General features: G+C 63.3%; 57 protein-coding genes (1 of these 57 cut by a window edge). 30 read left to right on the top strand and 27 right to left on the bottom strand.

The window, feature by feature from the left end:
* From AC1DYJ_RS18270 to AC1DYJ_RS18255, 4 genes are all read right to left on the bottom strand, one after another.
* A protein-coding gene (locus tag AC1DYJ_RS18270) for a hypothetical protein (RefSeq protein ID WP_477285787.1) crosses the window boundary here: on the bottom strand, positions 1–389 show its 5' portion. It extends 55 nt beyond the left edge of the window; only the first 389 of its 444 coding nucleotides appear in the window; its start codon is at positions 387–389; the stop codon falls past the left edge of the window.
* 176 nt (positions 390–565) lie between these two features.
* Positions 566–1987 (bottom strand): ATP-binding protein, encoded by a 1422-nt coding sequence (locus AC1DYJ_RS18265; RefSeq protein ID WP_477285786.1) that lies wholly within the window; start codon positions 1985–1987, stop codon positions 566–568.
* Positions 1971–2636 (bottom strand): response regulator transcription factor, encoded by a 666-nt coding sequence (locus AC1DYJ_RS18260; RefSeq protein ID WP_352584881.1) that lies wholly within the window; start codon positions 2634–2636, stop codon positions 1971–1973. The genes AC1DYJ_RS18265 and AC1DYJ_RS18260 overlap by 17 nt, the downstream gene beginning before the upstream one ends.
* Before the next feature lie 84 nt (positions 2637–2720).
* Positions 2721–2981, bottom strand: coding sequence for a hypothetical protein (locus tag AC1DYJ_RS18255; RefSeq protein WP_477285784.1), 261 nt, complete (start codon positions 2979–2981; stop codon positions 2721–2723).
* 285 nt (positions 2982–3266) lie between these two features.
* Between AC1DYJ_RS18255 and AC1DYJ_RS18250 the strand changes: the two genes are divergently transcribed.
* Positions 3267–3653 (top strand): ester cyclase, encoded by a 387-nt coding sequence (locus AC1DYJ_RS18250; protein ID WP_477285783.1) that lies wholly within the window; start codon positions 3267–3269, stop codon positions 3651–3653.
* On the opposite strand, the gene AC1DYJ_RS18245 is transcribed toward AC1DYJ_RS18250, so the two are convergent.
* Entirely contained in the window at positions 3650–4057 is a 408-nt protein-coding gene (locus AC1DYJ_RS18245) for a DUF3168 domain-containing protein (RefSeq protein ID WP_477285781.1), read from the bottom strand. The genes AC1DYJ_RS18250 and AC1DYJ_RS18245 overlap by 4 nt on opposite strands.
* A gap of 227 nt (positions 4058–4284) precedes the next feature.
* Between AC1DYJ_RS18245 and AC1DYJ_RS18240 the strand changes: the two genes are divergently transcribed.
* Both AC1DYJ_RS18240 and AC1DYJ_RS18235 read left to right on the top strand, forming a co-directional pair.
* Positions 4285–4500 carry a hypothetical protein gene (locus AC1DYJ_RS18240; RefSeq protein WP_477285780.1) on the top strand — a complete coding sequence of 72 codons (216 nt, stop codon included), beginning with the start codon at positions 4285–4287 and terminating at the stop codon, positions 4498–4500.
* Positions 4501–4507: 7 nt separating this feature from the next.
* Positions 4508–4699 carry a hypothetical protein gene (locus AC1DYJ_RS18235; protein WP_477285778.1) on the top strand — a complete coding sequence of 64 codons (192 nt, stop codon included), beginning with the start codon at positions 4508–4510 and terminating at the stop codon, positions 4697–4699.
* A gap of 23 nt (positions 4700–4722) precedes the next feature.
* Here AC1DYJ_RS18235 and AC1DYJ_RS18230 read toward each other — a convergent pair whose 3' ends face one another.
* Positions 4723–4989: a DUF1488 family protein gene (locus AC1DYJ_RS18230; protein WP_112564165.1), complete on the bottom strand. Its 267-nt coding sequence runs from the start codon at positions 4987–4989 to the stop codon at positions 4723–4725.
* Positions 4986–5249, bottom strand: coding sequence for a hypothetical protein (locus AC1DYJ_RS18225; protein ID WP_477285776.1), 264 nt, complete (start codon positions 5247–5249; stop codon positions 4986–4988). The genes AC1DYJ_RS18230 and AC1DYJ_RS18225 overlap by 4 nt, the downstream gene beginning before the upstream one ends.
* A 248-nt stretch (positions 5250–5497) precedes the next feature.
* On the opposite strand from AC1DYJ_RS18225, the gene AC1DYJ_RS18220 reads away from it, so the two are divergent.
* The 4 genes from AC1DYJ_RS18220 (at position 5498) to AC1DYJ_RS18205 (ending at position 8343) form a co-directional block, all read left to right on the top strand.
* Positions 5498–5812, top strand: coding sequence for a co-chaperone GroES (locus tag AC1DYJ_RS18220; protein WP_019859661.1), 315 nt, complete (start codon positions 5498–5500; stop codon positions 5810–5812).
* Between the two features lie 62 nt (positions 5813–5874).
* Positions 5875–7500, top strand: a complete 1626-nt coding sequence (gene groL / locus AC1DYJ_RS18215) for a chaperonin GroEL (protein WP_477285773.1) — start codon at positions 5875–5877, stop codon at positions 7498–7500.
* A gap of 128 nt (positions 7501–7628) precedes the next feature.
* Positions 7629–7793, top strand: coding sequence for a hypothetical protein (locus tag AC1DYJ_RS18210; RefSeq protein WP_477285772.1), 165 nt, complete (start codon positions 7629–7631; stop codon positions 7791–7793).
* Positions 7794–7983: 190 nt separating this feature from the next.
* Entirely contained in the window at positions 7984–8343 is a 360-nt protein-coding gene (locus AC1DYJ_RS18205; protein ID WP_477285770.1) for an SPW repeat protein, read from the top strand.
* Between the two features lie 82 nt (positions 8344–8425).
* On the opposite strand, the gene AC1DYJ_RS18200 is transcribed toward AC1DYJ_RS18205, so the two are convergent.
* Positions 8426–9979, bottom strand: coding sequence for a trimethylamine methyltransferase family protein (locus AC1DYJ_RS18200; RefSeq protein ID WP_477285768.1), 1554 nt, complete (start codon positions 9977–9979; stop codon positions 8426–8428).
* A 15-nt stretch (positions 9980–9994) separates the two neighbouring features.
* The gene (locus tag AC1DYJ_RS18195; RefSeq protein ID WP_477285766.1) at positions 9995–12403 is read right to left on the bottom strand and encodes a GcvT family protein; all 2409 of its coding nucleotides are present in this window, start codon (positions 12401–12403) and stop codon (positions 9995–9997) included.
* Between the two features lie 111 nt (positions 12404–12514).
* Here AC1DYJ_RS18195 and AC1DYJ_RS18190 point away from each other — a divergent pair, with 111 nt between their 5' ends.
* The 5 genes from AC1DYJ_RS18190 to AC1DYJ_RS18170 all read left to right on the top strand — a co-directional run bounded on the left by AC1DYJ_RS18190 (position 12515) and on the right by AC1DYJ_RS18170 (position 18066).
* Entirely contained in the window at positions 12515–13153 is a 639-nt protein-coding gene (locus tag AC1DYJ_RS18190; protein ID WP_477285764.1) for a TetR/AcrR family transcriptional regulator, read from the top strand.
* Positions 13154–13307: 154 nt separating this feature from the next.
* Positions 13308–15467 carry a transglycosylase domain-containing protein gene (locus AC1DYJ_RS18185; protein ID WP_477285762.1) on the top strand — a complete coding sequence of 720 codons (2160 nt, stop codon included), beginning with the start codon at positions 13308–13310 and terminating at the stop codon, positions 15465–15467.
* A gap of 80 nt (positions 15468–15547) precedes the next feature.
* Positions 15548–16132, top strand: coding sequence for a DUF1214 domain-containing protein (locus tag AC1DYJ_RS18180; protein WP_477285760.1), 585 nt, complete (start codon positions 15548–15550; stop codon positions 16130–16132).
* On the top strand, positions 16125–16673 hold the full coding sequence (locus AC1DYJ_RS18175) for a DUF1254 domain-containing protein (RefSeq protein WP_477285759.1): 549 nt from the start codon (positions 16125–16127) through the stop codon (positions 16671–16673). Before AC1DYJ_RS18180 ends, AC1DYJ_RS18175 begins: the two co-directional genes overlap by 8 nt.
* Before the next feature lie 394 nt (positions 16674–17067).
* A complete protein-coding gene (locus tag AC1DYJ_RS18170) occupies positions 17068–18066 on the top strand; it encodes a hypothetical protein (protein WP_477285757.1) in 999 nt (332 codons plus the stop codon).
* Here AC1DYJ_RS18170 and AC1DYJ_RS18165 read toward each other — a convergent pair.
* From AC1DYJ_RS18165 to AC1DYJ_RS18155, 3 genes are all read right to left on the bottom strand, one after another.
* The gene (locus AC1DYJ_RS18165; protein ID WP_477285755.1) at positions 18053–18400 is read right to left on the bottom strand and encodes a DUF1491 family protein; all 348 of its coding nucleotides are present in this window, start codon (positions 18398–18400) and stop codon (positions 18053–18055) included. The genes AC1DYJ_RS18170 and AC1DYJ_RS18165 overlap by 14 nt on opposite strands.
* A gap of 158 nt (positions 18401–18558) precedes the next feature.
* Positions 18559–19341: a peptidoglycan-binding domain-containing protein gene (locus tag AC1DYJ_RS18160; RefSeq protein WP_477285753.1), complete on the bottom strand. Its 783-nt coding sequence runs from the start codon at positions 19339–19341 to the stop codon at positions 18559–18561.
* The gene (locus AC1DYJ_RS18155) at positions 19316–21061 is read right to left on the bottom strand and encodes a sensor histidine kinase (RefSeq protein WP_477285933.1); all 1746 of its coding nucleotides are present in this window, start codon (positions 21059–21061) and stop codon (positions 19316–19318) included. Before AC1DYJ_RS18155 ends, AC1DYJ_RS18160 begins: the two co-directional genes overlap by 26 nt.
* A gap of 532 nt (positions 21062–21593) precedes the next feature.
* Here AC1DYJ_RS18155 and AC1DYJ_RS18150 point away from each other — a divergent pair.
* Together AC1DYJ_RS18150 and AC1DYJ_RS18145 are read left to right on the top strand one after the other, a co-directional pair.
* Positions 21594–21968: a DUF5330 domain-containing protein gene (locus tag AC1DYJ_RS18150; protein WP_477285751.1), complete on the top strand. Its 375-nt coding sequence runs from the start codon at positions 21594–21596 to the stop codon at positions 21966–21968.
* Positions 21969–22083: 115 nt separating this feature from the next.
* Positions 22084–22512: a SufE family protein gene (locus AC1DYJ_RS18145; protein WP_477285931.1), complete on the top strand. Its 429-nt coding sequence runs from the start codon at positions 22084–22086 to the stop codon at positions 22510–22512.
* A 60-nt stretch (positions 22513–22572) separates the two neighbouring features.
* Here AC1DYJ_RS18145 and AC1DYJ_RS18140 read toward each other — a convergent pair whose 3' ends face one another.
* Together AC1DYJ_RS18140 and AC1DYJ_RS18135 are read right to left on the bottom strand one after the other, a co-directional pair.
* Positions 22573–22998 (bottom strand): Ros/MucR family transcriptional regulator, encoded by a 426-nt coding sequence (locus tag AC1DYJ_RS18140; protein WP_477285749.1) that lies wholly within the window; start codon positions 22996–22998, stop codon positions 22573–22575.
* A 417-nt stretch (positions 22999–23415) separates the two neighbouring features.
* Positions 23416–23787 carry an SH3 domain-containing protein gene (locus AC1DYJ_RS18135; protein ID WP_477285929.1) on the bottom strand — a complete coding sequence of 124 codons (372 nt, stop codon included), beginning with the start codon at positions 23785–23787 and terminating at the stop codon, positions 23416–23418.
* 114 nt (positions 23788–23901) lie between these two features.
* On the opposite strand from AC1DYJ_RS18135, the gene AC1DYJ_RS18130 reads away from it, so the two are divergent.
* The 3 genes from AC1DYJ_RS18130 (at position 23902) to AC1DYJ_RS18120 (ending at position 27203) form a co-directional block, all read left to right on the top strand.
* Entirely contained in the window at positions 23902–26046 is a 2145-nt protein-coding gene (locus AC1DYJ_RS18130; protein ID WP_477285747.1) for a S9 family peptidase, read from the top strand.
* Entirely contained in the window at positions 26043–26669 is a 627-nt protein-coding gene (locus AC1DYJ_RS18125; RefSeq protein ID WP_477285745.1) for a LysE family translocator, read from the top strand. Before AC1DYJ_RS18130 ends, AC1DYJ_RS18125 begins: the two co-directional genes overlap by 4 nt.
* A gap of 144 nt (positions 26670–26813) precedes the next feature.
* On the top strand, positions 26814–27203 hold the full coding sequence (locus AC1DYJ_RS18120; protein ID WP_477285743.1) for an SET domain-containing protein: 390 nt from the start codon (positions 26814–26816) through the stop codon (positions 27201–27203).
* Positions 27204–27209: 6 nt separating this feature from the next.
* Here the strand turns inward: AC1DYJ_RS18120 and AC1DYJ_RS18115 are convergent, their stop codons facing one another.
* The 4 genes from AC1DYJ_RS18115 to AC1DYJ_RS18100 all read right to left on the bottom strand — a co-directional run bounded on the left by AC1DYJ_RS18115 (position 27210) and on the right by AC1DYJ_RS18100 (position 30438).
* Positions 27210–28160, bottom strand: a complete 951-nt coding sequence (locus AC1DYJ_RS18115) for a cytochrome c (protein ID WP_477285742.1) — start codon at positions 28158–28160, stop codon at positions 27210–27212.
* Positions 28161–28170: 10 nt separating this feature from the next.
* Complete coding sequence (locus AC1DYJ_RS18110; protein WP_477285740.1) at positions 28171–28608, bottom strand: c-type cytochrome; 438 nt, start codon at positions 28606–28608, stop codon at positions 28171–28173.
* Between the two features lie 163 nt (positions 28609–28771).
* Entirely contained in the window at positions 28772–29374 is a 603-nt protein-coding gene (locus AC1DYJ_RS18105; protein WP_142866647.1) for a superoxide dismutase, read from the bottom strand.
* A 185-nt stretch (positions 29375–29559) separates the two neighbouring features.
* Positions 29560–30438 carry a branched-chain amino acid aminotransferase gene (locus AC1DYJ_RS18100; RefSeq protein WP_477285738.1) on the bottom strand — a complete coding sequence of 293 codons (879 nt, stop codon included), beginning with the start codon at positions 30436–30438 and terminating at the stop codon, positions 29560–29562.
* Between the two features lie 156 nt (positions 30439–30594).
* On the opposite strand from AC1DYJ_RS18100, the gene AC1DYJ_RS18095 reads away from it, so the two are divergent.
* The 9 genes from AC1DYJ_RS18095 to AC1DYJ_RS18055 all read left to right on the top strand — a co-directional run bounded on the left by AC1DYJ_RS18095 (position 30595) and on the right by AC1DYJ_RS18055 (position 41060).
* Entirely contained in the window at positions 30595–31257 is a 663-nt protein-coding gene (locus tag AC1DYJ_RS18095) for a haloacid dehalogenase type II (protein ID WP_477285736.1), read from the top strand.
* A 259-nt stretch (positions 31258–31516) separates the two neighbouring features.
* On the top strand, positions 31517–32323 hold the full coding sequence (locus tag AC1DYJ_RS18090) for a L,D-transpeptidase (protein ID WP_477285734.1): 807 nt from the start codon (positions 31517–31519) through the stop codon (positions 32321–32323).
* Between the two features lie 199 nt (positions 32324–32522).
* Positions 32523–32720: a hypothetical protein gene (locus tag AC1DYJ_RS18085; protein ID WP_477285732.1), complete on the top strand. Its 198-nt coding sequence runs from the start codon at positions 32523–32525 to the stop codon at positions 32718–32720.
* A gap of 541 nt (positions 32721–33261) precedes the next feature.
* Positions 33262–34167 (top strand): helix-turn-helix transcriptional regulator, encoded by a 906-nt coding sequence (locus tag AC1DYJ_RS18080; RefSeq protein WP_477285730.1) that lies wholly within the window; start codon positions 33262–33264, stop codon positions 34165–34167.
* Between the two features lie 233 nt (positions 34168–34400).
* Positions 34401–34820 carry a hypothetical protein gene (locus AC1DYJ_RS18075; RefSeq protein WP_477285728.1) on the top strand — a complete coding sequence of 140 codons (420 nt, stop codon included), beginning with the start codon at positions 34401–34403 and terminating at the stop codon, positions 34818–34820.
* Position 34821: 1 nt separating this feature from the next.
* Positions 34822–39294 (top strand): YadA-like family protein, encoded by a 4473-nt coding sequence (locus tag AC1DYJ_RS18070; protein ID WP_477285726.1) that lies wholly within the window; start codon positions 34822–34824, stop codon positions 39292–39294.
* A 44-nt stretch (positions 39295–39338) separates the two neighbouring features.
* Complete coding sequence (locus tag AC1DYJ_RS18065) at positions 39339–39878, top strand: invasion associated locus B family protein (RefSeq protein WP_477285724.1); 540 nt, start codon at positions 39339–39341, stop codon at positions 39876–39878.
* Positions 39879–39891: 13 nt separating this feature from the next.
* Complete coding sequence (locus AC1DYJ_RS18060; RefSeq protein ID WP_477285722.1) at positions 39892–40587, top strand: hypothetical protein; 696 nt, start codon at positions 39892–39894, stop codon at positions 40585–40587.
* Complete coding sequence (locus AC1DYJ_RS18055; protein WP_477285720.1) at positions 40584–41060, top strand: DUF4189 domain-containing protein; 477 nt, start codon at positions 40584–40586, stop codon at positions 41058–41060. The genes AC1DYJ_RS18060 and AC1DYJ_RS18055 overlap by 4 nt, the downstream gene beginning before the upstream one ends.
* A 104-nt stretch (positions 41061–41164) precedes the next feature.
* On the opposite strand, the gene AC1DYJ_RS18050 is transcribed toward AC1DYJ_RS18055, so the two are convergent.
* From AC1DYJ_RS18050 to AC1DYJ_RS18020, 7 genes are all read right to left on the bottom strand, one after another.
* Complete coding sequence (locus AC1DYJ_RS18050) at positions 41165–42034, bottom strand: aldose 1-epimerase (RefSeq protein WP_477285718.1); 870 nt, start codon at positions 42032–42034, stop codon at positions 41165–41167.
* Positions 42035–42038: 4 nt separating this feature from the next.
* Positions 42039–42794, bottom strand: a complete 756-nt coding sequence (locus AC1DYJ_RS18045) for an SDR family oxidoreductase (RefSeq protein WP_477285716.1) — start codon at positions 42792–42794, stop codon at positions 42039–42041.
* Positions 42795–42806: 12 nt separating this feature from the next.
* Positions 42807–43538: an ATP-binding cassette domain-containing protein gene (locus tag AC1DYJ_RS18040; protein ID WP_477285714.1), complete on the bottom strand. Its 732-nt coding sequence runs from the start codon at positions 43536–43538 to the stop codon at positions 42807–42809.
* Positions 43539–43542: 4 nt separating this feature from the next.
* The gene (locus AC1DYJ_RS18035) at positions 43543–44520 is read right to left on the bottom strand and encodes an ABC transporter permease (protein ID WP_477285927.1); all 978 of its coding nucleotides are present in this window, start codon (positions 44518–44520) and stop codon (positions 43543–43545) included.
* An 86-nt stretch (positions 44521–44606) separates the two neighbouring features.
* The gene (locus tag AC1DYJ_RS18030) at positions 44607–45584 is read right to left on the bottom strand and encodes a substrate-binding domain-containing protein (RefSeq protein WP_477285712.1); all 978 of its coding nucleotides are present in this window, start codon (positions 45582–45584) and stop codon (positions 44607–44609) included.
* Positions 45585–45607: 23 nt separating this feature from the next.
* Positions 45608–46810 carry a mandelate racemase/muconate lactonizing enzyme family protein gene (locus tag AC1DYJ_RS18025; protein ID WP_477285710.1) on the bottom strand — a complete coding sequence of 401 codons (1203 nt, stop codon included), beginning with the start codon at positions 46808–46810 and terminating at the stop codon, positions 45608–45610.
* Position 46811: 1 nt separating this feature from the next.
* Positions 46812–47531 carry a FadR/GntR family transcriptional regulator gene (locus AC1DYJ_RS18020; RefSeq protein WP_477285708.1) on the bottom strand — a complete coding sequence of 240 codons (720 nt, stop codon included), beginning with the start codon at positions 47529–47531 and terminating at the stop codon, positions 46812–46814.
* A gap of 97 nt (positions 47532–47628) precedes the next feature.
* Between AC1DYJ_RS18020 and AC1DYJ_RS18015 the strand changes: the two genes are divergently transcribed.
* The gene (locus AC1DYJ_RS18015) at positions 47629–48525 is read left to right on the top strand and encodes an SMP-30/gluconolactonase/LRE family protein (protein ID WP_477285706.1); all 897 of its coding nucleotides are present in this window, start codon (positions 47629–47631) and stop codon (positions 48523–48525) included.
* Positions 48526–48597: 72 nt separating this feature from the next.
* Here the strand turns inward: AC1DYJ_RS18015 and AC1DYJ_RS18010 are convergent, their stop codons facing one another.
* Positions 48598–50133 carry a helicase HerA-like C-terminal domain-containing protein gene (locus AC1DYJ_RS18010; protein ID WP_477285704.1) on the bottom strand — a complete coding sequence of 512 codons (1536 nt, stop codon included), beginning with the start codon at positions 50131–50133 and terminating at the stop codon, positions 48598–48600.
* A 310-nt stretch (positions 50134–50443) separates the two neighbouring features.
* Here AC1DYJ_RS18010 and AC1DYJ_RS18005 point away from each other — a divergent pair, with 310 nt between their 5' ends.
* The 3 genes from AC1DYJ_RS18005 (at position 50444) to AC1DYJ_RS17995 (ending at position 54196) form a co-directional block, all read left to right on the top strand.
* On the top strand, positions 50444–51886 hold the full coding sequence (locus tag AC1DYJ_RS18005) for a methylmalonyl-CoA mutase subunit beta (protein WP_477285702.1): 1443 nt from the start codon (positions 50444–50446) through the stop codon (positions 51884–51886).
* Complete coding sequence (gene scpA, locus AC1DYJ_RS18000; RefSeq protein ID WP_477285700.1) at positions 51883–54003, top strand: methylmalonyl-CoA mutase; 2121 nt, start codon at positions 51883–51885, stop codon at positions 54001–54003. The genes AC1DYJ_RS18005 and scpA overlap by 4 nt, the downstream gene beginning before the upstream one ends.
* A 64-nt stretch (positions 54004–54067) precedes the next feature.
* On the top strand, positions 54068–54196 hold the full coding sequence (locus AC1DYJ_RS17995; protein ID WP_477285698.1) for an AbrB/MazE/SpoVT family DNA-binding domain-containing protein: 129 nt from the start codon (positions 54068–54070) through the stop codon (positions 54194–54196).
* A 111-nt stretch (positions 54197–54307) separates the two neighbouring features.
* On the opposite strand, the gene greA is transcribed toward AC1DYJ_RS17995, so the two are convergent.
* Positions 54308–54781, bottom strand: a complete 474-nt coding sequence (greA, locus tag AC1DYJ_RS17990) for a transcription elongation factor GreA (protein WP_477285696.1) — start codon at positions 54779–54781, stop codon at positions 54308–54310.
* Between the last annotated feature and the right edge of the window lie 95 nt (positions 54782–54876).

The raw sequence follows: 54876 nt of genomic DNA, 5'->3' as shown, positions 1-54876 counted from the left end.
GTCTGGCCGGCCGTGCCGGTAAACACCGTATGGGTATACTGGCGGCAGTCCTGCGAGCCGACACGATAGGGCTGGGCCGCGACGACTTCGCCGGAATGGGCCGAACTGTCGCTCTTCCACGTCACTTTCTGGCCGCTCGCCGTGTATTCGAGCGCCTTGTATTCCGCCTCGAGCGCCTTGCGCTTCTCGGTCTCGCTCAGGCCACTGCCGATCGATCCGCCGACGAGCCCGCCGGCCATGGCCGAGATGATCGTCGTCGCGACTTTAGCCCCTGAAGGAGGCGACGCGGGCGGGTTGGTGATGGAGATATCCGGGCCGCCGCCCTTGCTCAGGGTTCCGCAGCCGGAGAGAGCGAGCAGTGCGGAAACGAGCGCAACGCGAATCTTCATGCCTACAACCAGTTTTCTTGAACGGGATGCGCTGGGGGGCCGCGTCATCGGGGATATCTGGAGGCCATACTATTGATATTTGTCGGAAATTTGGCCGTTTTTAACGGCTTTTGTGCAATCGATGGGCCGCCATAACACAGGCATTCGGCCATGTCGATTGGCTCCCGGGAAGAGCATCATGGAAGGCTGCGCAGGCGCACCACCGCCTTCAACCCGCCCATGGCGGAGCGGTCCAGCGCAAGTGCACCGCCATATTCGTTGACAAGGTCGGCGACAATGGCAAGCCCGAGCCCGGTGCCTGGCTTGGTCTCGTCGAGGCGCCGGCCGCGTTTCAGCGCATCGCGCGCCTTGTCCTCGGGAATGCCTGGACCGTCATCCTCAATCGCGATCTCGAACAGGCCTGCGGCGCCGGCCGGCGTGACGGACACGGCGACAGTGCTCCTTGCCCATTTCATCGCATTGTCGAGCAAATTGCCGAGCAATTCCTCCAGATCCTCGCGCTCGCCGGCAAAGACGATGTCGGCCGCCGGCAAGGCAAGCGACAGGCTGACATCAGGCTTGAGCTTTTGCAGCACGCGCACCATGCGCTGGACCAGCGGCGTCACTGGGGTGCGATAAACGACGCTGTCGCGCTGTGCGGCGACGCGGGCGCGCTGCAAATAATGATCGACCTGCTTCTGCATCGAGGCGGCCTGGTCGGCGATGAGCTGGCCTTTGGCGCCGCCGAGCGCACGGCCCTCATTGATCAGCACGGCGAGCGGCGTCTTCAGCGAATGGGCAAGGTTGCCGACCTGCGTGCGCGAGCGCTCGACGATACGCTTGTTGTTTTCGATCAGCGCATTGGTCTCGTTGGCAAGCGGCTCGATCTCGGCCGGGAACTGGCCGTCGAGCCGCTGCGCCGTGCCCTCACGGACCAGCGCAAGCGCGTTGCGAACCCGGCGCAAGGGCTGCAGGCCGAGCAGGATGGCGATCGCGTTGATGGCGATCATGCCGACGCCGAACAGGCTGAGATAGGTCAAGAGGCGACCCTGGAAGGTAGCGATCTCCTGCTCGAGTTCGGTCTTGTTGCCCATGACGCGGAAGCGCGCGGCGCGGTTCTTGGCGTCGAGGACGAATTCGCTTTCGAACACCTGCAGTTCCTCGTCGCCGATGCCGTCGGTGGAATAGCTGCGCTGGAAACTGGAATTGAAGGGTACCTCGGCGACGGTCGGCGACGGGATCGCCGTGGTCATCGAGGACGAATGAAGGTTGCCATGCACGCCTTCGGAAGCCGGTTCCACCGACCAGTACCAGCCCGAATTCGGCTCCGAGAAGCGCAAGTCGCCGAGGTCGGGAGCGCCGGTGAGCTGGCCGGATTCGGAAACGCCGACGGAGCCGATCAGGTTGAACAGATGCGCCGACAAAAGGCTGTCGAAGCCACGCTCGCTGGCCTGGCGGTAAAGCGTGGTGATCAGGGTGAAGATGACGATCAGAGTGAGGATCGCCCAGATCGTGGAAAAGCCGATGACGCGAAAGGCCAGCGAGCGCGGCCAGAGCCGTGCCGAAAAAGGCTTCCTAGCTGGTATGGGGAGCGGTTCCGCCTTACGCCTCCGGCTCACGCATGCGATAGCCCATGCCGCGCACGGTTTCGATCATGTCGATGCCCATCTTCTTGCGCAGCCGGCCGACAAACACCTCAATGGTATTGGAATCGCGGTCGAAATCCTGGTCGTAGAGATGCTCGACCAGTTCGGTGCGCGACACCACCTCGCCCATATGGTGCATCAGATAGGCCAGCAGGCGGAACTCGTGCGACGTCAGCTTCAGAGGCTGGCCGTCGACATCGGCCTTGGAGGCCTTGGTGTCGAGGCGCAGCGGCCCGCAGGTCAGCTCGGACGAGGCATGGCCGGCGGCGCGCCTGATCAGCGCTCTCACCCGCGCCAGCACCTCCTCGATGTGGAACGGCTTGGTGACATAGTCGTCGGCGCCGGCATCGATGCCCGACACCTTGTCGCTCCAGCGGTCGCGCGCGGTCAGGATCAGCACCGGCATCTTGCGGCCGTTGCGGCGCCAGCGCTCGACGACGCTGATGCCGTCCATCTGCGGCAGGCCGATGTCGAGCACGACGGCGTCGTAAGGCTCGGTATCGCCGAGGAAATGGCCCTCCTCGCCGTCATAGGCGCGGTCGACGACATAGCCGGCATCGACCAGCGCATCGGCTATCTGCCGGTTGAGATCCTTGTCATCTTCGACGACGAGTACGCGCATGATCGGTCAGGCCTGTTGATATCTCAGATATAGGCCGATTCCGGCGGCCTGGGAAACGAGCCCTGTAAAGGGAAGATTGGGGGGTCAGTTCGCCGGGACGACGATCTCGGAACGGCGCGGACGCTGGCCGTCCTTGCCGGGCACCAGCACGACGATGACGCAGACCTCCTGGCCGCCACGCGTCGACTGCGAGGCCTTGGCCAGTGTGCCGCCATACTGCTCGGCAACCTGCTGGCCGATCGCGTAGCAGTCGGCGGCGGCCGCCGGCGTTGCCTGCGACGCCAACACGCCGGCGATGCCAAGCGCCAGCGTCGCGATTCTGAGATGGGAGCGAAGCGTTTTCATGGTCAGCGTTGTAACGCAACTGTGCTGAACGTGAAATGAACGGTGAACGGTTGAAAATCCATCCCCGCAATCCCCCCTGCGTGCGAAACGAATGAATGCAATCATGCCGCCCGGATCCCCTCAGATCGGGTGTGCGATTCATAGCCGGAAAACCGCCAGCGCGGCTATGTTTTTTGCCAGCTGGTTCTGAAGTCGCAGGTGAATCGGGAACAGCTCAAGGCGCGACCATTCTCAGAGGCGCCCTAATTGGCGTAGGAAACGCCAAACCATCCATCGGAGTGCGCCATGACGGACAACGACCTCGCCGACCTCTACCGGGGCTACATCGCCTGCCTGAATGCCCAGGACTGGGCCAATCTCGGAAGGTTTGTCGGCGATGAAGTTCAGCACAATGGCGAAATGCTCGGCCTGTCAGGCTATCGCCGCATGCTCGAAGGCGATTTTGAGGCCATTCCCGATCTCGGTTTCAACATCGAACTCATGGTCTGCCAGCCACCGCGGGTGGCGGCGCGCCTGCATTTCGACTGTCATCCCAAGGGAATGCTGTTCGGCCTGCCGGTGAATGGCAAGCGCGTGGCGTTCGCCGAGAATGTTTTCTACGAATTCGCAGACGGTCGCATCCGCGAGGTGTGGTCGGTCATCGACAAGGCCGAAATCCAGGCGCAGATCTAGGATGCGCTCTGGGTGATCGCACGGATCCGCAGCACCCCGTGATGGAGCGCGAGGTCTTCGTCGTAGCGCGCCTCGGCGAATTCCAGCGACAGGCGGGTCTGGTCGCGCGAGCCGGTGGCGAATGCAGCGCCGTCGAGGCGCGCCCGGATGCTGTCCATGATCAGACGCGTCTCGGCCTCGCCTTGTGCCTTCGACCAGACATGCAGCGTGATCAGCTGGTCGTCATCATTGTCGGCGCCGGTGTCGAGATCGAACGCGCTGGTCCGGCCATAGGTGACATACGGAAAGGCGGCACTGTCGGCCGCCTGCTCGCGCAACCCGGCGCCGCCGAGCAGCGCCGTCAGCGAGGCGTCGCTCTTCAATCTCATGAACAAGGCTTGCAGCAAATCGCCGGGCGCTGTCATCGTCGTCTCCGTTCGCCTGTCACGTTTTGAACAAACCTCATGCCGCTATCCGTTTCGCGCGCAACCTAGCTGCGTTGCTCCGGTTTCGCCAGATGACGACCAGCCCACGCACGTTGCGAATCGGGCGGCATGGCCGTTTCACGCGCCGGTTTCTATTTGGCATGCAGGGAGTTTCAAGAAGGGTGTTATGAGAGGGCCTGTTTTCTCCGACAATTCGAGGTCATTTCATGCGAACGCCATCGCTGCTGCCGGCTTTTGGAAAGCTTGGCGTCAAGCCCGCGGTCGCGATTGCGGCAGCGCCCACTCCGTCGAAGCGCATGAATGCCATGGCTTTGCGCATGCGGGAGGTTCTTTCCGCGCATGGCGGCCTGGTCTTGAAGCTGTCGGTGCTGGTCTGGACAATCCTGATCCTGGCGGCGGCATTTTTCATGTCAAAGGCCTGACGCCGAGATGGCAAACCGCTACGCCTTGCGCATGGACGAGCCTGACAGCTGGACCATCTTCGACATCTTCACCGGCCAGCCTGTCGAGCTCAAGCAACAGGTCATGGTCGGCATGACTGTGCGCGATGCGGAAGCGATGGCCGACCGCCTGAACAGCCGGGACGTCAAGCGGCGGGCAAAAGCCGACCGCAAATCCTGATCCAGGCTGATCGCAGCCGAAAGCTAGCTGAAGTCCGCGGCGGTGAGCACATAGATGCTCTTGCGGGTGCGGGCATAAGCCTTGCTGGCAATGTCATGGATGGATCTGGACGCCGTATCGAAGGCGGCCAGATAGGTGGCTTCCGAGGTCGCCGTCCCCGATGGCGCCTTCGAGATGGCATCGGCAGCGACAGAGAAGGAGATCTGGAACATGCCGTCGTGTCCGACAAAGCGGATACGCTTGCCGGCCTCGTCATAGCTGCGGCTTGGATTGGGGAATGTCAGGCTCATGACTTGGCTCCCTTCGGTGCGGCGGCTGCCTTCTTGGCTGTCGCCCGCTTCTTCTTCGGTGTCGGGTTCAGGGCTTCCTCAACGCGGTCGGCCTCTTCCTTGGCCAGGCGCAATCCCCTCAGCCTCGCGGTCTTGATCTCCCTGGCTCTCGCCTCGGACATATAGTCGGAGGTTGCCTTGTTGCGCTCAGCCGTCTTCTTCTGCTTGTCCATGAAGCGGGCCTCAGCTTTTTCCATGATACTCTGATTGCCGTCGGCCATCGCCTAAATCTCCCTTGTGCCCGAAACCGTTGAAATGAAACTTTCCATATAAATAGTCGCTTTGGCGCAGAAATTCAATTTTTTGAATTATTTAGACGGTGTGCGAAATCTGGAAACCGGCAGGTCGCATAATACTTTTTAATATTCTGGATTGCTCGCGAATAATTTTTGGCACTCCTATCTATCGAGTGCCAACGCGCCTATAAGAGCGGTGTGGCCGCCTGTGCAGGCCCCAGAAAGAAGTTCTCATGAAGTTTCGGCCACTCCACGACCGCGTCGTCATCCGGCGCGCCGAAGGCGACACCAAATCCAAGGGCGGCATCATCATTCCCGACAATGCCAAGGAAAAGCCGCAGGAAGGCGAAGTCATCGCCGTAGGCCCCGGCGCGCGCGACGAAAACGGCGCGCTTGTTCCGCTCGATGTCAAGGCAGGCGACTTGATCCTGTTCGGCAAATGGTCGGGCACCGAGGTCAAGATCGACGGCGAGGACCTTCTGATCATGAAGGAAGCCGACATTATGGGCGTGATCGAGAAGAGCGTCGAAGCCAAGAAGGCTGCCTGATTGGCGCGCTGCGCGGTTCGCGCGGCAAAAAGTCCACTCCAAATACGAACTGGATGAAAACCATGTCTGCCAAGGAAATCAAATTCTCCACCGACGCGCGCGACCGTATGCTGCGTGGCGTCGATATCCTCACCAATGCGGTGAAGGTCACGCTCGGCCCCAAGGGCCGCAACGTCATCATCGACAAGGCCTATGGCGCGCCGCGCATCACCAAGGACGGCGTCACCGTCGCCAAGGAAATCGAGCTTGCCGACAAGTTCGAGAACATGGGCGCGCAGATGGTGCGCGAAGTGGCTTCGAAGACCAACGACCTCGCCGGTGACGGCACCACCACCGCCACGGTGCTGGCCGCCTCCATCCTGCGCGAAGGCGCCAAGCTGGTTGCCGCCGGCATGAACCCGATGGACCTCAAGCGCGGCATCGACCAGGCTGTCGCCGCCGTGGTCAAGGACATCAAGGCGAAGGCCAAGAAGGTCAAGTCGTCGGCCGAGATCGCGCAGGTCGGCACCATCGCCGCCAATGGCGACGCCACCGTCGGCGCCATGATCGCCAAGGCGATGGACAAGGTCGGCAATGACGGCGTCATCACCGTCGAGGAGGCCAAGACCGCCGACACCGAACTCGACGTCGTCGAAGGCATGCAGTTCGACCGCGGCTATCTCAGCCCCTATTTCGTCACCAATGCCGACAAGATGCGCGTCGAACTGGAAGAGCCTTACGTCCTCATCCACGAGAAGAAGCTCGGCAATCTGCAGGCGATGCTGCCGATCCTCGAAGCGGTGGTGCAGAGCGGCCGGCCGCTGCTGATCATTTCGGAAGACGTCGAAGGCGAAGCTTTGGCGACGCTGGTCGTCAACAAACTGCGCGGCGGCCTCAAGGTCGCGGCCGTCAAGGCGCCCGGCTTCGGCGACCGCCGCAAGGCGATGCTGGAAGACATCGCGGTGCTGACATCGGGCCAGATGATTTCCGAGGATCTCGGCATCAAGCTCGAAAACGTCACCATCGAGATGCTCGGCCGCGCCAAGCGCGTGCTGATCGAGAAGGACACCACCACGATCATCGACGGCGCGGGCACCAAGGCCACGATCCAGGCGCGCATCGCCCAGATCAAGGGCCAGATCGAGGAGACCACGTCCGACTATGACAAGGAGAAGCTGCAGGAGCGGCTGGCCAAGCTTGCGGGCGGCGTTGCCGTCATCCGCGTCGGCGGCGTCACCGAGTCGGAAGTGAAGGAAAAGAAGGACCGCATCGACGACGCGCTGAACGCTACGCGCGCCGCGGTCGAGGAAGGCATCGTGCCCGGCGGCGGCGTGGCTCTGCTGCGTGCAAGGTCGGCGCTTACCGGGCTGACCGGCGCCAATGACGATGTGACCGCCGGCATTTCGATCGTGCTCAGGGCACTTGAGGCGCCGATCCGCCAGATCGCCGAGAATTCCGGCGTCGAAGGCTCGATCGTGGTCGGCAAGCTCTCCGACAGCAAGGACCACAATCAGGGCTTTGACGCCCAGAACGAGGTCTATGTCGACATGATCAAGGCCGGCATTGTCGATCCGGCGAAAGTGGTGCGCACCGCACTGCAGGATGCCGGCTCGATCGCGGCACTTCTGATCACCGCCGAAGCCATGATCACCGACGTCCCGGCCAAGGATGCGGCGCCCGCGGGCGGCGGCGGCATGGGCGGTTACTGACCGACGTCTTTAGGCCCGCCCGGGAAACCGGGCGGGCGCAAACAGAACAACGGCCGCCCGGGAGATTTTCCCGGCGCGCCCAAGGATTTCCGTCAGTCAGCAGTCAGCAACGACATGGAGATCGACAGATGATCAATTTCGCCCCGAAGCCAAACGCTGTACCCGCGACCAAGCCGGCCGAGGAAAGCCGCTTCGATCGCATCCGCCGGATTGCCGCCGACAAGCACAGGCAGACCGACGCCGGCACGATACGCCGCGAACCACCGAAGACCGGCGACAAGCGGCCCATGTGAGGCGCGCGCCGCGTTCCCTCAAGAGGCTGGGGCCCCCAACCCTGTTCGGTGCGCTACGCTATGAATTCGCAGCCATCGGCCGCCCTGGTCAGGTCCTTGAAGGTCATATGAAGCGTAATTATATCAACAACTAAGCGTGCGGTGCACGCGAAACGTAGTGGTTTGGTCAAGCTTCTCTATGGAGGTTGTCATGGCCAATAAACTCATGGAAGGAAAACGCGGCCAGGATCTGATTAACCTGATCCTTGCCGTTTGCCTGTTCATCTCACCTTGGATAATCGGTTTCGCCGCTGAAACCACTGCCGCTTACAACGCCTGGATTATTGGCGTTGTGCTCGGTGCGCTGGCTGTCGCGACTCTCGCCGTATTCGCCGAGTGGGAAGAGTGGGTGAACCTTGTTCTCGGACTTTGGCTGATTGTTTCACCATGGCTGCTGGGGTTCATGGCCAACGCTGACGCGATGGCGACGCATGTGATCCTCGGCGTGCTGGTGGTCGTCGCATCGGCCTGGGCCGTCTGGGACGTTCATCACCCGCACGCGCATGCGTGATCGGTGACGACAAAGGAGGGGCCCGGCGCGTGAGCGGCGGGCTCCGCTGATCGCTGAGAGCGATGCGCCGGCCCGCACTACCTCACGAGACCGGCGCCGCACCGCCTTGTTCGGTGCGCCGCGCGATGAACTCATCGAGAACGCCTGCTGTAGCAGCCGCCGACGCCGGCGGCTGGAAGTCGGCCAGCACCCGCTTCCATATGCCGGTGGCGCGCTCGGTGGCTGACTTCGAGCCTGACTGCGTCCAGTTGCCGAAATTCGACCAGTCGGCGACCAGCGGCTCGTAGAAAGCGGTGCGGTAGCGCGCCATGGTGTGGCCGGCGGAGAAGAAATGTCCCCCCGGCTGCACTTCGGCGATGGCCTCGAAGCCGATCGCATCCTCGTCGCCGGGGGTCGCGGCACAGAGTTCGGCGACCGTCTGCAGCGCCTCGATATCGGTGATCAGCTTCTCATAGGAGACGCTGAGGCCACCTTCCAGCCAGCCCGCCGCATGGATGCAGATGGTGGCGCCCGCCAGCACCGAGCCCCACAGCGCGAACTGCGTCTCATGCGCTGCCTGCACATCCGAGATGTTGGCCGCACTGCCGCCGCCGGAGCGCCAGGGCAGGCCAGTAAAGCGCGCCAACTGGCCGGCGCCCAGCGTTGCCTTGACATGCTCCGGCGTGCCGAAGGCCGGCGCGCCCGACTTCATGTCGACATTGGACGAGAAGGAGCCGTAGACCACCGGCGCGCCCGGCCGCACCATCTGCGCCAGCGCGAGACCAGCCAGCGCCTCGGCATGCTGCAGCGTCAGTGCGCCGGCCACCGTGATCGGCGCCATGGCGCCGGCCAGGCAGAAGGGCGTGATGACAGACACCTGGCCCGCCTTGGCGAAGTCGATGATGCCTTGCGCCATCGGGATGTCGAGCTGGCGCGGCGAGTTGGTGTTGATGACGGTGTAGCAATGAGCGCCGGCAAGGAACTCGTCCTGCGAGAGCCCGCGCGCCAGCCGGATCATCTCGAACCCATCCTCGACCTGTGGCGTGCCACGCGCGAAGACAAAGGGGAACTTGTCCGACAGCGTCAGCTGCGCCCGGTTGACGGCATAGTGGCGCAAACGGTTGTCGACATCCTGCGGTTCGATGCAGGGACAAAGCATGTGCAGCACATCGAAATGCTGAATAAGCTTGGTCAGTTCCTCGAAGGCGGCGAGCGTGCCCGGACGCCGGCCGCGTTCGAGATCGGTGACGTTGGGCGCGCCGGCCCCGGCCAGGAATGTCATCGAGCCGAGCTCGAGCGTGAGGTCGCGGCTGCGGTCGCCAGCCAGTGCCTGGATGGATTTGGGCGCCGAGGCGAGTGCGGCCGTCACGATATCGCGGCCGATGCGCACCATCTGGCTGTCCTCATCGACCAGCGCCCCGGAGCGGGCGAAGATGCTCCGTGCCTCGGGCAGCAGCACCTTGATGCCGAGCTCTTCCAGCACGCGCAACGCGGTGTCGTGGATGGCGGCGACCTGGTCGTCCGAAAACACCGGTTGCGGCAGGAACGGGTTTTTGAGCGAACGATAATTCGGGTGGCGGCTTGACCCGCTGCCGGCCTCGCTGGTGTGTCCGCGCCGGCGCTCGCGCCTGGTCTCCCTTATGACATCATCGACCATGGCCACCTCTCCTCATTACCGCATTGCCTTGCCATCGGGGTCGTAGGGTGAAGCCGCGATGACACGCGCCGGCCGCTCGACGCCGACAATGTGCACTGAAAGCTCGGTCCCCTCCCCGGCGAAATCGTCGTCGACCAACGCCAGCGCGACGCTTTTACGAACCGTGTAGCCATAGCCGCCCGAGGTGACGAAGCCGACGCGCCGGCCCTTGTGCCAGACCGGCTCGAAACCGCTGGCGTCGGCGTCGAGCGCATCGATCTCCAATGTCACGAGCCGTTGCGAAGAGCCTGCTTCACGCTGCCTGAGGGCGGCGTCACGACCGATGAAATCGCCCTTGCCGAACGCGATGAAACGATCGAGGCCGGTTTGCGCGGGCGTGTAAGCCTGCGTAAATTCGCGCGACCAGATGCCAAAGCTCTTTTCCAGCCGCAATGCGTTGAGCGCATAGTAGCCAATCTCGGCAAGGCCGAGATCCGCGCCGGCGGCGAGCAAGGTTTCGCGCAAGGTGGCGTGCATGACGGCCGGGCAATTGATCTCGAAGCCGAGTTCGCCGGCGATCGACAGCCGCGCCACGCGGGCGCTCACCATGCCGATGTCGAGCTGACCGCAAGCCATGAATGGCAAGGCGCTCGCCGAGACATCCTGATGCGTGGTCCGCGCCACGATATCCCTGGCGTTCGGCCCGGTGATGAGGAAGCCGCTGACGGTGTCGGAGATGTCGGTGACGGAGACGCCTTGCGCCGCATGCGCCTCGAACCAGCGCATGTGGAATTCGCGGAGATAGTAGGAGCCCATCAGCCAGTATTCGCCGCCGCCCCAGTTGAGTACGGTGAGGTCGCCCTTCAGCCGGCCGTCCGGGCCAAGCATCGGCGCCAGCCTCGCCTGCCCCGGCTTCGGCAGTTTCGACGCCAGCAGCCGGTCGAGCCAGGCCTCCGCACCCGGCCCCGAGACGGCATAGCGCGAGAAGGCCGAGGTATCGACGAGGCCAGCGGCGCGGCGCACCTGCAGCGCCTCGTCGCCGACGATATCGAAAGCGTTGGAGCGCTTGAGCGTCGTCTCCTCACGAAAGCCGATCGGCGCGAAATAGGCGGGGATTTCCAGCCCCCAGGAGGCCGTCCATTCGCAGCCTGCCGCGCTCATGCCGTCATAGGCGCCCGGGCGCTTCAGCGGCCGGCCGGCGGGCAGCCGCTCATTGGGAAAGGTCATGACGAAGCGGCGGGCATAAAACTGGCGCGTCGTCTGCTTCAGATATTCGCGGTTGGCCGCAAAGGCGCCGTAGCGGGCGATGTCCATGCCGAAAATGTCGGCTTGCGGCTCGCCATGGATCATCCATTCAGCCAGCGATTTGCCGACGCCGCCACCCTGGCTGAAACCGGCCATGACACCGCAGGCGACCCAATAATTCTTCAGGCCGCGCACCGGGCCGACGAGCGGGTTGCCGTCGGGTGTGAAGGTGAAGGCGCCGTTGACCCATTTGCGAATGCCGGCCTGCGCCAGACAGGGAAAGCGCTCATAGGCTTTGGTGAGTTCGGGGCTGATGCGGTCGATGTCTTCCGGGATCAGCTCGATGCCGTAATCCCAAGGCGCGCCGTCCATGTTCCAGTGCTTCGGGTTCTGCTCGTAGACGCCGAGCAGCACGCCTTTGCGCTCCTGGCGGAGATAGGAGAAGCCGTCGAGATCGACGGCGAGGCCGAGCTCCTTGTCGAGCGCGGCGACTTCCGGAATGTCCTCGGTGACGAAGTAATGATGCTCCATCGGCGTCACCGGCAGCTCGACGCCGGCCATGCGGCCGACCTGCTTGGCCCACAGACCAGCGGCATTGACGACATGTTCGGCGACGATCGTGCCCTGCTCGGTCAGCACATCCCAGCCGCCATCGGGGCGCGGCTTGAGATCGAGCACCCGGTTGCGCAGGATGACATCGGCGCCGCGTTTTTTCGCCGCCCCGGCATAGGCATGGGTGGTGCCGTAAGGGTCGAGATGGCCCTCGTTGGAATCGTAGAGGCCGCCGAGCACACCGTTGACGTCGACGATCGGGCAGATTGCCTTGATCTCCTCCGGCGTCACCAGTCGGGCGGTCTCGATGCCGACCGACTGGAACACCGCCCATGCCGATTTCAGCCACTCCCAGCGCTGCGGATCACTCGCCATATTGACGCCGCCGGTCATATGCAGGCCGGCATTCTGGCCTGACTCGGCCTCGATCTCGCGATAGAGCTTGATCGTATAATCCTGCAGTGCCGCGACATTGGGATCGGCGTTGAGCGCATGGAAGCCGGCGGCAGCATGCCAGGTCGAACCGGCGGTCAGCTCGGCGCGCTCGATCAGCGCCACCTCGCTCCAGCCGAAGCGCGCCAGATGGTAGAGCACCGAGGCGCCGACCACGCCTCCGCCAATGACGACCGCCCGATAATGCGACTTCACGAGCCTCTCCCTCTCGTTGGATGTCCGCACGATACACACACTGTACACATGTGTCTAGACACTTATGTCCAGAGCTTGCGCGACGTTTCGCGCCATGCCACTTGTGGATCCATGGTGATGAATGCTCCTCAAGACGAACTGGCGCCTGGCAACATCAAGGCGACCCGCGCGGACTGGATCAATCTGGCGCTGCAGACGCTGATCTCGGACGGCATTGAGAGCGTGCGGGTGCTGACGCTCGGCCAGAAGCTCGGCGTGTCACGCTCGAGCTTCTACTGGTACTTTCAGAGCCGGCAGGACCTTCTCGACCAGTTGCTCGCCCATTGGCATGACACCAACACCAAGGCGATCATCGAGCGCGCCCAGCGCCCGGCCGCAACCATCATCATGGGCGTCATGAACGTGTTCGAATGCTGGGCCGACGAGCGCCTGTTCGATCCACGGCTCGATTTTGCTATCCGCGAATGGGCGCGCCGTTCCGACGATGTTCGTGCCGCCATCGACCAGGCTGACAACGACCGTCTTGGCGCCATCCGCGCAATGTATCGCCGGCACGGCTATGACGAGGAAGACGCCTTCATCCGCGCACGTGTGCTCTACTACATGCAGATCGGCTACTACGTGCTCGACCTCAAGGAACCGGTCGAGGCCCGGGTGAGCCACCTTGCCGCCTATCTGCGCGCCTTCACCGGCCAGGAGCCGAGCGACGCGGATGTCGCGCATTTCATGCACTTTATCGCGGCGCGCTGATATCGGCGGCAGGCGTGCGGTCAACAAACCGTGCGGTGTGGCCTGGCTGCCCTTGTGAGCCGGGCTGAAATGGACGAATAGTCTTCACCGGGTGCCCCTGCCCTGAAATTGCCCGCTTGCGGTTCTCAGGTCTTGGGTGGGGTGAGTTTCGGGAATGGCCAGTCCTTTAGAACGACGTCCAAGAAGGAGAGGTCCGATCGCCGCGGCACTGCTGGCGGTGGATGCCTGGATCGATTCCTCACTCTACGAAATCGGCTTCAAGGCCGGCCAGTTCTGGGAATCGGCAACCATTTTCTCGCGGCGCTTCCGCGTCAAAGGCTGGCGGCGCGGCATTATCGAGGTGCTGAGCGAAGGTTTCACCATGGGCGCCGGCGGCATCGTCGTGCTTCTGGCGCTGGCGATGCCGGCCTTCCAGATAACCACGGGCGACTGGCGCAGCCAGGGTGATTTCGCCGTCACCTTCCTTGATCGCTACGGCAACGAGATCGGGCAGCGCGGCATCATCCAGCGCGATTCGGTGCCGGTCGACGAGATGCCGGACCATGTCATCAAGGCGGTGCTGGCGACCGAGGACCGGCGTTTCTTCGAGCATTACGGCATCGACGTGCTTGGCCTGTCGCGGGCCATCTTCGAGAATGTGCGCGCCAATTCCGTCGTCCAGGGCGGTTCCAGCATCACCCAGCAGCTGGCCAAGAACCTGTTCCTGTCGAATGAGCGGACCTTGCAGCGCAAGATCAAGGAAGCCTTCCTGTCGCTGTGGCTGGAGGCCAATCTGTCGAAGAAGGAGATCCTGCAGCTCTATCTCGACCGCGCCTATATGGGCGGCGGCACGTTCGGCATCGAGGCGGCGGCGGATTTCTATTTCGGCAAAAGCGTCAAGGATTTGAACCTCGCCGAGGCGGCGATGCTGGCCGGCCTGTTCAAGGCGCCGACCAAATACGCGCCGCACATCAACCTGCCGGCCGCGCGCGCTCGCGCCAATGTGGTGCTGTCCAACCTCGTCGATTCCGGCTTCATGACCGAAGGCCAGGTGCTACAGGCAAGGCTGCATCCGGCCGAGATCGTCGACCGCGGCGAGCAGAAGAGCCCGGATTATTTCCTCGACTGGGCCTTCGACGAGGTCAAGAAGATCGCCAAGCCCGGCCAGCATTCGCTAGTTGCCCACACCACCTTCGACGCCAACATCCAGAAGGCGGCGGAAGAATCCGTCGAATTCCACCTCCGCCAGTTCGGCAAGGAATACAACGTCACCGAAGGCGCCGTGGTGGTGATCGAGACCAATGGCGCGGTGCGCGCCATCGTCGGCGGCCGCGACTATGGCGCCAGCCAATTCAACCGCGCCACCAAGGCGCTGCGCCAGACCGGTTCGTCCTTCAAACCTTACGTCTACGCCACCGCGATGGAGCATGGCTTCACGCCCGACTCCGTCGTCTCAGGCGGGCCGATCAGCTGGGGCGGCTGGTCGCCGCACAATTACAATGGCGGCTCGGCCGGCAATGTGACCCTGATCACGGCGATCGCCAAATCGATCAACACCGTGCCGGTGCGGCTGGCCAAGGACTATCTCGGCATCGGCCCGATCAAGGCGATGGCGGAATCATTCGGTGTGGAATCGCCGCTGGAATCGCACAAGACCATGGTGCTCGGCACGTCGGGCATGACGGTGATGGACCAGGCGACGGGCTACAGCGTGTTCGCACAGGACGGCTTCGCCGGATCGCGGCACGGCATCACCCAGCTCGTCACCCGCACCGGTGATGTGGTCTACGACTGGGCCAAGGATGCGCCGGCGCCGCACCGCGTCTTGTCGGAACAGGCGCTGAAATACATGAACACCATGCTGGCAGCGGTGCCAGCCATCGGCACGGCGCGGCGCGCGCAGCTGCCCAACATCGTCGTTGCCGGCAAGACAGGCACCACGCAATCCTACCGCGACGCCTGGTTCGTCGGCTTCACCGGCAACTACACGGCTGCCGTCTGGCTCGGCAATGACGACTTCACCCCGACCCGCAACATGACCGGCGGCACGCTGCCGGCGATGGTGTGGCAGCGGCTGATGGTCTACGCGCACCAGAACATCGACCTGAAGCCGATCCCCGGCCTCGACAAGCCCTATGTCGACGAAGAGATCGCCGCCAAGGCCGAGGAGGCGGAGAAGAAAAATGCCGACCAGGCGGCAGCGGATGCCGCCGCCGAGCGTCCGCCGGTGCTGTCCAGCCGCACGACGCAGACGCTGCGCGATATGACCAAGGTGTTCCAGACAGCACCCGTGCTCAGCGCACCATCGGCGCCGGAGACCCTGTCGGCGCTCTGATCCGCCATTCCACAGCCCCGCTTGCTCTACGGCCTGCCCCGCTATATCCCCGAACGACAATTCTCTCGTCCCGGTTCTTCATGCTCAAGACGGCCTTTTTCACGCTGCTTTCGCTTGCCATTGCCATCGGCGGCGGCAGCGGCAGCGTTTGGTATGCGCTGCAGGCGCAGAGCGGCGTCGGCGCAATCAGCATCGGCCAATGGACCGCCTTCCCCGAGATCGGCACGCAAAATGCCGACCCCTATTCCAAGGCGCGCGTGGCGCGCGAGGGCGTGCTGGCGCTCGGCAAGGCGGAAGGCTTGTCCTTCATCGCCGAACGCGACGCGGCCGGCGATGAGCTTCAGCGGCAATGCGACTACAGGATCGAAGGCAGTTTTCCCACCGCCCGGTTCTGGACGCTTTATGCCGCCGACCAGTCGCTCGGCGTCGTCGACACCGGCAAGCCGCGGCTGGCGGCGCTGCAATCCTACCAGGTGCTGCGCCAGCCCGACAATTCGGTGGTCATTGCCGTCGGCAATCGCCCAGCGCCCGGCAACTGGCTTTTGACCGAAGGCTTTGGCCGGATGTATTTCGTGCTCACCTTCTACGACACGCCGATCGCCTCGAGCACCGGCCTTTCCGACGTGACGCTGCCCCGCATCGTCAAGGCGGGCTGCAATGCGTAGGCTGCTGCACGCCATCCTGCTCGGCCTGCTCGGCGCCGGCATCGTCCACATCGTGGTGCTTTTGCTGGTGCCGGAGTTTACCGAGCGCGACGCCTGGTCACGGCTGGCGATGGCGTCCGACCTCTACAAGATGACCAGGCTAGACGCCGAGGCCGGCGGCGCGCCGGTGGTGAAGTCGGTCGATCCGCTGTTTTACGCCGCCGCCTGCCGTTTCGACCTTGCCGAAGGCATGGTGCGCATCAAGGCGCCGGGCAGCGTGCCGTTCTGGTCGGTGTCGGTCTATGACCGCAATGGCCACAATTTCTATTCCTTCAACGACCACACGGCGACCGACAGCAAGCTCGACACCGTGGTGCTGACGCCGGCGCAGATGATCGATGTGCGCCGGGAGCTGCCGGAGGATCTGCAAGGGGCGATCTTCGTCGAAGCGCCGATCGAGGAAGGCATCTTCGTCATCCGCGCCTTCGTACCGGATGACAGCTGGAAGCCGGTTGTGTCGCAGTTTCTGGACCAGAGCTCCTGCGAGTTGCAGGACTACTGATTTTAGCTGGCAAGCAGCGTCTCAGTGGTGCGGAACAGGCGGTGTGCCTGGCTTGTCCGAACCGGCCGGTCTTGCCTCGCCCGCCAATGGCGGTTGCTCGTAGCGGACGCCGGGGAAAATGATCACCGCCGCCGGCGTGCCGGTGCTCTGAACTGCTCGATTGACTGGTGCCGGTCGCGGCACAAAAGACAGTACCATGCCCATGGTTCGCGTATTCCTCTCGGTTGCCCCGGAGCACAACGCAACGCCTCCAAATGTGATTAAGGCAGGCAGAGGGTTAACGGAGCGCTAACGGATCGCCGCTAATTTGATGTTTGTTCCAGGCCTCACGCGAAACCGACACAGTTGCGGTTGAGCATGGCCCAGGTCGTGTCGAGTATCGGGCGTATCTTCCGTGTCAGCTTCGGATTTCAGGCAAATCGCTATACGGACAGAATCGGGAAAAGCCGAAAGGCTGTTTCGCGCCGCGGTGTCGGCGTTCTGCTCGCTGACCCGCCCGTCGCGCCGCGAGATCGCGCAGCTCGAGGATCTGACACTGCCGCTGTTCGACAGCGTGTCGGTCGAATCGCGCCGCTATGTCGCCGCTGCCCTCTCCGAATGCGAATATGCGCCGGCTGCCCTGGTGCGGCGGCTTTGCGAGGAGCCGGTCGACGTCTGTGCGCCCTTGATTGTCCGTTCCCGCGCGCTGAGCGATATCGACCTGATTGCGCTGATCGGCCGCCACGGCCTGCCGCATGCGCGCGCCATTGCCCGCCGCAAGGATTTGAACCCGACCATCGCGCAGTTGATCAAGGCGCTGGAAAAGCCGACGCTGGTTCGGGTGCGACAGCCCGAGCCGATCGCCCAAGTGGCGGGCGAGAGCGCCGAATCCGCTGCCGCCGCTCCCAGCCCGCCAAGACTGCCGGGCAGTGCTGCCGAAAGCGCCAGGCGCCGGCTGCGCTCGATGATGCTCGCCGAGGGCGAGGCGACATCTGTCAATCCCTTCGTCGGCTCAGCAACCTACGGCAAGCTGCGCGAGACGGCGCTGACCGGCAATGCCGCTTTCTTCCAGACTGCGCTTGCCGACGCGCTCGACATCGACTTTTCGACGGCGCGCGCGCTGACCGAGCAGTCGAGCTACGTCTCGCTGCTCGCCGCCTTGCGGGCGCTCGACCTCAGCGAGGACAGGGCATTCCTGATCACGGTCGCCGTCTACCCCAGGGAATTCCCGCACCCGCAGGCGATCCGCATTTTCCTCGACCGCTACCGGCTGCTGCACCACGAGGCGGCCCTCGAAAAGCTCCGCGGCTGGAAGGCCGAAACACTGTCGCGATCGGTGCGCAGCAATGCACCCGCCGCCGCGAACGCCGACCAGGCGCCGGATGGCGAAAAGGCAAGCCTCAAGGCATCTTGACTAGGAGAAGCTCCTCGACGGGGACCGATCCGGCCTCGATCTCGACCACCCAGATATCGGGATCGAATTTTTTCTCCCGCTCCAGCCTGGCATCCAGCACGGCTGCATCGTCGCCGACGCCGAGCAGCGTAAAAAACCGGTCATCCGGTTTGGCCGAATCGTAGCTGGTCTGCGGCGCCGGGCCGAACAAGGAAACGTCCCCGAGCCGGCCGCGCGACAGCACGAAGACCGCGCCGGCCTCGGTCGCGCCGCGCTTGACGATGGCCGCAAAGCCACCAGCGCCGAACACACGGCGCAGCAGGGCCGAGACCCAAAAGTCGGTGGTTACGCGCATGGCAGGGTTCCGGACGACATGCGCAGCGTCTTAGAGTAATTCCAGGAAAAGTGTGAGTGGTTTTCCCGGGAAAAGCGCGTAGCGCTTTCCCTTGGGAATTGCGTAGAAACAAAGAGATAGAGCATTTTCGCCCATTCGCGAGCGGTCGCTTCGACCCGTCAGTTGGTCAGGCCGATCTCGCGCATCTTGACGTAGACGACCTCGTCGGGCTCGCCGGTCTGCGGCAGGCCGAACAGCGACTGGAATTCCTTGATCGCGGCCTTGGTGCGGGCGCCGACGACGCCGTCGAGCTGCATGTCGTCATTGCCGAATGCCTTCAACCCGGCCTGGATCTTGACGATGCGGGGATCGGACGCCTGGGCGGATGCCGGTGCTGAGACCGGGATTGGCGCGGGGGCAGCCGCGGGCGCGGCAGCGGGAGCAGCGGCCATATCCACGGGCCGTGGCGCCGGATGCGGGATCCCGGCCGTCGTCTGCTTGGCGCCGAGCTGGTCGAGCAGGACGGCGTCGATCTCGCCGGATGCCGGCAAACCGACCTTCTGCTGGTAGGCCTGGATGGCCTTGTGGGTATTCGGCCCGGAAATGCCGTCGACGGTGCCTGTGTAGAAATCGAGGTCCTTGAGGATGCCTTGCACCTGCTCGACCGTCGGGTCGCTCTTGGCCGTGCCAGGCCGCAGGATGTTGATGGTGGTTTCGGGCTCGTCCGCACCGGGGTGCGGAAAGCCCTCGATGCTGCGGGTGGCGAAGAAGGCGCCGGCATGCGGAAACGGCTGGTACCACAGCGCGTTGGCGGAAACGTAGAACAGCGTCACCAGAAAGGCTGTCGAGCCGCCGACCAGGACCGGATTGCGCGAGATTGCGCCGCCGAGCGCAATCGCGCCGGCCTCGAAAGCGCTGCTGCGGCGCTTGACCGCCTTAGGCTGTTTTGCGGAGCGAGCCATTCCTGTCCCCTTTCGCGTCGCCCTTCGTCCTCGTCACGGGCATCGGCAGCACGCCGTTCCTGTCGGTCGCGCGCTTCATCGGCCCGTTCACCGGCAGGCCGATCGTGACCGTCGTCCCCTCGCCCGGCTTGCTCTCGATCGACATCGTGCCGTCGTGCAGGGCCACCAGGCCCTTGACCAGCGACAGGCCGAGCCCGGTGCCCTCGAAGCGGCGCGTATAGTCATTCTGGATCTGCATGAACGGCTTGCCGAGATTGGCGAAATCCTCTTCGGCGATGCCGATGCCGGTATCCCTGACCCAGAAATGCAGTCGCGAGCCGATTCGCTTGGCGCCAACGACGACATCGCCGCCATCCGGCGTGAACTTGACCGCGTTGGAGACGAGGTTGATCAGGATTTGCTGCACGGCGCGGCGGTCGGCATTGATCTCGCCGGCGTCGGGCGCAATCTGCGCCTGGAGGTCGATGTTCTTGGCATTGGCCTGCAGCTGCATCATCGACTGGCACATCTCGACCGCTTCGATGAAGCGGAACGGTTCAGGCTCGGTCGCGTAGGCGCCGGCCTCGATCCTCGACACGTCCAGGATCGAGGTGACCACGGCAAGCAGATGCTGGCCGGAATCCCTGACCAGGCCGACATATTCCTTCTGGCGCGGATCCTTGAAGCCGCCGAACATCTCGTGCAGCAGCATGTCGGAGAACCCGATGATGGCGTTGAGCGGCGTGCGAAGCTCGTGGCTGACCACGGCCAGGAAGCGGCCTTTCGCCACCTCGGCCGACGCTGCCGCCTCATTGGCGGCGGCAAGCTCGTCGCGCAGTTCGGCGACCTCGTCATTCTCGCGCAGCAGCAGGGTGAAGGTCTCCTGCTGCTCTTCGGCCCGAACCAGTTCGAGCTGGAATGGCCGGTAATTGTCGGCCATCGGAGCATTGCCGTCCTGGGGCAGCCTTACCCTGAGATCGAGCCGCCGCGACAGGGCGCCGTCGCGCAGGTCGGCAAGCGCGCTCAGATAAGCAACGCGATCGGACAGATGGATGCGGTCGAACAGCCCGGCGCCGAAAAGCAGTTCCGGCGGCAGCTTCAGGATGGTGCGCGCCTTGGCCGATGCATCCAGGACTTCGCCATGCCGGGCGATATGCAGGACAACGGCATCGATCACGTCTTCGAGGCGGTCGCTTGGCAGGAGCGCAGGCTGCGCATGCGCGGCCTCGCCAAGGGCTGCAAGCCGAGGAGCCAGCGTCAGTCCCCAGGCCAGCGGCAGCAGCCAGTGCCACGCCGCGACTTGCACCGCACCGAGCGGGACGACAGAACCGACGAAGGGCTGCAGCAGCACTGCGGCAAGGGCGGCGATGCCGCCCCAAAATGCCGCGCGCCTTGAACCGCCGATCCACCAGGCCTCGAATGGCAGCGTCAGGGCCAGCAACGCAACCGGCGACGCCAGGCCGCCCGCTGCCGCGATGACGCCGGCAAGGGCAAGACCGCCGGCGGCAAGCGCGACCTGGGCGGCCAACGCCATCTTGCCCGACGCCGCCACCAGCAAGGCGGCGAACCAGCAAAGACCGAAGGCGGCGAAGATTGTTGCGACGGTGACGGCGGCGCCCATGCCCGAGGTGACCAGTGTTACCGCAGCACCCGCGGCAAAGAACGGAGCGGCAAGCATGATGCCGATGAAGCGGCGCTGGCGCAGACGGCCGTCCCGGCCGACGATGGCCGGATGGACCATGCGTTCGCAACCGGCCGCCAGCGCGCCAGGCAGTTCAATATATCTGGCCGTCATCAAACTCAACGCACTCGCACCCGGTCGTGACTGCCCCTGCTTTGCAGGTGGCTCTTGTTGATTTGAAACTCGCATCCAGCGTTTAAGGAATGAATAAGGCTGACCGGAGCAACGAGCGCCCTGCGGCAAAAATTGCCGCACCGGCGCCGGAATGCGCCGTCATTTGCGGCCATAGTAAACGGAGCGTTATGGGCAAAGCGCGTGCCTGCGGCGGCACAATTCTGAGCCGACATGCCTAGGCATTTGGATATATCCATGCAGAACAATCGCTTAGATGGTTACTGCGAGGTGAAGAAAATCGCCGGTGTTTGAGGCCAATGCACTACAAAACGCTTCGTTTCGAATTTGCGTAAAATTTGAGGAAAATTTTCGCTGAGCAAGCAAGTCGTCCTTTGCGCCTCATGTGTCATTGTCGCTGAGATAAAAGAGGTCATGGCGCATGGACGCATGATCCGGTCATGGACGAGAGGGCAATTCGATGGGCTTTCTTATAAGAATGGCGTTCTGGTTTTCGCTGGTGCTGCTGGCGCTGCCGCTGGGCGTCGGCACCGACGAGAACGGCCACGAGAGCGTCGGGCCGATCCAGGCACTGTTTGCAGCGCGCGAGGCGGTCGGCGACATCGCCGGCATTTGCGAGCGCAAGCCAGATGTCTGCGAGACCGGCAAGTCGGCGATGCATACGATCACCGCCCGGGCCAGGGAAACCGCCAAGATCGCCGCCGCCATGCTGGACGACAAGGGCAGCGAGCCCGACACCTCGCCCGATACCTCATTGGCCACCGGCAGCGTCGCCGAGGACGTTGTCCTGCCGGCGACAGTCAACATCCCTGCCAAGTTGGTGGCGAAGAACTAACACCGTTTCCGCTGTCTCTACAGCGACACCGCAGGCCGGTCGGACCTCTCGGCGCCTGCGGTGCTTTTCTTCTTTTTCCGTGACGCCGCAGCCGCGGATGACTATATCCCAAGCAATGGCCACCACGATCCAGACGATCCGCGACGACTTTTCCCTGCTCGACGAGTGGGAAGATCGCTATCGCTATGTGATCGAGCTCGGCGAAGCGCTGCCGCCATTTCCCGATGCCGAACGCAATGCCGTGAACAAGGTGCCCGGCTGCGTCAGCCAGGTCTGGCTGACCACGAGCCGAGCGTCGGGCGCCGATCCCGCCATCACCTTCACCGGCGATTCGGACGCCCATATCGTGCGTGGCCTGGTCGCCATCATGCTGGCGTTGTTTTCGGGACGCTCTGCCAGCCAGATCCTGGAAACCGACGCCGAGGCTACGCTGAAGTCGCTCGGCCTCGACGAACATCTGTCGCCGCAGCGCGCCAATGGTCTGCGCTCGATGGTCAAGCGCATCAAGCGCGACGCCGAGATGGCGCTCAAGCAGACCGCTTGACCCCGAAAACAAAAACGGCGCCTCGAAGGCGCCGTTGATCTTGTCGAACTGGAGCAGGTGTTACCGCCCCTTGCGCTTGCGGCCGAGGCCCATCTTCTTGGCCAGCTGCGAACGGGCAGCGGCATAGTTGGGGGCAACCATCGGGTAGCTGGCGTCGAGATTCCACTTCTCGCGGTATTCATCGGGCGTCAGACCGTAGTGGGTCATCAAATGGCGCTTCAGCGACTTGAACTTCTTGCCGTCTTCAAGGCAGATAATGTAGTCGTCATGGACAGAGCGCTTCGGGTTTACCGCAGGCTTCTGCTTGTCGGCCGGAGGCTGTTCGCTCGTCCCGCCCACGCGCCCGAGAGCGGCATGGACGTCGGCGATAAGATTCGGCAGTTCGCCGACTGGCACGGGATTGTTGCTGACGTAGGCGGCCACCACATCGGCGGTCAGCTCGATCAGCGCATCGCTATTTCGGGAAGGTGTTTCGACGATATCCATGGTGTTCAGGCCCCAACGAAAGATGTTTCTGTTTGCGCCCTTTTTGAGAGATCGGGCATGGCGCGAATTTCATGCGGGAAGAGCTTCACGGATTCGCGTCCGGGCATCTTAATGAGCCTGCCGACCAAGTAAGTCAATTCGTATCTTGCGCTATATTCAACGATATTCATCGAATAGTCGCTCTTCAGCTTCAATCTTTCGTGCGCTCTGTAACTTCGCGATATTTTCTGGTCGGACCAGGACTGACATGACGTAAGGTCATGTCGTCACTAAATCAGCGAGGACTCATAAAGTGGATTGTGATGCTTGGCCTATGCTTCGCAGGCTCGAATAGCTGAATTGTCGGGTTCGTACAAAATCAGAAGTTGCAAGGTGTCTGCGAGACCCGCCAAAGTGAAGACCTGCTTTAGACCGGATTCAATAGGGAACGAGGTATTTGCCGTAGACCCAGCCAGTAACAAAACCACCATTTTGCGCCGGGTCGTGCCAAACTTGACACCATTGGTAGCGAATCGCCTGCTTCTGTTTCCAGTGCGGCTGGCCGGCGATCTCCAGAAGGTTCAGCCCCCCGGTGCATTTGCCGGTCATCTGCAGGATCGTCCCGTTGGGATAGGCGGCCTGCTTCTGGGATGTGTTGGACGGATATTTGCGAATGTTAAGCGTGTCGCCGAACGGCACGCCAGCCACTTGCCAAGCGGCGAACGCGGTTGCATGAGACTGGCCGGTAACGGCCAGAACGGTCGAAGCGACGGCGAGAGCCGCGGCGGTGCTGGTATAGAAATTCATCATCCTCTCCTTTCGGCTCATTGTCCCGAGCCCGCCGCACCAATGCCTGCCTGCCCTTGAACCCGCGCTGATCGGCGTGTTCATTTGCCATTCAAGTAACTTCTTCAGTGAGACGCAATGACCAAGACCCCAGCCTTTCCGACCGCCAGCCCGCCGCGCCCTGAGAAACACCCTGTCTTCGACACGCATCACGGCATTACTCGCACCGACGACTATGCCTGGCTGAGGGCGGATAACTGGCAAGCAATGTTCAGGGACCCTGCCCTGCTTGACGGCCGCATCCGCGCCCACCTCGAAGCCGAGAACGCCTATCAGACAGTGCTGATGGCTGACACGCTAGAGCTTCAGAAGCAGCTGTTCGGCGAGATGAAGGGGCGCATCAAAGAGGACGATTCGACGGTGCCGATGAAAGATGGCCCCTATGCCTATGGCTCATCCTTCAAGCTTGGCGGCGAACAGCCACGCTATTTCCGCATGCCGCGTGATGGCGGCGATGAGCAGATCCTGCTCGACGGCGACGCGGAAGCCGAGGGCAAGCCTTATTTCCGCCTCGGCGGCGTCGACCATTCGGCCGATCACCGCAAGCTCTTGTGGGCGTTCGACGACAAGGGCTCCGAATTCTTCACGCTGCGCGTGCGCGACCTGACCAGCGGCAAGGAATTGCCCGACCAGGTAGACGCCACCAGCGGTGGCGGCACCTGGAATGCCGCCGATGACGGCTTCTTCTACACCAGGCTCGACGACAATCATCGCCCGTCCAAGGTGCTGTTCCACGCGCTCGGCGACAGAACTGAAAATGACCGGCTGATCTATGAGGAGACCGATCCCGGTTTCTTCATGGATGTCGGCGGCACGCGCTCCAACGAATGGATCATGATCGGCATCAACGATCACGAAACCTCGGAATACCGGCTGATGCGCGCTAACGAGCCGTTCGCCGAGCCAAAGCTTGTGGCGGTGCGCGAGACCGGACTGCAATATGACCTGGAAGAAGGTGGCGACATCTTCTTCATCCTCACCAATGCCGACGGCGCCAAGGACTTCAAGATCATGACCGCGCCGGCTGATGACCCGGTTCGCGCCAACTGGCAAGAGCTGGTGGCGCACGAACCGGGCCGGCTGATCCTGTCCGTGGTCGGTTTCAAGGACCACATGGTCCGGCTTGAGCGCAAGGAAGGCCTGCCGCGCATCGTCGTGCGCGACCGCCGCAGCGGCGAGGAGCATCTGATCTCGTTCGACGAGGAAGCCTTCTCGCTCGGCCTTTCAGGATCCTATGAATACGACACCGAGATCATGCGCTTCACCTATTCATCGATGACGACCCCGGCGCAGGTCTTCGACTACAATATGCGCAGCCGCGAGCGCGTGCTCCTGAAAACCCAGGAAGTGCCCTCCGGTCATGATCCGGAGCACTATGTCACGCGCCGGCTGATGGCGCCCGCCGCCGATGGCGAGTTGGTGCCGGTCTCGCTGCTGCATCGCCGCGACACGCCGCTCGATGGCTCGGCACCTTGCCTGCTTTACGGCTACGGCTCCTACGGCATCGCCATCCCTGCCGCCTTCAACACCAACTGGTTCTCGCTGGTTGACCGCGGCTTTGTCTTTGCCATCGCCCATGTCCGCGGCGGCAAGGACAAGGGCTATGGCTGGTACGATGACGGCAAGCGGGCGCACAAGATGAACACCTTCACCGATTTCATCGCCGTCGCGCAGCATCTCGTCGCCGAGCGTTACACACAGCACGACCGTATCGTCGCGCAAGGCGGTTCGGCCGGCGGCATGCTGATGGGCGCGATCGCCAACATGGCGCCGCACAGTTTCGGCGCCATCGTTGCCGAGGTTCCTTTTGTCGACGTGATGACCACCATGCTCGATGCAAGCTTGCCGCTGACGCCGCCGGAATGGCCGGAATGGGGCAATCCGATCGCATCAGCGGAGGACTATCGGACGATCGCCGCCTACTCGCCTTACGACAATGTCGCTGACCACGACTACCCGCCGATCCTGGCGCTGGCCGGCCTGACCGATCCGCGCGTCACCTATTGGGAACCGGCCAAATGGGTGGCGCGGCTGCGCGAGCGCAAGAGCGGCGACAATCCGGTGCTGTTCAAGATCAACATGGATTCCGGCCATGCCGGCGCGTCCGGCCGCTTTTCCAGGCTGGAGGAGATTGCCTACACCTACTCCTTTGCGCTCAAGGTTACGGGGCAAGCCCGAACCGAGGTGACCGGCAAGGCTGAGATTGCAAAGGAGGCGTCATGATCGATCTATCCACCTTGATGGCTTACGTGGCGGTTGTGCTTGGCTTTGTGTTCATTCCAGGCCCGGCCACGCTTTTGACGGTGGCGCGAGCGACGAGTTCCGGAACCCGGGTTGGCATCGCGACGGGCGCCGGCGTCGCGGCTGGCGATGTGTTCCATACCGTCATGGCGATGGTCGGTATTTCGGCGATCATCGCCACGTCGGCAACGCTGTTCAGCATCGTAAAATACATCGGCGCGGCGTATCTGGTTTACCTCGGCATTCGCGCGATCATCGAGAGAACACCGGCCGACCCTGCTGCAGGAGCGCTTGCGATCTCTGCCTGCAAGGCGTTTCGACAGGCTGTCCTGACCGAGGTGCTCAATCCAAAGACCGCGCTTTTCTTCCTCGCCTTCCTGCCCCAGTTCGTGCGGCCTGAAAACGGATCGGTGATGCTTCAGCTGATGACGCTGGGCATCATCTTTGTTCTGCTCGGCCTTTTCAGCACAGTCGTCTTTGCCGTAAGCGCGGGCCGGCTCGGCACATTCCTGCGCCGCAATCCATCGGTGGTGAAATGGCAAGGCAAGGTGGTCGGCGGCATCTACTGCGCGTTGGGCGTTCGCCTGGCCTTGCAGCAGCGCTGACGTCGGAGCGAAGGCGCGCCCGTCGAGGCGTGCCGATCATCACTTTTTGAATTCCGCGCTGCTCATTTTCACTCGCAATTGCAATGGCTGCGCGTTACCCAATGCGCGGCGCCTTCCAGACACGACATACGTAAAGGGTCCACTATGCTGCTCGTCGACACCTATCTCGAGAAATCGCCGATCCAGGGCATCGGTGTTTTCGCCAAGACCCACATTGCCAAGGGCACGCTGGTCTGGAAACTCGACCCACGCTTCGACCGGGTCATCGACGTCGAAACCTATGAGGGCGAGAGCGGACCGGTGAAGAGTTATCTCGACCGCTATTCCTATCCCGACCGCCGCGATCCGAACTACATCGTCTTCGAAGCCGATGACGCCCGCTACATGAACCATGACGACGAGCCGAATTGCGATGTCTCCTCGCCCGAGGAGACCTATGCCTTGCGCGACATCGCGCCCGGCGAGGAACTGACCTGCAATTACGGTCACTTCTTCGAAACGGGCTTCGATTTCCTTGGCGATCGCCACCTGTAGTGGAGATCACTTAGCCGGCTTGGCGCGCACCGGATAGCCGTTGGGATGCGGCGGCACCGCCTTGAGATAGGCGGCGACGGCCGCACGATCTTCCGGCGTCAATTGCGCCATGTTGCGCTGGACGTCGACCATGGCGCCGCCAACGGAATCGAAATCGGGGGTAAAACCGGTTTCGAGATAGTTGGCGATGTCGGCCTCCGACCAATCGCCGATGCCGCCCTCGCCCGATGTGATGTTCGGCACGATGCCGCTGCCTTCGGCGGCGGCCGCACCGGCCAGCCATTGGCCCTTTTTGGTGCCGCCTGCGAAGTCGCGTGGCGTGTGGCATTCGCCGCAATGACCGGGTCCCTCGACCAGATAGCGGCCAGCCAGAACCGGATCTGGCGTGCCGTCGGCCAAAGCAATTACCGGCTCCTTGCTAAGGTAGACCCGCTTCCAGAGGCCGAGACCGCGGCGGATGTTGAAGGGGAAGCTCAAGGAATTGTCCGGCGCCTTGCCGGCGACCGCCGGCAGCGTCTTCAGGAACGCATAGAGATCGGCAATGTCAGCCGGCTTCATGCGGGCGTAGGACGCATAGGGGAAGGCCGGGTACAAATGCTCGCCTGACGGCGACACGCCTTTCAGCATGGCGTTGGCAAGGTCTTCGACCGTCCAGGCGCCGATGCCGTCCTTGGGGTCCTGCGAGATGTTGGGCGGCACGAAGGTGCCGAACGGCGTCTTGAGCTGAAGGCCGCCGACCAGTTGCAGGCGGGCCTCGCCCTCCGAGCCCGGCCTGGCGTGGCAGGAGGTGCAGCCGCCGGCATAGAAGATGCGCTTGCCCCTGGCGGCATCGCCGGGGCCGAGTTGCGCCAGGGTTTTGGCGTCGAGCTTCACCGGCGCCGACAAGACCCAGCCGGCAACCATACCAACGCCGCCCAGAATGAGGGCGGCGCCGATAAGTTTCTTCAACAGGGCCATTGCCCCGGGATCAGCTCTTCTTCACCCGATAGGTCTGGTGGCAGGTGCCGCAATCGCCACCGATGGTGTTGACCTGCGCCTTGAGCGCATCGACATCGGCGGGTGCGGCGGCGGCAGCGGCCTTGACGTCGGCAAGGTACTTGTCTTCCGCCGCCTTGAAGCCCGCCATGTCTTCCCAGATTTTCGGCGAAGCGGTGGTGTCACCCTTGTCGCTGCCGGCCGGGAACAGCGCATCGGCATCGAACTTCTCGGCATTGACCTGCAGCGCCTGCAGCGCCGTCAGCACGGCAGCGGCATCGAAGTCTGCTTTCCCCTTGGCGATTTTCGCCAGGCCGCCGACGAGTTTCCCGCGCTCCTTCATCAGTGCCTGCCGGTCGAGGATCGGGTCGGCAAAGGCCGCCGAGGCGGCGAGGCTGAGCATGGAGATGGCGATGACAAGCTTTCTCATTCAATTGGCTCCAGGATGATGAGGGGGTCGCGACCTAACGTTAACGGACGGCGGGCGGGGATTATTCCCTGCCTACCGCACGGATTCTGCGGATTTGCAGCGTGCCGCCGTTTCGAGATGAAAAAAGAAAAGCCCCGGGGACGCCGGGGCTTTTCTGGATCGATCAAGCTTTCGCTTTTTCGTACATTTCGAGGACGTGGTCCCAGTTGATCAGGCTGTCGACGAAGGCCTCGAGATATTTCGGCCGGGCGTTGCGGTAGTCGATGTAATAGGAGTGCTCCCAGACATCGACGCCGAGGATCGGCGAGGCGCCATGGACCAGCGGGTTCTCGCCATTCGGCGTCTTGGAGATCGCCAGCTTGCCGTCCTTGACCGAGACCCAGGCCCAGCCCGACCCGAACTGGGTGGTGCCGGCGGCGATGAAGTCAGCCTTGAACTTGTCGTAGCCGCCGAGGTCGGCATCGACGGCCTTCTGCAGGGCGCCTGGAAGCTTGTTGCCGCCGCCGCCCTTCTTCATCCACTTCCAGAAATGGATGTGGTTGTAGTGCTGGGCGGCGTTGTTGAAGAGGCCGGCATTCTTGCCGAACGACTGCTTGACCACCTCTTCGACCGACAGATCGCCAAGGCCCGCTTCGGCGGCCAGCTTGTTGCCGTTGTCGACATAGGCCTTGTGGTGCTTGTCGTGGTGATACTCGAGCGTTTCCTTCGACATGTAAGGCTGCAAGGCCTCGTAGTCATAGGGCAAGGCGGGCAATTCAAAAGCCATCGGTCATACTCCTCATGGAAAAACCCGGTGTGGATACCGGATTAAGATAGGGCTGGATTGTTCTGGAACAACTCCGGAATGAAGCGCCGGTTCCTTTCTAAGCAGGTTCCGGAAAAGTGTCACACGGTTTTGCGGACAGGATGCTGCGTCAAAAAAGAACGCCCAACAAACGAAGCGCCGGCGGCTCAGCCCGCGGGCTTCGAATGCGCCCATTCCCAATAGAGCTCGCGCGCCTTCTTGGCCACCGGCCCGGGCTGGAGATCGCGGTCCTCGATGCGGGTGATCGGCACGACCTTGGAATGGTTTCCGGTCGAAAAGATCTCGTCGGCCTCGAGAAAGTCGCGCACCGACAGCATCTTTTCGGTGGTCTTGAAACCGTAGTCGCCAAGCAGCGTCATGGTGCGCGAGCGGGTGATGCCGGACAGGAAGGTGCCGTTGGGCGCCGGCGTCAGCACATGGCTGTCCTTGACCAGGAAGATGTTGGAGGTGCCGGTCTCAGCGACATTGCCCAGCATGTCGAGCACCAATGCATTGTCGAAGCCGCGTCCCTTGGCTTCGAGAATGGCGCGGCCATTGTTGGGGTAGAGGCAGCCGGCCTTGGCGTTGGTCGGCATGGTTTCGATGGTCGGCCGCCGGAACGGCGACACGGTGATCGAAAAGCCGGAAGGCGGGATCATCGGCGATTCATAGAGGCAAAGGCAGAAGCGGGTCGATGCCGGGTCGGCCGGCACGCCCATATAGCCGCCATGCTCGGCCCAGTACATCGGCCTGATATAGACTGCCGTCTTGCCGTCGAACTTCTTCAACCCATCCCAGGTCAGGCCGACGATCTCGTCGGCGCTCATCGACGGCGCGAGGCCAAGCGCGATCGCTGACGCATTCACCCTGGCGGCATGCAGTTCGAGGTCGGGAGCGACGCCCTCGAACCAGCGGGCGCCGTCGAAGACGCTGGTGGCGAGCCACATGGCGTGGCTGCGGGGACCCAGAATGGCGACGTTGCCCTCGTACCAATCGCCGTCGACGAAGGTCCATGTCGTCGAGAGCGCTGCAGTCGCCAGTGTCATTGTTCGGTTCCGCTTCAAAGCTGCCTGTTGCCGAGCATTGGAAGATGCTTTGGCTGGCGCCGTCAACCGGCATGGAGCGGATTTTGTTGAGGCCAGTAGCCCCAGCGATGCAATCGATGCTTGCACCTTGCCCCGCCTGCCCTCAAAACTGTCGCCATGCATTACGCGGCTTACGTTTTCGACGCCTATGGCACGTTGTTCGACGTGCACGCCGCCGTGCGCCGTCACGACGGCGAGATCGGGCCGGACGGCCAGCTGTTGTCGGAGATCTGGCGCGCCAAGCAGCTGGAATATTCCTGGGTGCGCACGCTGATGGGCGGCTATGCCGATTTCTGGCAGCTCACCGAACAGGCGCTCGACTTTGCCTTGCGCAAGGTCCCTTCGGCAGACAAGGGGCTGAAGGCAAAGCTGCTCGACGCCTATTGGCGGCTCGACTGCTATCCGGAAGTGCCGGCCGTGCTCAAGGCGCTCAAGGCGTCCGGCGCGAAACTGGCGATCCTGTCCAACGGCTCGCCCGAGATGCTTGAAGCAGCGGTCAAATCGGCGGCGCTCGACCAGGTGCTGGACGACATCTTTTCGGTCGACGCCGTCAAGCGCTTCAAGACGGATCCCTCGACCTACGACATGGTGGCGACGGGCTGGCGCCTCTATCCGGGCGCCGTCTCGTTTCAGTCCTCCAACCGCTGGGACATCGCCGGCGCGACCAAATTCGGCTTTCGCACCGTGTGGATCAACCGCGCCAACCAGCCCGAGGAATACCGGGACTTTCCGCCGGCGCTGATCCTGCCGTCGCTGGAAGGATTGCTGACAGGCGGCTAAAGCAATTCCAGGAAAAGTGTGAAGCGGTTTTCCGTCCGGAATTGCGCAGAAGGAACGACGCAGGCCGGTTCAGCGTTTTGGTGAAACGATGAACCGCTCCAAGGCTCTGTTGCCCTGGAGCAACAGTGGCAGGACGGTCACAGCTTCGCCTTTGTTTGTCCACCCTCAGGCCAGAATCGGAACCGCCTATCGCGTCAGGCATTAGGGGGAGGCCGACACTTCACGCTTTCTTGCAATTTGAGACTTAAAAAAGGCAACCATGTTGAAGACCGAAATCGACCTCTATCGCCTGAGCCGTCGCGGCTTTCTGAACGCCGCAGCGCTTGGTGCCGCCTCGGTTGCGGTCTCTGCCTGCACCACCACCAGTTCAACGCCGCCGCCGGTCGAACCGCCGCCGCCGACCTATGAAGAGCCGCCGCTCGGCGATTACGCGACCATGTATGGCCCGATGACGGACAGCGGCTTCGAACTTCCGGCCATCCCGATCAAAAAGATGGACCCGCAGTTCCTGCGCCAGATCGTTCCCGATCCGACCGGCCAGAGGCCGGGCACCATCGTCGTCGATACGACCAACCATTTTCTCTATCTGGTGCGCGAAGGTGGCCAGGCGATCCGCTACGGCGTCGGCCTCGGCCGCGCCGGCTTCGAATGGGCGGGAGACGCTGTCGTCCAGTGGAAGCAGAAATGGCCGAAATGGACGCCGCCGGACGAGATGGTCGCCCGCCAGCCGGAACTGGAGCAGTACAGCGCCAAGAATGGCGGCATGCCCGGCGGGCTGAAGAACCCGCTCGGCGCCCGCGCGCACTATCTGTTCCATGACAATGTCGACACGCTCTACCGGTTGCACGGTTCGCCGGAATGGAACTCGATCGGCAAGTCAGTTTCTTCGGGCTGCGTGCGCCTGATGAACCAGGACGTTATCGATCTCTACGACCGCGTGCCTCCGAAGACGCCGGTGATCGTGACGTCCGACATCAACCAGCCGATGGTGGCGAGCGCAAACCGCAAGGCCATTCCGATCGACGGCGGCGTGCCGGACTCGGTCCTGCTCGGCCCGGTGAACTGACCATCAACCTGGTGTTCTGGTCCGATTGAAGGCGGCGGATTTCTGCTGCCCGGCCAGTCTTGTCTGGCAATCGACGACTTGCCGTGGCGTCAATTCCGACGCTGCTTTGTTTCATCCCCCGATGCATGTATATTAGGCAGGATAAGAATTGCAGAGACATACGTTTCAGTAGATCATTAATGGCGGGGGAGCGCCAACGATGAGAATTGATTTCGATAGTCCGCCGACAGGCAACGGCGACGTCAATTTGTTGGCCGAATGCGAGCGCCAATTGCTGCCGCTTGTACGCGGAATTGTGGACTCGGCGGTTGCCGCCGGGTGGAGCCAGGAGGATGTTCTTCTGGCCATGGTTGAGCTGTCTTGGGATATGTATGAGAAGCGCCGAGGCGATCTGTAACAATCCTGGATTATCCCGATAATTCTTTATCGCGTCGCCGAACGGCCACCGATCCTTGCGCTGCATGCCATCACGAACAAGGCGAAGATTGCGGTGACTCTGCCGCCGACCATATTTTTACTCGTGTTTATTTTTTTCTTCACACACACATGGTTCTTGTCCGAGGTATGGTCGCTACACAGACTTTGAGGCAGCGTTGGGCAATAGGGAATTCACGCTGGCCCGGCAGGTTTGGCAACAGCCGCGCGATTCACGTTCGGTATGCAATGCTGGATTGTGCGCGTGGCGCGAAGCACAACACCGCAAAGGCAAAACGGTAAGAAATGATAGGCAAATCGTAATATTAGTGCACACTAAAGAATAAAAATATAGATTTATTGACGAAACCCTTTAAAGTTTTTATTCGGCCCGAAAATCTTCTTTTCAATATAAAGCAACGCCGCTAAGGTTCAAAGGAACGCTCAGGAACCAGAACTGGATACTGGGCACCTCGATAGAGCGCAGATTCAATCGATCGGGGCAGGGCTGAGGCAGGACGGAAATGCAACACAGAGGCGCCGTTCTGGAGCGCACCGGGACAGGTCGGCGACGCGCGGACCAGCGCATCTTCGATGGAATTTCGGAAGATGCGGGCACGCGCATGATCACCTTTCGGGGTGGCGCGGCTCATGCCGTTCGCGCGCCGGGGTCGCACACATTCAAGGCGGCGGAACATTTCGGTGCGGTCATGCTGGCGCCCTCGCCCGGGATAAGGGTCTCGCTCGGCAACGACGAAGTCCATGATCATGATGGCGACACCGGGATGATCGTGGTCATCCCGGCGAACATGGAAGCCAGCGTGACGTGGTCATCCGCCATGGAGAGCATGATCGTGGCGCTCACCGCCGATAGCCTCCTTGACCTGGCGGTGCGCGAATTCGGCGCAGTTCGGGCCGAGCTCCAGCCACCACCTTTCGGGACCGTCGACCTTGAGGCGCTGCAGCTGGCGCAATTGCTGAAGGTGGAATTGACGGAGCGGGAGACTCCAAACGAATTCTACGTCGATTCGCTGGTCACCATGTTCGGCGTCCACATGCTTCGGAACTACGCAGGAGCAGGAAAGTTGCCACAAGGCCCAAAGGGCGGTCTGTCAAACCGCAGCGCCCGGCGGGTGCAGGAATTCCTGGACGTGAATTTTTCCAGCAAGATCACGGTGGCCGAACTGGCCGCGGTTTCCGGCCTTTCACCGAGCCACTTCATCGTGGCCTTCACCAAGACCTTCGGTGAGCCGCCGCACAAATACCTGCTGCGGCTGCGCCTCGATTTCGCTGAAAAGCTCCTCGTCGAGAGCGATCTGTCGATTGCGGAAGTCGCTCATCTGAGTGGTTTTTCAGACCAGAGCCACCTGACTGTCACCATGTCGAAATATCGCGGCAGGACGCCCAAACAGGTGAAGCTGCTGCGGTGATATTTGTCGCGGGCGCGTCTCTCGGTTCGCCGCAGTGATCATCGGGAGATCCTGGCAGCCAGAAGTTGCGTGGTAGAGCTGCAACACCTGCCCCCTAGCACTCAAAAACCGGACTTTTCTACAAAGATTCCAGACTTTTACAAAATACATACACCGCGAACGTGCTCATGGTCGCGATGGGGAAGTCATTTGGGGCGGGGGCAACCAGATGAAGCAGCATGCCGGATTGTCCCATGGACATTCAATTCGCGGAAATTGAGGTCTTCGCACCCAAGGCAGAAGCTGCCTGGGCCGCGCTGCAGCGCCAATACGCCAGCCGGATCAGCGGTGCGGAACTCGACCATCTCCTGGCCTGTTTCGTGCTTGGACTGACCTCTCCTGCTTGCGGCGAAGGCGATCCGGGATTTCATTTCGATCTCTGCCGCGCGCTGGTGGCGATAAACCTGTCGCCTGAGCGGACCGAAGCCGCCTTGCATACGGTTCCCGAGCCGACGCAGCCATGGGTCGCGAGCGCCTGCCAGCTGATTGAAAAACAAGGTGTGAAGATAGGTCTCTCGCTGCGAGAGGCGACGGGTAATTTCAAGGATTTTTTGGCCGTCGAGGCGAATGGTGCGGCACATCACGGCGCCTCGGCAATTGCGAGGGAAAAGTAGCATGACCGGACACGTCGAGGGGCGGGCAAAGATCGAACTTTCTTCCGGCTTTGTCGGAAACTGGATTTCGGGCGCGGCCGACAGCCGCTCCGTTCGCCGCCGCCTGATGGCGGTGCTGCGTAACGCGTGCCGCGTGCTCGGCATGCGCCGCAAAAGTCTGGGGCTTGGCGCACTGGGCAGCGGCAGAATTGCTGCAGCGGCGCTGGTTGCGATCGCATTCGGGAGCATCGCCACGCCGGCAGCGGCGCAGTATGCCGCCGGCGGCGGCACGGCGACCGGCAGTGGCTCAGTCGCGGTCGGTCCGTCCGCCACCACACCCGGGCTGCGCGGCATCGCGATTGGCTCTGGAGCAACGCAGGCCAGCATCGATTCGATTGCCCAGGGCACCAGTGCCAACGCCGGCAACCAGAATGCCATCGCCATCGGCTTCCAGTCGATCGCGTCCCAGATCAACTCCATCTATCTTGGCGCGCGCACTGTTGCTGGGTCGGGTGCCACAGGTCAGGGCGCCATCGGTATCGGCACCGATGTCGTGTCATCTCAGGACAGAGCTGTTGCCATAGGTGTCCAAACCAAGGCAACGGGCACGAGCGCCACGGCGATGGGCCAGAACGCCAGTGCATGGGGTAATCAGTCCATCGCATTCGGTCTGGGCGCGCAGGCGGGCGTTCAGGCCAACACGGCCCTGCCCAACAGCATCGCGATCGGCACGAATTCGGTCTCTTCCGGTGCTTCCGCCGTCGCGTTCGGCACTGCCGCGCAAGCATCTCAGGCCGATGCCGTTGCGATGGGAAGCAACGCCAATGCGTCGGCACAATACGCGGTAGCTATTGGCCTGAATGCGACGGCCTCGGGCACCGGCGGCGCGATGGCGCTGGGCCAAGGCACGGTCTCAAGTGGCGTCAATTCGGTCGCGCTTGGCGTTCAGGCCAGTGCCACCGGGGCTGGCGCCAACGCATTGGGCACCTTCTCCGTCGCTTCGGGAGGGAATTCCACCGCCCTCGGCACCAGCTCCACGGCCAGCAACAACTATGCGACAGCCGCAGGCTGGGGATCCAATGCCAGCGGCGCCAACTCCACTGCCGTGGGACGTCAGGCCCTTGCCAGCGGCATAAACGCCTCCTCCTTCGGGACTGGTTCGAGCGCGGCAGGAGACAATTCTCTTGCCGCCGGCGTTAGCGCCAGCGCCGGCGGAGTCGGCAGTACCGCACTCGGCATCGGCACCGTAGCCAGCGGCACCGAATCGAGCGCCGTGGGCTTCCAGTCCAGCGCGACGGGAGCGAACTCCACGTCGGTTGGTGACGGCTCCAAGGCCAGCGGCAACCGTGCGTTCGCCGGTGGCCGTACCTCCACTGCCGGGGGCGATGATTCCGTCGCCATCGGCACGACAGCCGTCGCGACAGGGGCGAGCTCGACAGCGCTCGGAGCGGGCGCGGTGACGCTCGACACAAATGCTGTCGCCATCGGCACCGCTGCCGGCGCGATCTCCGCCGACTCCGTCGCCATCGGCACGGGGGCGATCGCCGATGGCGGCAAGGCCGTGGCGATCGGCGCCGGCAACACCGCCTATGGCGACGGCGCGGTCGCCATAGGCGACCCGAGCTATGCCAGCGGCACCGGCGCCTTCACCGGCGGCGCAAACAACATCGCCAACAGCGACGGCACGGCAACCGCCACCGCCGCCAACCAGGCCGCAGGTGCTGTCGCGATCGGCAACAACAACAAGGCGATCGGGCAAGGCTCGGTCGCGCTCGGCAACGGCTCCACCGCGGGCGCCGCCGGCCTTGCCGGCAATGTCGCCCTGGGCAACGGCGCGACAGCCGCGGCGAGCTCCGGCGATGTGGCGCTCGGCTCGGGCTCGGTGACCGCGACGGCGGTCGGCACCAGCGGCGCGACGATTGGCGGCACGGCCTACAGCTTCGCCGGCACGACGCCGACGAGCACCGTCAGCGTCGGTGCGCTCGGCGCGGAGCGGACCATCACCAATGTCGCGGCGGGCCGGCTCAGCAACTCGTCGACCGACGCCATCAATGGCTCGCAGCTGTTTGCGACCAACCAGCAGGTGACGCAGAACACCACCGACATTGCCGCCAACACCGCCGACATCACCAATCTCGGCAACACGATCACCAACATCAACACCGGCGGCGGCATCAAATATTTCCACGCCAACTCGACGCTGGCGGACTCCCAGGCGCTGGGGACGGATTCCGTCGCGGTCGGCCCGAACGCGGTGGCCAACAATGCCGGCGACGTGGCTATCGGCCTGAATTCCGCATCGGGAGCGACTACCGCTGTCGGCGGCACCACGATCGGCGGCGTTGCTTACACCTTCGCTGGCACGACACCGGCGGGCGCGTTCTCGGTTGGCTCGGTGGGCGCGGAGCGTCAGATCCAGAACGTCGCGGCCGGACGGTTGAGCAACTCATCGACCGATGCGGTCAATGGCTCGCAGTTGTTCGCGACCAACCAGCAGGTGACGCAAAACACCACCGATATCGCCGCCAACACCGCCGACATCACCACTCTCGGCAATACGATCAACAGCATCAGCACCGGCGGCGGCATCAAGTATTTCCACGCCAACTCGACACTGGCGGATTCCCAGGCGCTGGGCACGGATTCCGTCGCGGTCGGCCCGAATGCCGTGGCCAACAATGCCGGCGACGTGGCGATCGGCCTGAATTCGGTCTCCGGCGCCACGACTGCGGTCGGCGGCACGACGATCGGCGGCGTTGCCTACACCTTCGCTGGCACGACACCGGCGGGCGCGTTCTCGGTCGGCTCGGTGGGCGCCGAACGCCAGATCCAGAACGTCGCGGCCGGCCAGTTGACCGGCTCCTCGACCGATGCGGTCAACGGCTCGCAGCTGTTTGCGACCAACCAGCAGGTGACGCAGAACACCACCGATATCGCCGCCAATACCGCCGATATCGCGGCCAACACCACCGACATCACCAATCTCGGCAATGCCATCAGCAACATCGCCGGCGACACCTCGACGGCCTACACCGACGCCAATGGCGACGGCATCCGCTATGTGCGCACCAACGACACGACGCTGCCGGTCACCGACGCCTTCGCGCAAGGGGTCGGCTCGTCGGCCCTCGGCTACCAGGCGACCGCGAGCGCCGACAATGCGCTTGCGCTCGGCCGCGACACCCAGGCCAGCGTCATCGGCGGCGTGGCGCTCGGCGCCGGCTCGGTTTCGGACCGTGCGGTGGCGCCGGCATCGGGATCGATACTCGCCGGCACCGGCCTGGTTCCCTACAACACCACCGACGCGACCTTGCTCGGCGCCGTTTCGGTCGGCACCTCCACCTCCTACCGCCAGATCATCAACGTGGCCGACGGTACCCAGGACCAGGACGCGGTTACGCTGCGCCAGCTGAAGGGGGCGCTGAGCTCCTTCGCGGTGACCGGGAGCATGTACTTCCATGCCAATTCGACGGCCGCGGATTCGCTTGCGGTCGGTGTCGACTCGGTTGCGGTCGGTCCGCGCACCACTGTGAACGGCGACAACGGCATCGGAATCGGCAACGGCGCCATCGTGCAGCAGACGGCGCCTGGTGGCATCGCGATCGGCCAGAATTCGACCGTCAACCAGGCCGACAGCATTGCGCTCGGCACCAACGCGACGACCAACGGAGCCCAGGCAGTGGCGCTCGGCGCGGGTGCTACGGCCAACGAGCCGGGCAGCGTCGCGCTCGGCGCGGGCTCAACGACGGCGGCGGCGGTTGCCACCACCGGCACCACGATCAACGGCGTAAACTACACCTTCGCCGGAACAGCTCCGACCAGCACGGTGAGCGTCGGCGACGTTGGCAAGGAGCGCACCGTCACCAATGTCGCGGCGGGCCGGATCAGCGGCACCTCCACCGACGCCATCAACGGCAGCCAGCTTTACGCGACCAACCAGGCCGTCGAAACCTTGCAGAGCGGCGTCGGTGATCTCACCGAGTTCGCGGTCCAGTACGACAAGAACGGAGACGGCAGCAAATCCAACTCGATAACGCTTGCCGGCGGCGACCCGAACACACCCGTGGTCATCCACAATGTCGGGCCAGGCGTTGCCAACACCGATGCTGTCAACGTGCAGCAGCTTACCAACAGCCTGTCGACCACGCTGGCGGATTCCAAGACCTATACCAACCAAGTTGCGACCACGACGCTGCAGCAGGCCAATGCCTACACGGACTCCAAGCTGAGCCAGCTCAACATGGATATGGGCGAGGTAAAGGGCGAAGCGCGCCAGGCCGCCGCGATCGGTCTGGCCGCCGCCTCGCTGCGCTATGACGACCGTCCGGGCAAGCTGAGCGTGGCGGCCGGCGGAGGCTATTGGCGCGGTGAAGGCGCCGTCGCCTTCGGCGCCGGCTACACCAGCGAGGAGGGACGGGTTCGAGCCAACCTGTCTGGCACGACAGCCGGCGGGCACTGGGGTGTTGGCGCGGGTGTCAGCCTTACCCTGAACTGAACCCGGTCATGATCAGGCAAGCGGCCTTGGCTGGCGCACTATCCATGACTGTCATGCTCCTGTCTGGTCCGTTCGCGGCCGGGCAGGAGGCGATCCCTTCCGGCTACCGGATAAAACCTTCCGACGTCGCGGTGCCGGCGGACGCGAAGCTTGGCGAATATCAACGGACCACGCGTCCGTTCGAGAACTGGACGCTGATCTGCGACGAGAACCTGAAGGCCCGCCAACGGGTCTGCAATGTCACCCAGATCATCGAGGACCAGGCGGGACAGGTTGCGTTCAGCTGGTCGCTGGCCGCCACCAAGGCAGGCAATCCCTACATGATCCTGCGCACCCCGCCAGTTGCCAGGAGCGACGCTCCTGTCCTGCTGAGCTTCGAAGGCCGCAAGGAGCCGATAAAAATTCAACTCGAGGGATGCAATCAAGCCGTCTGCATCGGCATGCTGCCGGTTGGTCCGATCATGCGCGAACAGATTTCGAAGGACGCGGCATCCATCATCTCCTACCCGACGACGGACGGCAGGACGATCAACGTGACCGCGACCCTCAAGGGCCTTTCCAAGGCGGTTGAAGCGATAAAATGACCGAGGCGTGCCAATGAGCCAGCAATCGATCCATGACCGGATCATGTCCCGCAACCAGAACGTCGATGCTGTTCGGGCCGTCACAAGCAATGTGAGCGGACCGAAACGGAACTGGGCCAGAACGGCGGTGCTTGCGCTGTTTGGAATTGTCGTCATCGGCGCTGCCGGCTTCGCCGCCATGCGATACGATCTGGTCAAGAATGTCCTGCCGCTGCCGGCGGTTGCCGAGACCAGCCAGCCCGATCCGGCGCTGGCCGACACGCCCTTTCTGCAGCACGCCAAGCAGGCAGGCTTGCAGTCTTGTTCCAACATTTTCCCGGCCCTTGGGCAGATGCTGACGACCGGCACCACCTACAGCGTCCAGTCGATCTGGAACAACGAGGCTCCCGACAAACACGTCGTGGAAGCCCTGGTCGGCATGAACTACGCCACGCAGGGCTACAGCGGCCCGGCCGCGGGCCTGGTGTTTGCAGCACCCACCGCATCTGTTTGCGAAGGCACGATGGTCCGGGTGGCACCGTTCGCGGCAAGTTGCGCCGACGTTCCGGCCCTGCTTCCGAAGGGCAGCAAGCTTGCCAACAATCTTGGACAAATCAGCGTCTATGAACTGGCCAATGGCGGGGGCAACGCGATGCTCTTGCCCACCGGCAACAGCTGCGTCGTCATTTCCGTGGCCTCGGCAGCAGGAAAACAAGGAGGCGTACAATGAGGGTGAATTCCGCCATTGCGGCGATCGGCATGCTGCTGCTTTGCGCCGGGCGGCTCGGCGCGGCGGACCTCGCCCCGGCGGCGGACGTGCCTGAGCCGCCGGCCCAGGAAGAAAAAGGCATCTGGGCGGCGATCGCTTATTCGAGCCCTGACGGCAAGCACGGCTTTTTCTGGGGCGCCGACAAGCGGCAAGAGGCGATGGACATCGCCCTCAAGCATTGCCAGAACGCCGGCGGCGACGGCTGCGCCGTGGTCAGCGTGTTCCGCAATCATCGCCACTGGAACGATGACGACAACACCGGCTTTCCCTACAAGCATTGCGGTGCCCTCGCCGTCGGCGAGAAGGCCGAGGGACGGCTGACCAGCTGGGGATCGGAGACGGCGCAGACACGCCGCGAGGCCGAAGACCTGACGCTGCAGGCCTGTGAGCGAACCGGACAGAAATGCAAGATCCGCGAATGGGTGTGTACCTGAGGCATCCCTGCTGCCGTTGAGAGCCCTTTGCTCAGCTCGGTCGCCGTTTCGCCTGGAGGTGAAGTCTCAAGGAGCGAAGAACGGTTGTGCGAGGCCGTTTCGCCTCAACGCGAAGCTGTGGAACTCCACTCAAGCCGCATGTTTGCGCTCAACGTGGCGCCGTACTCAAGCGGGGTCAGCCCTTCGCCATGATGCGCGTCGACGGTATGCGACACCGGCTCGAAGCAGAAGAAATCGGCGTCCTGCGACGGCGAGTAGAGGATGAAGACGTCGAGCGCCGGTGAGGCCGTGAGCGAGATGGCCATCCTGTCCTCGGGCCGGGTGATCCTGGCACGGCGGTCCCAACCGTCGAAGGCATTGTTCACCCAGCTTCGCGGCAACAGGGAGGCGTTCGAGAAATTCCACGCGGGGTAATCGGCCACAGGCGCCACGCCGGTCGGCAAATGACGCTTGTCCTCCAGCCAGACCCGCGCCGCCTTCGCCTCGAGTGTCGTTGCGGCGCTGCGCGGGAACCACGGATGAAAGCCGAGGCCGTAAGGCAGGCGAATGCCGGCACAGTTCTCCACGGCGAGCGTGGCGTCCAGGGCCCCGTCATGCAGCGCATAGGTGACCCGTGCCGTGTATCGGTAAGGGCCGATCCCCCCGGCGTCGAGGATCAGCTCAGCCTCGGTGGCGCTGTGGCCGGCAATCCGCCACTCCCTCTGGAAACCGTCGCCATGGATCGGAAAGGCCTCTCCCGCCACATTCGGCTCAACGGCGTGGAAGCGGCCGTCCAATTCGAAGCCGCCGCCTGAGATGCGGTTCGACCAGGGAACCAGAAGCTGGCAGCCGGAGGCGCCGGTGCCATCGCCGGGCTTAAGCAGCGGCACCAGTGCGCCGCCGACCAGAGCGTCGAAGCGTGCGATCGCCGCACCCTTCTGCGGCGCCAGGACGACACGGGCGCGATCGTCGCGCAGTTCCAGCAGGCCGGCCATCCGTTTACCAGCCGCCGTCGATGGCGATGTTCTGGCCGCTGATCATGTCCGAGGCGGGCGATGCCAGGAACAGCACGAGATCGGCGACGTGATGCGGCTCGATGCGCGTCTTGAGACCCTGGTTCTCCAGGATCCAGTCGTTGTACTGCGCCAGCCGGTCGCCGAAGACGCGCGCCTCGGCCTCCGAAACCACTCCGCCTGGGGACACGGCGTTGACCCGGACGCCGTGCGGCCCAAGTTCCCGCGCCAGTGACTTGGTGAGGCCGAGCATTGCGCCCTTCGACGCAACATAGGGCACGTAGCCGTCCCAGCGGCCATTGAGCGTGATGGAGCAGAAATTGACGATCTTGCCATAGGCCTTCGCCTTCATCGCCGGTGCGCAGGCCCGCGCCAATGCGAAGGCAGCCGAAGAGTTGACCCGGATCTGATCCTCATACTCGGTCAGCGAGAATTCTTCGAACGGCCGGTTGATGATCAGGGCAGCGTTGTTGATCAGGACGTCGATCCCACCTTCCCTCGCCGCCAGTGCCGCCACCGCAGCCTCCGCCTCGGCAAGCCGATTGAGGTCACAGCCGATAAAGGTGACGTCGCCGCCCGCCTCAGCGGCCAGCGCCGTGGCAATCCCTGGCCCGTCCTCAACATCGGGGCGATCGAGCACCAACACGCGCGCGCCGGCCCGCGCCAGCGTTACCGCCTGGGCCCGGCCGAGCGAGCCAAGGCCGCCGGTCAGGAGCACGACACGATCGGCAAGGACCTTCATTGCCGCCACCTCTTACAGAACGCCGTGGACTTCATCGATCGAGGTCTCCGCGACCCGCTTGTCCAGCACGATTTCGCCGCGCGCCATCGCCACCACGCGGTCGCAGCACTCGAACACATGGTGCATGTTGTGGCTGATGAAGACGCCGGTGATGCCCTGCTCTTTCAGGCCGCGCACGAAGCCGATTACCTTCTTCGTCTCCCTGACGGAGAGATGGTTGGTCGGCTCGTCGAGGATCATCACCTTTGACTTGAAATGCATGGCCCGGGCGATGGCGACGCCCTGCCGCTGGCCGCCGGAAAGCTCACCGACAAGGGCGTCCGGCGAGCGCAGATGCAGGTCGACATTGGCAATTGCGCGGATGCTTTCGCTGGCCATCTTCTTCTGGTCGAGCAAGCCGACGCCGAAGACCGAAAAGCGGGTCGGCTCGCGGCCGATGAACAGGTTCCGGGCGATCGACATGGTCGGCACCATGGAATTGTACTGGTAGATCGTCTCGATGCCGAGATCCATCGCGTCGCGCGGCTTGGCGATGCGGACTGTCCTGCCCTCGACCTTGATCTCGCCCTTGTCCGCCGTATGGACGCCGGAGAGGATGTTGATGAGAGTCGATTTGCCGGCGCCATTGTCGCCGACCAGCCCAAGCGCCTCGCCGCGGGTGAAGTCGAGCGTCACCCCCTTCAGCGCATGGACGCCGGAATACCATTTGTGAAGCTTGTGCACGGAGATGATCGCGTCGGCCATCGCGTTAGTCCTCCATCTTGATGGCCTTGGCGCGCTTGCGCATCCAGGCATTGGCAACGACGGCGAATATGGTCAGGAAGCCGATGGCGAACTTGAACCAGTTGGCGTCGACATGGCTGAGCACGAGGCCGTTGTCGATGACGCGGATAAGCGTCGTCCCGATGATGCCGCCCATGACGGTGCCGATACCACCGGCCAGCGACGCGCCGCCGATGACGGCAGAGGCCACCGCCTGCAATTCCATGCCCTCGCCGATTGAAGGCAAGGGCGAGCCGAGCCGCAGCACCTGCAGCATGCCGGCGAAGCCGGAGAGCATCGAACAGAGCATGAAGCAGATGATCTTGACCCTGGCGGTCGGGATGCCCATCGCGGCGGCGGCCGGCGGGAAGCCGCCGGTGGCCTTGATCCAGTTGCCGAAATTGGTGCGCGAAAGCATCAGCGAGGTCAGCACCGCAATGCCGGCAAACCACAGGAAGGACATGCGAAACATGTTGCCGGGGCCAACGAAGGAGGTGAACAGCCAGTTCGGCAGGTCGGCTGGCAGCAGCGGCGGGAAGCCGCCCGAGACGACGACGGTAAGCGAGCGCGCCATGAACAGCATGCCGAGCGTGGTGATGAAGCTCGGTATGGCGAAGCGAAGAGTGATGTAGCCGTTGACGAAGCCGATGGCCGCTGAGACAATTAGTCCAACGAGCAGCGCCAGCGGGAACGGGGCGCCATGCACCATCAGCACCGCCATCGTCATCGGCATCAGCGCGAACACCGAGCCGACGGAGAGGTCGAACTCGCCGCTGATCATCAGGATGGTGACGCCGATGGCAACAAGCCCCGCCTCCGGCAGGATGCCGAGAATGCCGCGCAGATTGTCCTGGTTGAGGAACACGCCATGCGAGCGGATCTGGAATACGACGATCAGCAGCAAGAGCAGGATCAAACCGGCCAGCTCCGGCTTTTCGAGATAGGTCTTGAACAGACGCTTCACGTCAGGCTCCAGGAATTCGAACTTCTGTTGATGCATCGGCAGCGCGCCGCGCCGCCGATGCAAAGCCATTCATTTGCGCTGAGCTGTCAGCGCATCCCCTGGGCGGAGAGCGCCATGATTGCATCGGCCTGGTTCGGCCGCACGATGCCCTGGCCAGTGTCGATGTCGGAAGGCGCCAGGCCGATCTTCTTGTTGAGATAGGCCTCCATCACCGGCATGAAGCCTTGCATGTAGGGCTGCTGGTCGACCAGCGCCTGCACGTAGCCCTTCTGCATCTGCTGCAGCACTTCGGGCACCAGGTCGAAGCCGCCAAGCAGAACCTTGCCAGGCGCTACGCCGCGATCTGCCAGCACACGGGCGACGCCGGCGCACCAGAACCCGGTGTCGAAATAGGCAGTGGTGTCAGGATGGGCGTTGAGGTAGGCGCCGACGCGGTCGGAGGTGATGGCAAGGTCGGTGCCGCTGTCGATGCGCTCCCAGGACACGTCACGATCGGCATGCGCGGCCTTGTATTCCTCCAGGAACTGCATCACGCCGGCGCCGCGGCTCTCGGACCAGTTCTGGCCAGGTGCAGAGATGCCGACCAGCACCTTGATCGGGCCGTCCTTCGGGAAGCTCTCGGAAATGGCCTTGGCAAGCGAATAGCCCGCCGGCTTGAAGCCCTGTCCGACGAAGGCCTGGCGCGCATTGCCCTTGGCGCCTTCGGTGTCGTCGACATTGACGGCGATCACCAGCACGCCGGCATCGCGCGCCTCCTTGATGACGTCATCGAAGGCATGGTCGTCGACGATCGAGGTCAGCAGCGCGTCGGGCTTGGCGGCAAGGGCTGCGCGCATGTTGGCGACCTGCTGTTCGATCGAACCCTCGGTCTGGGTGAAGACCATGTTGCAGTTGGCCTCGACCTTGGCGCAGCCGTCATCAAAACCCTTCTTCACCGCTTGCCAGAAGGTGTTCGAGGCGGACGAATGGTGGGTGAAGACGATGTTCAGCCCGTCGGCGCGCGCGGCGGTCTGGCCGCCGAAAAGAGCGACGCCAAGCAGAAGTGTTGCGGTCAGTTTTTTCATTTCAATTCCTCCCTTTGGATTTTCTAGATGTCGGTCTGGTCGGAGACACGGCGCTGGACGGTGTAGGCCTTGCCAAGGTCGGGGTTGAGCGCCAGCCCCAGGCCCGGTCCCGGCGGCACGGTGATCATGCCGTTCTTCACTTCAGGCAGCGCCGTCACCAGGTCCCGGTACCAAGTGCGGTAAAAGGCGCGCACGCTTTCCTGGACCAGTGCGTTGGGCGCATTGAGCGACAGATGCGTCGAGGCGGCGAGCACGACCGGACCGGTGCAGTCATGCGGCGCGACCGGCAGCCGCCAGGCCTCCGCCATCGCGGCGATCTTGCGCGCCTCCGACAGGCCGCCGCACCACGAGATGTCGAGCATGACGATGCCGGCAGCCCCGGTTTCGAGCAGGTCGCGGAACGCCCATTGGCTGCCCAGCGTCTCGGAGGCCGAGATCGGCGCCGGGCTGACCGCCTCGTAGCGTTTCAGGTCGCCGAGGCTGTCCATGCGGATCGGGTCCTCGTGCCAATAGGTGGCGTAAGGCTTCAGCGCGCCGGCGATCTTCATGGCCGGCAGAAGCTGCCACATCGAATGAAACTCGACCATGATGTCGATCTTGTCGCCGACGGCGCGGCGGATCTTCTCGAACGGTTGAAGCGCGGATTTCAGATCGGCCGCCGAGATGTCGTTGCCACGCGTCTTTTCAGCGGCATGATCGAACGGCCAGATCTTCATGGCGGTGATGCCGTCCTCGAGCAGTTCCTCGGCCAGTTCGCCGGCACGGTTGAGGAAGCCGTTCAGATCGTCGTAGTCGCGCCCGGCGCCGATGCCGTAATTGGCCGTCGTCTGGCCCTTGGCGTCCTTGATGTATTCGGTGCCGGCGCAGGTGTTGTAGGTGCGGATGGAGCGACGGCTGAAGCCGCCCAGAAGCTGTGCGATCGGCTGGCCGGTGACCTTGCCGAAAATGTCCCACAGCGCGATGTCGAAGGCTGAATTGCCGCGCACCTCGGCGCCGCTGGAGCGGAAGCCGAGATAGCCGACCAGGTCGGCGGACAGCAGATCGATCTCGAGCGGATCGCGGCCAATCACCCGTGGCGCGACATATTCGTGCAGATACGCCTCGACGGTGCGCGACAGGAAGAAGGTCTCGCCGAGTCCGGTGATGCCCTCGTCGGTATGGACCTCGACCCAGAGAAGGTTGGGCCGCTCCTCGATGCGGATGGTCTCGATCGCGGTGATCTTCATGTCAGGCAATTCCCGCATCGAGGAGCGCCTTGACGCTCTTGTCGAAATGCTGCGCCATGTGCTCGACGGCGAGCCGCGGATCGCCATTGAGGATCGCCTCGGCTATGTCCTCGTGCCCCTTGATCATTTTGAGCTGGTCTTCGCTGGAAGAGCGTGTGCGCCAGCCGATCACCCAGGTGCGGCGCGTCACCCCGCTGAAGGCGGTGACGATCAGCGAGAAGACCGGGTTGTGCGAGGCCGCCGCGATCGCCTCGTGAAAGGCGATGTCGTGCTCCATGACGATCTCGGGGTTCTGGAAATTCTCGCGCATCAGCCTGGCGGATTGTGCAATCGCGGCGGCTTCCGCCTCGGTGCGGCGGAGCGCCGCCAGCGCAACCGTGCGCATCTCGATCGTGCGCCTGACGTCGTAGACCTGATGGACGCTGATCTGCTGCGTGGTGATGCCGTGCTCGATCACCATCGACATGGCGCCGGTGTCGAGTTTGGCGACGGTGGCGCGGCGTCCGGCACTCATGTCGATCAGGCGCATTGCCGAAAGCGACCGGAACGCCTCGCGCACGACGGTTCGCGAGACATTGAGTTGGCGCGTCATGGCCGCTTCGCTTGGCAACGGATCGCCGGCCGCAAGCCCCTCCGAGCGGATGTGCTGGGTGATCGCCTGGATCGCCGTGCTCACAAGGCCGGGATTTGGCTCAGCCGCTGTCTCCGTCGGATCCTGCATCTCGCTCCCTCAAAACCTGTATGACAGGTTGCTATCTACTTGTTGTTAATTTATCCAAGAGATATATGTCAAGAGTGTTTCTAACCTGGTGAACCGCATGAACGAGACGAACGGTGGCCTGCTCTTCGATGCGGGCGACGTCGTCGGCGAAAGCCTGATCTGGGATGATCGCCGCAACCGGTTGGTCTGGGTCGACATTATCGGCCGCAGGATCCACAGGCTGGATCCGCGGACCTTGGCTCACGAATCCTGGGAGACGCCCGATCTGATCACGTCGATCGGCCTGCGCGCCGATGGCGGCGCCATTGTCGGCCTCAGGAATGAGATTGCCTTGTGGGACTTCGGCGGGCCGTTCCGAACCATCGCGACGATCGAGCCGGACCGGCCCGGCATACGGCTGAATGAAGGCGTCGTCGCGCCCGATGGGTCGTTCTGGGTCGGTACGATGGCCAACAACATCGGAGCGGATGACGCACCCATCGCCATTGCGCAGGATGCCGGGCAGCTGTTTCGAATTGCTCCCGACGGCGGCGTGCGGCGCTTGTCCGACGACCATTTTGGCATCACCAACACCATGGTGTGGACGCCGGACGGTCGCTTCGTGACCGCGGACACGATGAAAAACGCAATCTACAGCTATGCCTGGGACGGCTCATCAAAGCTCGCCGATCGGCGGCTGCTCTTCGGCGGCTTCCCACGGGGCCTGCCCGACGGCTCCTGCATGGATGCCGAAGGTTACATCTGGAACTGCCGGGTCGTGGGCGGCAGCTGCCTTGCCCGCATCGCGCCGGACGGCCGGTCGGATCGGATCGTCGAACTGCCCTGCTCCTGGCCGACGAGTTGCGCCTTTGGCGGCGCCGATCTCGATACGCTTTTCGTCACCTCGGCGCGCTTCACCATGACCACCGAGCACCTTGACGCGCACCCGCATGAGGGCGGCCTCTTTGCACTCCAGCCGGAGGAGCGCGGCCAATCGAGCAACCGTTTCGGTTAGGCTGCCCGCGACGCGCGAGCGGAGAGATGGCAGGCGTCCGCTGCCTCACATCAGTCTGGCGGGAGGTGCTTTTTACCGTCCCCTGGACAGGCTGCCCAGAATCCCGCGCACGATCGCCCGGCCGACCGACGAGCCGACCGAGCGCACCACCGCCTTGATCGCGGCTTCGGCGACGGTCTGGCGGTTGGACGGGCGCGGCGCCGGCGCGCGCCTGGACGGCGGCGGCGAATCGTCATTGCCGAAGCCGGGGATGGTCCAGCGCGAGCGGCCGCTGTCGGTCTGTTGCGCCTCCGCCTCCTGCGCGCCCGTGGCCTTCTTCTGCAGCATCTCGAAGGCCGATTCGCGGTCGATGGTCTGGTCGTACTGGCCGGCGACCGGGCTCTGATCGATCAGCTTGCGGCGCTCGTCCGCCGTGATCGGTCCAAGCCGCGATGATGGCGGGCGGATCAGTGTCCGTTGCACCATAGATGGCACACCCTTGGTCTCCAGCGTCGAGACCAGCGCTTCGCCGGTAGCGAGCTGGGTGATGGCGGTGGCGCAGTCGAAATCGGGATTGGGCCGGAACGTGTCGGCGGCCGTCCTCACCGCCTGCTGTTCGCGCGGCGTGTAGGCGCGCAACGCGTGCTGCACGCGGTTGCCGAGCTGGGCCAGAACCTTTTCAGGGATATCCAAAGGGTTCTGCGTGACGAAATAGACGCCGACGCCCTTGGAGCGGATCAGGCGAACCACCTGTTCGACGCGGTCGATCAGCACTTTCGGCGCTTCATCGAAAAGCAGATGCGCCTCGTCGAAGAAGAACACCAGCTTCGGCCTGTCGGGATCGCCGACCTCGGGCAATTCCTCAAACAGCTCCGACATCAGCCAGAGCAGGAAGGTGGCGTAGAGCCTGGGGTTCATCATCAGCCTGTCGGCAGCGAGCACGCTGATGGCGCCGCGGCCGTCGCGGGTGGTGCGCATGATGTCGGCGATGCGCAGTGCCGGCTCGCCGAAGAAATGGGCCGCGCCCTGCTGTTCCAGCACCAGCAGCGTGCGCTGGATGGCGCCGACGGAGGGCTTGGTGACATTGCCGTAGCGCGCGCTGATCTCCTCGGCGCGTTCGGCGATGTTGGCCAGCAGCGCCTGCAGATCCTTCATGTCGAGCAGCAGCAGGCCGTCCTCGTCGGCAATGCGGAAGGCGATGTTCATGATGCCTTCCTGCGCTTCGGAAAGGTTCATCAGCCGCGACAGGAGCAGCGGCCCCATTTCCGAGACGGTGGCGCGGATCGGGTGGCCCTGCTCGCCGAACAGATCCCAGAAGATGACCGGGAACTCCTGGAAGTCATAGGGATCGAGCTTGACCTGCTCGGCCCGCTTGACCAGGAAATCCTGCGCCTTGCCCATCATGGCGATGCCGGACAGGTCGCCCTTGATGTCGGCGCAGAACACCGGCACGCCGGCATTGGAAAAGCCTTCGGCCAGTATCTGCAGGCTGACCGTCTTGCCGGTGCCGGTGGCGCCGGTGATCAGGCCATGGCGATTGCCATATTGCAAAAGCAGCTGTTCGGCGCGCTGATAGCTGTCGTCGGGCTTGCGGCTGGCGCCGAGGAAAATGCTGGTCTCGTCAGCCATATGTCCATGTCTCCGCAAACTGATGTGTTAAAGCCAATGGCCTTGCCGCAGCTATAGTCAGGCCATTGCACAGCGACAATGCCATTCATTGGGCCAATCGTCCAAAACGGACCAACCTCCAAATCGGCTTTTTGGAGCTTGCGGATTTTGCGGCTGTTTGGCAATCGTTCATGGTTCGTCCACGCGAGCTGACCTATATCAGGGAGATCGCGTTCGGACCCTTGAGGCGCATTGCATTGCGATATCGGACGGGGAACCGTAGACTGAACCGCTCCCGGCTGGTGCGGCCGCATAAGAACGAGGAAAATGGATGGGCGCCGGAGCCTTGACCAAGGAAGTCGAACCCACAAACGTCGAGCGCCAGCGCTGGCTGGCCTTGGCGGAAAAGGCGTTGGCCGGCGCATCCTTCGAAGACAGGCTGGTGTCGCACACCGACGACGCCATTCGCATCGAACCGCTCTATGAGCGCGCCGGCGGGGCGGAACCGCTTGTGCGCGCCAACCCCAAATCGCCCTGGATCGTCAGCCAGCGCATCGATGATCCCGATATCGGCCGTGCCAAGGCCCAGGCGCTCGACGATGTCGCGCAAGGCGCGACGGGATTGTCGCTGGTCTTCGAAGGCGCGCCGAATGCATTCGGCTATGGCCTGCCGAGGACGGCGCAGGCGCTGGAGACGGTGCTGGACGGCATACCGCTCAACCGCGTGCAGATCCGCATCGACGCCCATCCCTGGAGCCGCGCCGTGGCCGACTGGCTGGTGGCGTTCCTCGGCAAGCGCCGCTCCGATCCGGCGAAACTCAACCTCTCCTTCGGTATCGACCCGGCGGCGATCTTTGCCGGGACCGGCCGGTTGCGGATGTCGATCGAGGCCTTGCAGGCGTCGATGCCGCAATCGCTGGCGCATTTCTTCTCGCTGGGCGTGCCGGGCGTGCTGCTCGAGGCCGACGGGCGGGTGTTCCACAATGCCGGCGCCACCGAAGCGCAGGAACTCGGCACCATGCTGGCGTCCGCGGTCTCCTATCTCAGGATGTTCGAGGACGCGCGCCAGCCGCTTGTCTATGCCGCACCGCATATCGGCTTTGCGCTCAGCGTCGACCAGGACCAGTTCCTGTCGACGGCCAAGCTCAGGGCGTTGCGCAGGCTTTGGGCGCGAATCCAGGAGACGTGCTCGATCCCGGCCTCGACCGCCAACATCCATGCGGAAACATCGTTCCGCATGATGACGGCAGCCGACCCCGAGACCAACATATTGCGCACTGCGATCGCCGGTTTTGCCGCGGCCGCCGGCGGCGCCGATTCGATCTCCATCCTGCCGCATACGATCGCGCACGGCCTGCCGGCGCCTTTTGCCCGCCGCGTCGCCCGCAACGCGCAGCTGATCATGGCCAATGAAAGCCATATCGACCATGTTGCCGACCCGACCTATGGCTCAGGCGCGGTCGAGGCGCTGACACTCGGCCTGTGCGAAGCGGCGTGGGAAGAGTTCCAGAGGATCGAAGCGGAAGGCGGCGTTCTGGCGAGCTTGCAGCAAGGCCATATCCAGGCGCGCGTCAAGGCAGCATCCGAGCGCCGGGCCGAGGCCTACCGGTCGGGTGAACGGGCAATCATCGGCACCACGCTTTACCCGCTGAAAAGCGAGGCCCCGGTCGAGACGCTGGCGGCCGAGCGACGGCCTCCTTTCACCGAGGGCGTGGCGGTGTGCGAGGCGCTGTTTCCGGTCCGCATCGACCAGTCGATCGGAGCCGCACCGTGATCCCGAATTTCTCAGAGATCGGCTGGTCGGCGCCGCGGCGCACACCCGTCGAGGTCAAGGGCTCGCGACTGACGCCGGAAGGCATTGCCGTCAAGCATCTCTACGGCCAGGGCGACCTCAAGGGGCTTGCCGATCTCGACACCTATCCGGGCATGCCGCCCTTCGTGCGCGGCCCCTACCCGACCATGTATGTCCAGCAGCCCTGGACGATCCGGCAATATGCCGGCTTTTCGACGGCGGAAGAGTCCAACGCTTTCTACCGGCGCAATCTCGCCGCCGGCCAAAAGGGCCTGTCGGTCGCCTTCGATCTGCCCACCCATCGCGGCTATGACAGCGACCATCCGCGCGTTGCCGGCGATGTCGGCATGGCGGGCGTGGCCATCGATTCCATCCTCGACATGCGGCAGCTGTTCGACGGCATCCCGCTCGATGAAATGACGGTGTCGATGACCATGAACGGCGCCGTGCTGCCGATCATGGCGCTCTACATCGTGGCGGCCGAAGAACAGGGCGTTGCGCAAAAAGATCTCGCCGGCACCATCCAGAACGACATTTTGAAGGAGTTCATGGTCCGCAATACCTACATCTATCCGCCGAAGCCTTCGATGCGGATCGTGTCGGACATCTTCTCCTACACCTCGAAGAACATGCCGAAGTTCAATTCGATTTCTATATCCGGCTATCACATGCAGGAGGCCGGTGCGACCGCCGACCTGGAACTCGCCTACACCATTGCCGACGGCATCGAATATGCCCGCGCCGGCCTCGCCGCCGGTCTCGACATCGACCGGTTCGCGCCACGGCTTTCCTTCTTCTGGGCGATCGGCATGAACTTCTTCATGGAGGTCGCCAAGCTTCGGGCCGCGCGGCTTTTGTGGTCGAGCCTGATGCAGAAGAATTTTGCGCCGAAGGACGAGCGCTCGCTGTCGTTGCGCACCCATTGCCAGACGTCGGGCTGGTCGCTGACGGCGCAGGACCCGTACAACAACATCACCCGCACCATGATAGAGGCGATGGCTGCCACTCAAGGGCACACGCAGTCGCTGCACACCAATTCCTTCGACGAGGCGATGGCGCTGCCGACCGACCATTCGGCCCGCATCGCCCGCAACACGCAGCTGATCCTGCAGAAGGAATCCGGCACCACGCGTAGCGTCGATCCGTGGGGTGGCTCGGCCTATGTCGAGCGGCTGACGCATGATCTGGCGGCGCGCGCGCTCGCCCATATCGAAGAGGTCGAGAGCCTTGGCGGCATGGCGGCAGCGATCGAACAGGGCATTCCGAAGCTGCGCATCGAAGAGGCGGCAGCGCGCACGCAGGCACGCATCGATTCCGGTGAACAGATGCTGGTCGGCGTCAATGCGCATCGGCCGGAGAACGACATCGCGGTCGACGTCTTGAAGATTGACAATGCCGAGGTCCGAGCCCGGCAATTGTCCAAGCTGCAGAACCTGAAAGGCACGCGCAATGTCGGCGCGGTCGAGAGCGCACTGGATGCGCTGACCCGCGCCGCGCAAGGTAACGAAAACCTGCTGGAATTCGCCATCCGCGCCGCGCGCGCCAACGCCACGGTCGGCGAGATCTCACTGGCGCTGGAAAAGGTGTTTGGCCGCCACGTCGCCTCGGTGCAGACGATCTCCGGCGTTTATCGCAACGCGCTTGGCGACAATCTGGCGGTCGACCGGCTCGTGGAGAAGCTCGAAGCATTCGAGAAGAAGTCCGGCGGCAAGCCGCGCATCCTGGTCGCCAAGATGGGACAGGACGGCCACGACCGCGGCCAAAAGGTCATCGCCACGGCCTTCGCCGATCTCGGCTTCGACGTCACCGTCGGCGCGATGTTCCAGACGCCGGACGAAATCGCCAAACTGGCCGTCGCGCAGGACGTCCATATTGTCGGCGCCTCGTCGCTGGCGGCGGGCCATCTGACGCTGATCCCCGAACTGCGCGATACGCTGAAGAAACTCGGCCACGCCGACATACTGATCGTCGCCGGCGGCGTCATCCCGCCGCAGGATTACGACGCGGTGCTTGCGGCTGGTGCCGCGGAAATCTTCCCGCCGGGCACGGTTATTCCGGAAGCGGCGGATCGGCTGCTGGATCGGCTGCTGGCGGGCTGAGGGAGCCAGTTGCAATGCCTACCGAAGTTGCGTCATAGTACTGGATGCAACCTATGGTAAAGCCATGAACACCATCATTCACGGACTTGACGACGGATCGGGCGTTGTCATCTTGCCGCGGGAGATGCTCGACAGCTTGGGGCTGCAAGTGGGCGATGAACTCCAGATCATCGAAACCGGTGGCGGCATCTAAGGCCTGTGCCGTTTGACGATTTCGAAAGGCAGATGCGTGCTGCTCGCGATGTCATGGACAAGTACGAGCCCGCGTTGCGAAAGCTGGCTGAGCAGATAGAGTCGGCCGGCGTCAGCCCTCCGACAGCTTGATGATTTCCCATTCCTTGCCGTTGACGCTTGCGACGTCGCCGACCTTCTTGCCGAACAGCGCGACGGCCATTGGCGAGACATGGGAAATGCTGCCCTTTGAGGGATCGGCCTCGTCCTCGCCGACGATCTTCCAATGCACCTTTTTGCCGTCATCGGCTTCGAGCGTGACGCCCATGCCGAAGCGCACCTGGTCGCTGCCGGGCTCCGGCACGGAAAGCTCGGCGTTTTCGCGGCGCGCGGTCCAGTAGCGCAGGTCGCGCGACACCACAGCGATACGCTCGCGGTCGGCTTTTCGCTCGGCTTTCGCCAGTATGTCGCGCAGATCGGTCAGATTGTCCTCGATCTGCGCCAGACCGCGCTCCGTCACCAGATTGCGGTGCGGGCTGATCGGCCGCTCGCCGATGCCGGCAATGGCGTTTTCGCTGTCTTCCTCGCGGGTAAAAGCTCTGCTCATCGACTAAACTTAGGCTCGCTTCGGCGGCTGTACAAGCCACTTGCCGGACCCGGTCATTGGCCGGACTATGGGCCGAGCGAAGACCTCTGCGGCTG

Source organism: Mesorhizobium sp. P2_B11, from assembly GCF_056404855.1.
The sequence above is the reverse complement of the archived record's forward strand: the minus strand, read 5'-3'. Positions and strand labels throughout refer to the sequence as shown.

Bases quoted from the DNA above. Each gene is read 5' to 3' on its own strand.
- AC1DYJ_RS18260 (WP_352584881.1), bottom strand. From the start codon at position 2,636: ATGCGCGTACTCGTCGTCGAAGATGACAAGGATCTCAACCGGCAGATA.
- AC1DYJ_RS18255 (WP_477285784.1), bottom strand. From the start codon at position 2,981: ATGAAAACGCTTCGCTCCCATCTCAGAATCGCGACGCTGGCGCTTGGC.
- AC1DYJ_RS18250 (WP_477285783.1), top strand. From the start codon at position 3,267: ATGACGGACAACGACCTCGCCGACCTCTACCGGGGCTACATCGCCTGC.
- AC1DYJ_RS18245 (WP_477285781.1), bottom strand. From the start codon at position 4,057: ATGACAGCGCCCGGCGATTTGCTGCAAGCCTTGTTCATGAGATTGAAG.
- AC1DYJ_RS18240 (WP_477285780.1), top strand. From the start codon at position 4,285: ATGCGAACGCCATCGCTGCTGCCGGCTTTTGGAAAGCTTGGCGTCAAG.
- AC1DYJ_RS18235 (WP_477285778.1), top strand. From the start codon at position 4,508: ATGGCAAACCGCTACGCCTTGCGCATGGACGAGCCTGACAGCTGGACC.
- AC1DYJ_RS18230 (WP_112564165.1), bottom strand. From the start codon at position 4,989: ATGAGCCTGACATTCCCCAATCCAAGCCGCAGCTATGACGAGGCCGGC.
- AC1DYJ_RS18225 (WP_477285776.1), bottom strand. From the start codon at position 5,249: ATGGCCGACGGCAATCAGAGTATCATGGAAAAAGCTGAGGCCCGCTTC.
- AC1DYJ_RS18220 (WP_019859661.1), top strand. From the start codon at position 5,498: ATGAAGTTTCGGCCACTCCACGACCGCGTCGTCATCCGGCGCGCCGAA.
- groL (WP_477285773.1), top strand. From the start codon at position 5,875: ATGTCTGCCAAGGAAATCAAATTCTCCACCGACGCGCGCGACCGTATG.
- AC1DYJ_RS18210 (WP_477285772.1), top strand. From the start codon at position 7,629: ATGATCAATTTCGCCCCGAAGCCAAACGCTGTACCCGCGACCAAGCCG.
- AC1DYJ_RS18205 (WP_477285770.1), top strand. From the start codon at position 7,984: ATGGCCAATAAACTCATGGAAGGAAAACGCGGCCAGGATCTGATTAAC.
- AC1DYJ_RS18200 (WP_477285768.1), bottom strand. From the start codon at position 9,979: ATGGTCGATGATGTCATAAGGGAGACCAGGCGCGAGCGCCGGCGCGGA.
- AC1DYJ_RS18190 (WP_477285764.1), top strand. From the start codon at position 12,515: ATGGTGATGAATGCTCCTCAAGACGAACTGGCGCCTGGCAACATCAAG.
- AC1DYJ_RS18185 (WP_477285762.1), top strand. From the start codon at position 13,308: ATGGCCAGTCCTTTAGAACGACGTCCAAGAAGGAGAGGTCCGATCGCC.
- AC1DYJ_RS18180 (WP_477285760.1), top strand. From the start codon at position 15,548: ATGCTCAAGACGGCCTTTTTCACGCTGCTTTCGCTTGCCATTGCCATC.
- AC1DYJ_RS18175 (WP_477285759.1), top strand. From the start codon at position 16,125: ATGCGTAGGCTGCTGCACGCCATCCTGCTCGGCCTGCTCGGCGCCGGC.
- AC1DYJ_RS18165 (WP_477285755.1), bottom strand. From the start codon at position 18,400: ATGCGCGTAACCACCGACTTTTGGGTCTCGGCCCTGCTGCGCCGTGTG.
- AC1DYJ_RS18160 (WP_477285753.1), bottom strand. From the start codon at position 19,341: ATGGCTCGCTCCGCAAAACAGCCTAAGGCGGTCAAGCGCCGCAGCAGC.
- AC1DYJ_RS18155 (WP_477285933.1), bottom strand. From the start codon at position 21,061: ATGGTCCATCCGGCCATCGTCGGCCGGGACGGCCGTCTGCGCCAGCGC.
- AC1DYJ_RS18150 (WP_477285751.1), top strand. From the start codon at position 21,594: ATGGGCTTTCTTATAAGAATGGCGTTCTGGTTTTCGCTGGTGCTGCTG.
- AC1DYJ_RS18145 (WP_477285931.1), top strand. From the start codon at position 22,084: ATGGCCACCACGATCCAGACGATCCGCGACGACTTTTCCCTGCTCGAC.
- AC1DYJ_RS18140 (WP_477285749.1), bottom strand. From the start codon at position 22,998: ATGGATATCGTCGAAACACCTTCCCGAAATAGCGATGCGCTGATCGAG.
- AC1DYJ_RS18135 (WP_477285929.1), bottom strand. From the start codon at position 23,787: ATGATGAATTTCTATACCAGCACCGCCGCGGCTCTCGCCGTCGCTTCG.
- AC1DYJ_RS18130 (WP_477285747.1), top strand. From the start codon at position 23,902: ATGACCAAGACCCCAGCCTTTCCGACCGCCAGCCCGCCGCGCCCTGAG.
- AC1DYJ_RS18125 (WP_477285745.1), top strand. From the start codon at position 26,043: ATGATCGATCTATCCACCTTGATGGCTTACGTGGCGGTTGTGCTTGGC.
- AC1DYJ_RS18120 (WP_477285743.1), top strand. From the start codon at position 26,814: ATGCTGCTCGTCGACACCTATCTCGAGAAATCGCCGATCCAGGGCATC.
- AC1DYJ_RS18115 (WP_477285742.1), bottom strand. From the start codon at position 28,160: ATGGCCCTGTTGAAGAAACTTATCGGCGCCGCCCTCATTCTGGGCGGC.
- AC1DYJ_RS18110 (WP_477285740.1), bottom strand. From the start codon at position 28,608: ATGAGAAAGCTTGTCATCGCCATCTCCATGCTCAGCCTCGCCGCCTCG.
- AC1DYJ_RS18105 (WP_142866647.1), bottom strand. From the start codon at position 29,374: ATGGCTTTTGAATTGCCCGCCTTGCCCTATGACTACGAGGCCTTGCAG.
- AC1DYJ_RS18100 (WP_477285738.1), bottom strand. From the start codon at position 30,438: ATGACACTGGCGACTGCAGCGCTCTCGACGACATGGACCTTCGTCGAC.
- AC1DYJ_RS18095 (WP_477285736.1), top strand. From the start codon at position 30,595: ATGCATTACGCGGCTTACGTTTTCGACGCCTATGGCACGTTGTTCGAC.
- AC1DYJ_RS18090 (WP_477285734.1), top strand. From the start codon at position 31,517: ATGTTGAAGACCGAAATCGACCTCTATCGCCTGAGCCGTCGCGGCTTT.
- AC1DYJ_RS18085 (WP_477285732.1), top strand. From the start codon at position 32,523: ATGAGAATTGATTTCGATAGTCCGCCGACAGGCAACGGCGACGTCAAT.
- AC1DYJ_RS18080 (WP_477285730.1), top strand. From the start codon at position 33,262: ATGCAACACAGAGGCGCCGTTCTGGAGCGCACCGGGACAGGTCGGCGA.
- AC1DYJ_RS18075 (WP_477285728.1), top strand. From the start codon at position 34,401: ATGGACATTCAATTCGCGGAAATTGAGGTCTTCGCACCCAAGGCAGAA.
- AC1DYJ_RS18070 (WP_477285726.1), top strand. From the start codon at position 34,822: ATGACCGGACACGTCGAGGGGCGGGCAAAGATCGAACTTTCTTCCGGC.
- AC1DYJ_RS18065 (WP_477285724.1), top strand. From the start codon at position 39,339: ATGACTGTCATGCTCCTGTCTGGTCCGTTCGCGGCCGGGCAGGAGGCG.
- AC1DYJ_RS18060 (WP_477285722.1), top strand. From the start codon at position 39,892: ATGAGCCAGCAATCGATCCATGACCGGATCATGTCCCGCAACCAGAAC.
- AC1DYJ_RS18055 (WP_477285720.1), top strand. From the start codon at position 40,584: ATGAGGGTGAATTCCGCCATTGCGGCGATCGGCATGCTGCTGCTTTGC.
- AC1DYJ_RS18050 (WP_477285718.1), bottom strand. From the start codon at position 42,034: ATGGCCGGCCTGCTGGAACTGCGCGACGATCGCGCCCGTGTCGTCCTG.
- AC1DYJ_RS18045 (WP_477285716.1), bottom strand. From the start codon at position 42,794: ATGAAGGTCCTTGCCGATCGTGTCGTGCTCCTGACCGGCGGCCTTGGC.
- AC1DYJ_RS18040 (WP_477285714.1), bottom strand. From the start codon at position 43,538: ATGGCCGACGCGATCATCTCCGTGCACAAGCTTCACAAATGGTATTCC.
- AC1DYJ_RS18030 (WP_477285712.1), bottom strand. From the start codon at position 45,584: ATGAAAAAACTGACCGCAACACTTCTGCTTGGCGTCGCTCTTTTCGGC.
- AC1DYJ_RS18025 (WP_477285710.1), bottom strand. From the start codon at position 46,810: ATGAAGATCACCGCGATCGAGACCATCCGCATCGAGGAGCGGCCCAAC.
- AC1DYJ_RS18020 (WP_477285708.1), bottom strand. From the start codon at position 47,531: ATGCAGGATCCGACGGAGACAGCGGCTGAGCCAAATCCCGGCCTTGTG.
- AC1DYJ_RS18015 (WP_477285706.1), top strand. From the start codon at position 47,629: ATGAACGAGACGAACGGTGGCCTGCTCTTCGATGCGGGCGACGTCGTC.
- AC1DYJ_RS18010 (WP_477285704.1), bottom strand. From the start codon at position 50,133: ATGGCTGACGAGACCAGCATTTTCCTCGGCGCCAGCCGCAAGCCCGAC.
- AC1DYJ_RS18005 (WP_477285702.1), top strand. From the start codon at position 50,444: ATGGGCGCCGGAGCCTTGACCAAGGAAGTCGAACCCACAAACGTCGAG.
- AC1DYJ_RS17995 (WP_477285698.1), top strand. From the start codon at position 54,068: ATGAACACCATCATTCACGGACTTGACGACGGATCGGGCGTTGTCATC.
- greA (WP_477285696.1), bottom strand. From the start codon at position 54,781: ATGAGCAGAGCTTTTACCCGCGAGGAAGACAGCGAAAACGCCATTGCC.